At 67.6% G+C, this 44606-nt stretch carries 42 protein-coding genes (1 of these 42 running past the window's edge); 30 read left to right on the top strand and 12 right to left on the bottom strand.

What is annotated here, in order from left to right:
* Nucleotides 1-146 precede the first annotated feature (146 nt).
* Nucleotides 147-710: a serine O-acetyltransferase EpsC gene (epsC, locus tag ABIE24_RS13510; RefSeq protein WP_354500499.1), complete on the bottom strand. Its 564-nt coding sequence runs from the start codon at nt 708-710 to the stop codon at nt 147-149.
* Nucleotides 711-713: 3 nt separating this feature from the next.
* A complete protein-coding gene (gene cysK, locus ABIE24_RS13505; RefSeq protein WP_354500497.1) occupies nt 714-1652 on the bottom strand; it encodes a cysteine synthase A in 939 nt (312 codons plus the stop codon).
* A gap of 503 nt (nt 1653-2155) precedes the next feature.
* On the opposite strand from cysK, the gene prmC reads away from it, so the two are divergent.
* From prmC to ABIE24_RS13440, 13 genes are all read left to right on the top strand, one after another.
* Nucleotides 2156-3028 (top strand): peptide chain release factor N(5)-glutamine methyltransferase, encoded by an 873-nt coding sequence (prmC, locus tag ABIE24_RS13500; protein ID WP_354500495.1) that lies wholly within the window; start codon nt 2156-2158, stop codon nt 3026-3028.
* A gap of 83 nt (nt 3029-3111) precedes the next feature.
* The gene (locus ABIE24_RS13495) at nt 3112-3795 is read left to right on the top strand and encodes an L-threonylcarbamoyladenylate synthase (RefSeq protein ID WP_354500493.1); all 684 of its coding nucleotides are present in this window, start codon (nt 3112-3114) and stop codon (nt 3793-3795) included.
* Nucleotides 3792-5078, top strand: coding sequence for an MraY family glycosyltransferase (locus tag ABIE24_RS13490; protein WP_354500492.1), 1287 nt, complete (start codon nt 3792-3794; stop codon nt 5076-5078). The genes ABIE24_RS13495 and ABIE24_RS13490 overlap by 4 nt, the downstream gene beginning before the upstream one ends.
* Nucleotides 5075-5521, top strand: coding sequence for a Cg1360 family ATP-synthase-associated protein (locus ABIE24_RS13485; RefSeq protein ID WP_354500491.1), 447 nt, complete (start codon nt 5075-5077; stop codon nt 5519-5521). The genes ABIE24_RS13490 and ABIE24_RS13485 overlap by 4 nt, the downstream gene beginning before the upstream one ends.
* A 166-nt stretch (nt 5522-5687) precedes the next feature.
* Nucleotides 5688-6485: a F0F1 ATP synthase subunit A gene (atpB, locus tag ABIE24_RS13480; RefSeq protein WP_354500489.1), complete on the top strand. Its 798-nt coding sequence runs from the start codon at nt 5688-5690 to the stop codon at nt 6483-6485.
* A gap of 46 nt (nt 6486-6531) precedes the next feature.
* Nucleotides 6532-6768, top strand: coding sequence for an ATP synthase F0 subunit C (gene atpE / locus ABIE24_RS13475; protein ID WP_090711036.1), 237 nt, complete (start codon nt 6532-6534; stop codon nt 6766-6768).
* A gap of 30 nt (nt 6769-6798) precedes the next feature.
* On the top strand, nt 6799-7350 hold the full coding sequence (locus tag ABIE24_RS13470; RefSeq protein WP_354500487.1) for a F0F1 ATP synthase subunit B: 552 nt from the start codon (nt 6799-6801) through the stop codon (nt 7348-7350).
* Nucleotides 7350-8144: a F0F1 ATP synthase subunit delta gene (locus ABIE24_RS13465; RefSeq protein ID WP_354500486.1), complete on the top strand. Its 795-nt coding sequence runs from the start codon at nt 7350-7352 to the stop codon at nt 8142-8144. The genes ABIE24_RS13470 and ABIE24_RS13465 overlap by 1 nt, the downstream gene beginning before the upstream one ends.
* Nucleotides 8145-8195: 51 nt before the next feature.
* Nucleotides 8196-9833, top strand: coding sequence for a F0F1 ATP synthase subunit alpha (gene atpA / locus ABIE24_RS13460; RefSeq protein WP_354500484.1), 1638 nt, complete (start codon nt 8196-8198; stop codon nt 9831-9833).
* Between the two features lie 3 nt (nt 9834-9836).
* Nucleotides 9837-10736: a F0F1 ATP synthase subunit gamma gene (locus ABIE24_RS13455; protein ID WP_354500482.1), complete on the top strand. Its 900-nt coding sequence runs from the start codon at nt 9837-9839 to the stop codon at nt 10734-10736.
* Between the two features lie 28 nt (nt 10737-10764).
* Entirely contained in the window at nt 10765-12228 is a 1464-nt protein-coding gene (gene atpD / locus ABIE24_RS13450) for a F0F1 ATP synthase subunit beta (protein WP_354500480.1), read from the top strand.
* A 2-nt stretch (nt 12229-12230) separates the two neighbouring features.
* A complete protein-coding gene (locus tag ABIE24_RS13445) occupies nt 12231-12494 on the top strand; it encodes a F0F1 ATP synthase subunit epsilon (RefSeq protein WP_354500478.1) in 264 nt (87 codons plus the stop codon).
* A gap of 27 nt (nt 12495-12521) precedes the next feature.
* Nucleotides 12522-13262 (top strand): YaaA family protein, encoded by a 741-nt coding sequence (locus ABIE24_RS13440; RefSeq protein WP_354500476.1) that lies wholly within the window; start codon nt 12522-12524, stop codon nt 13260-13262.
* A gap of 7 nt (nt 13263-13269) precedes the next feature.
* Here the strand turns inward: ABIE24_RS13440 and ABIE24_RS13435 are convergent, their stop codons facing one another.
* A complete protein-coding gene (locus ABIE24_RS13435; RefSeq protein WP_354500474.1) occupies nt 13270-13851 on the bottom strand; it encodes a DNA-3-methyladenine glycosylase I in 582 nt (193 codons plus the stop codon).
* Nucleotides 13852-13925: 74 nt separating this feature from the next.
* Entirely contained in the window at nt 13926-14459 is a 534-nt protein-coding gene (locus tag ABIE24_RS13430; RefSeq protein WP_354500472.1) for a methylated-DNA--[protein]-cysteine S-methyltransferase, read from the bottom strand.
* Between the two features lie 104 nt (nt 14460-14563).
* Between ABIE24_RS13430 and ABIE24_RS13425 the strand changes: the two genes are divergently transcribed.
* From ABIE24_RS13425 to ABIE24_RS13395, 7 genes are all read left to right on the top strand, one after another.
* Nucleotides 14564-15538: an aldo/keto reductase gene (locus tag ABIE24_RS13425; RefSeq protein WP_354500470.1), complete on the top strand. Its 975-nt coding sequence runs from the start codon at nt 14564-14566 to the stop codon at nt 15536-15538.
* A 336-nt stretch (nt 15539-15874) separates the two neighbouring features.
* Nucleotides 15875-16492 (top strand): TetR/AcrR family transcriptional regulator, encoded by a 618-nt coding sequence (locus tag ABIE24_RS13420; RefSeq protein WP_354500468.1) that lies wholly within the window; start codon nt 15875-15877, stop codon nt 16490-16492.
* Nucleotides 16482-18215 (top strand): ABC transporter ATP-binding protein, encoded by a 1734-nt coding sequence (locus ABIE24_RS13415; RefSeq protein WP_354500466.1) that lies wholly within the window; start codon nt 16482-16484, stop codon nt 18213-18215. The genes ABIE24_RS13420 and ABIE24_RS13415 overlap by 11 nt, the downstream gene beginning before the upstream one ends.
* Nucleotides 18212-20182: an ABC transporter ATP-binding protein gene (locus ABIE24_RS13410; protein ID WP_354500464.1), complete on the top strand. Its 1971-nt coding sequence runs from the start codon at nt 18212-18214 to the stop codon at nt 20180-20182. The genes ABIE24_RS13415 and ABIE24_RS13410 overlap by 4 nt, the downstream gene beginning before the upstream one ends.
* Before the next feature lie 88 nt (nt 20183-20270).
* Nucleotides 20271-21425, top strand: a complete 1155-nt coding sequence (locus ABIE24_RS13405; RefSeq protein WP_354500462.1) for a DUF4192 family protein — start codon at nt 20271-20273, stop codon at nt 21423-21425.
* A 79-nt stretch (nt 21426-21504) separates the two neighbouring features.
* Complete coding sequence (locus tag ABIE24_RS13400) at nt 21505-22326, top strand: PP2C family protein-serine/threonine phosphatase (RefSeq protein WP_354500461.1); 822 nt, start codon at nt 21505-21507, stop codon at nt 22324-22326.
* Nucleotides 22327-22417: 91 nt separating this feature from the next.
* Nucleotides 22418-25438 carry an FtsK/SpoIIIE domain-containing protein gene (locus tag ABIE24_RS13395; protein WP_354500460.1) on the top strand — a complete coding sequence of 1007 codons (3021 nt, stop codon included), beginning with the start codon at nt 22418-22420 and terminating at the stop codon, nt 25436-25438.
* On the opposite strand, the gene ald is transcribed toward ABIE24_RS13395, so the two are convergent.
* Nucleotides 25435-26562, bottom strand: a complete 1128-nt coding sequence (gene ald / locus ABIE24_RS13390; RefSeq protein ID WP_354500459.1) for an alanine dehydrogenase — start codon at nt 26560-26562, stop codon at nt 25435-25437. The two genes, ABIE24_RS13395 and ald, sit on opposite strands and share 4 nt — an antisense overlap.
* Nucleotides 26563-26685: 123 nt before the next feature.
* Nucleotides 26686-27708, bottom strand: a complete 1023-nt coding sequence (locus ABIE24_RS13385) for an asparaginase (RefSeq protein WP_354500457.1) — start codon at nt 27706-27708, stop codon at nt 26686-26688.
* Between the two features lie 50 nt (nt 27709-27758).
* Between ABIE24_RS13385 and ABIE24_RS13380 the strand changes: the two genes are divergently transcribed.
* Nucleotides 27759-28229, top strand: coding sequence for an OsmC family protein (locus tag ABIE24_RS13380; RefSeq protein ID WP_354500455.1), 471 nt, complete (start codon nt 27759-27761; stop codon nt 28227-28229).
* 2 nt (nt 28230-28231) lie between these two features.
* Here ABIE24_RS13380 and ABIE24_RS13375 read toward each other — a convergent pair whose 3' ends face one another.
* A complete protein-coding gene (locus tag ABIE24_RS13375) occupies nt 28232-28909 on the bottom strand; it encodes a lysophospholipid acyltransferase family protein (RefSeq protein WP_354500503.1) in 678 nt (225 codons plus the stop codon).
* 225 nt (nt 28910-29134) lie between these two features.
* Between ABIE24_RS13375 and ABIE24_RS13370 the strand changes: the two genes are divergently transcribed.
* Both ABIE24_RS13370 and dxr read left to right on the top strand, forming a co-directional pair.
* Nucleotides 29135-30115 carry an FKBP-type peptidyl-prolyl cis-trans isomerase gene (locus ABIE24_RS13370; protein WP_354500454.1) on the top strand — a complete coding sequence of 327 codons (981 nt, stop codon included), beginning with the start codon at nt 29135-29137 and terminating at the stop codon, nt 30113-30115.
* Between the two features lie 103 nt (nt 30116-30218).
* Entirely contained in the window at nt 30219-31304 is a 1086-nt protein-coding gene (dxr, locus tag ABIE24_RS13365) for a 1-deoxy-D-xylulose-5-phosphate reductoisomerase (RefSeq protein ID WP_354500452.1), read from the top strand.
* A gap of 90 nt (nt 31305-31394) precedes the next feature.
* Here dxr and ABIE24_RS13360 read toward each other — a convergent pair whose 3' ends face one another.
* Nucleotides 31395-32933, bottom strand: coding sequence for a Mur ligase family protein (locus ABIE24_RS13360; protein WP_354500451.1), 1539 nt, complete (start codon nt 32931-32933; stop codon nt 31395-31397).
* 69 nt (nt 32934-33002) lie between these two features.
* Here ABIE24_RS13360 and ABIE24_RS13355 point away from each other — a divergent pair, with 69 nt between their 5' ends.
* The 4 genes from ABIE24_RS13355 to ABIE24_RS13340 all read left to right on the top strand — a co-directional run bounded on the left by ABIE24_RS13355 (nt 33003) and on the right by ABIE24_RS13340 (nt 36701).
* Nucleotides 33003-34331 carry a M50 family metallopeptidase gene (locus ABIE24_RS13355; RefSeq protein WP_354500450.1) on the top strand — a complete coding sequence of 443 codons (1329 nt, stop codon included), beginning with the start codon at nt 33003-33005 and terminating at the stop codon, nt 34329-34331.
* 77 nt (nt 34332-34408) lie between these two features.
* Entirely contained in the window at nt 34409-35605 is a 1197-nt protein-coding gene (locus ABIE24_RS13350; RefSeq protein ID WP_354500448.1) for a sensor histidine kinase, read from the top strand.
* A complete protein-coding gene (locus ABIE24_RS13345) occupies nt 35602-36267 on the top strand; it encodes a response regulator (protein WP_354500446.1) in 666 nt (221 codons plus the stop codon). The genes ABIE24_RS13350 and ABIE24_RS13345 overlap by 4 nt, the downstream gene beginning before the upstream one ends.
* The gene (locus tag ABIE24_RS13340; protein ID WP_354500444.1) at nt 36264-36701 is read left to right on the top strand and encodes an SHOCT domain-containing protein; all 438 of its coding nucleotides are present in this window, start codon (nt 36264-36266) and stop codon (nt 36699-36701) included. Before ABIE24_RS13345 ends, ABIE24_RS13340 begins: the two co-directional genes overlap by 4 nt.
* Before the next feature lie 27 nt (nt 36702-36728).
* Here ABIE24_RS13340 and ABIE24_RS13335 read toward each other — a convergent pair whose 3' ends face one another.
* The 3 genes from ABIE24_RS13335 to ABIE24_RS13325 all read right to left on the bottom strand — a co-directional run bounded on the left by ABIE24_RS13335 (nt 36729) and on the right by ABIE24_RS13325 (nt 38951).
* Nucleotides 36729-37001: a DUF2277 domain-containing protein gene (locus ABIE24_RS13335; protein ID WP_354500442.1), complete on the bottom strand. Its 273-nt coding sequence runs from the start codon at nt 36999-37001 to the stop codon at nt 36729-36731.
* 40 nt (nt 37002-37041) lie between these two features.
* Complete coding sequence (locus tag ABIE24_RS13330; RefSeq protein WP_354500440.1) at nt 37042-37464, bottom strand: VOC family protein; 423 nt, start codon at nt 37462-37464, stop codon at nt 37042-37044.
* A 110-nt stretch (nt 37465-37574) separates the two neighbouring features.
* Complete coding sequence (locus ABIE24_RS13325) at nt 37575-38951, bottom strand: pyridoxal phosphate-dependent decarboxylase family protein (RefSeq protein ID WP_354500438.1); 1377 nt, start codon at nt 38949-38951, stop codon at nt 37575-37577.
* A gap of 93 nt (nt 38952-39044) precedes the next feature.
* Here ABIE24_RS13325 and ABIE24_RS13320 point away from each other — a divergent pair, with 93 nt between their 5' ends.
* Nucleotides 39045-41084 carry a prolyl oligopeptidase family serine peptidase gene (locus ABIE24_RS13320; protein ID WP_354500436.1) on the top strand — a complete coding sequence of 680 codons (2040 nt, stop codon included), beginning with the start codon at nt 39045-39047 and terminating at the stop codon, nt 41082-41084.
* A gap of 892 nt (nt 41085-41976) precedes the next feature.
* Here the strand turns inward: ABIE24_RS13320 and ABIE24_RS13315 are convergent.
* Nucleotides 41977-43161: an acetyl-CoA C-acetyltransferase gene (locus tag ABIE24_RS13315; RefSeq protein WP_354500434.1), complete on the bottom strand. Its 1185-nt coding sequence runs from the start codon at nt 43159-43161 to the stop codon at nt 41977-41979.
* Nucleotides 43162-43320: 159 nt separating this feature from the next.
* Between ABIE24_RS13315 and ABIE24_RS13310 the strand changes: the two genes are divergently transcribed.
* The gene (locus ABIE24_RS13310) at nt 43321-44526 is read left to right on the top strand and encodes a substrate-binding domain-containing protein (RefSeq protein WP_354500432.1); all 1206 of its coding nucleotides are present in this window, start codon (nt 43321-43323) and stop codon (nt 44524-44526) included.
* 3 nt (nt 44527-44529) lie between these two features.
* Nucleotides 44530-44606 carry the 5' end (the start) of an ABC transporter ATP-binding protein gene (locus tag ABIE24_RS13305; RefSeq protein WP_354500430.1) on the top strand. 682 nt of this gene lie beyond the right edge of the window, so 77 of the gene's 759 nt are visible here — the first part of the coding sequence; it begins with the start codon at nt 44530-44532; the stop codon falls past the right edge of the window.

The raw sequence follows: 44606 nt of genomic DNA, 5'->3' as shown, positions 1-44606 counted from the left end.
AAATGAACGACCGGCCCCGCAAACGACTCGAGTTCGCGAAGCCGGCCGAAGTCATCGAACAGGTGCTGTTGCAATGACCGCTTGAAACCGCCCGCTCAAACGGTGCTTTCGCGTCACCGGAAGGCGCTTCGCGGCGGACCTGGAACCTAGATGTGGTACTCGGGGTCGATGAGGCCGTAGGTCTTGCCGGGTTCGCGGGGGCGGGCGTGCGCCGGAACACCGACGAGCAGGGACATCGCCGGAGCGTCCTTGGTCACGACGGCATTCGCGCCGATGATGCTGCCCGCGCCGACCGTGATCGGGCCGATGATCTTCGCGCCTGCGCCGACCTGCACGCCGTTCTCGAGCGTCGGATGCCGTTTCTCCTTGCCCCGTGACTTCCCGCCCAGCGTGACGCTGTGGTACAGCATCACGTCGTCGCCGATCTCGGCGGTCTCGCCGATGACGACGCCCATGCCGTGGTCGATGAAGAACCGCCGGCCGATCACGGCGCCCGGGTGGATCTCCACGCCGGTGAGGAACCGGGTGAACTGCGACAGCATGCGCGCGAGCATCCGGGCACCGTGCGTCCAGAGCCTGGAGGTCAGCCGGTACGCCCAGATGGCATGGAGGCCGGAGTAGGTGAGGAAGACCTCCACGGAGCCGCGCGCGGCAGGGTCGTGCACACGCGCGGCCGTGATGTCTTCCCGGATCCGGGAGAGAACCTGCATCGTCTAGTCGGTCAGGTCTGACCAGAGCGGCGTCGAGATGTAGCGCTCCCCGGTGTCGCAGACGATGGCGACGATGCGCTTGCCGGCGTTCTCCGGGCGCTTCGCGAGCTCGGTTGCCGCCCAGATGATCGCGCCGGACGAGATTCCGGCAAGGATGCCTTCCTCGGCGGCCAGGCGCTTGGCGACCTTCACGGAGTCGTCGAAGCTGACGTCGATGACCTCGTCATAGACGGTGGTGTCGAGGATCTCGGGAATGAAGTTCGCGCCGATGCCCTGGATCTTGTGCGGGCCGGGGGCACCGCCGTTGAGGATGGGGGAATCGATCGGTTCGACCGCGACGACCTGGACTTCAGGTTTGCGCTTCTTGAGCACCTGGCCCACTCCGGTGATCGTGCCGCCGGTTCCGACGCCGGCGACGAAGATGTCGATGTCGCCGTCGGTGTCGCGCCAGATCTCCTCGGCGGTGGTCTTGCGGTGGATCTCGGCGTTGGCTTCGTTGGCGAACTGCTGGGCGAGGATCGCGCCGGGCGTCGCTGCCACGATCTCTTCGGCACGCGCCACGGCGCCCTTCATGCCGAGGGCCGGGTCGGTGAGGACCAGTTCTGCGCCGAACGCACGCAGGAGAACCCGTCGCTCGGTGCTCATCGATGCGGGCATCGAGAGGATCACCTTGTATCCGCGGGCGGCGCCGACGAGCGCCAGGGCGATGCCGGTGTTGCCGCTGGTGCCCTCGACGATGGTGCCACCGGGCTTCAGAGCGCCGGCGGCTTCTGCGGCGTCGACGATGGCGACCCCGAGGCGGTCCTTCACGCTCGAGCCGGGGTTATAGTACTCCAGCTTCGCCAGAACGGTGGCCCCTGCGCCATCGGTCACACGGTTCAGCTGAACAAGCGGGGTGTTGCCGAACGCCTCGGTGATATTGGCGTAGATCTTCGCGGCCACGTATATGCTCCTTGGGTTATGGTCTGCGCGGAACGCAGTCGACGGGATTACAGCTTATTGCCCGGTGCAACCGACGCCGCTTCCGTGACATTCCGGATGCCGTACCGAGGGTCGCGCGCGGCGGCATCCGTCGTGTGCCGCGCGGGTCGCTCGCCGAACCGGGGCCGCGCGGGCCTGTTTGCGTGGCGCGGGTGCCGTTGCGCCCGCGCCGCGCCTTTTGACCCGCGCGGGGGATTGCGGCTTCGGTGTGCTTCCGGATGCCGTACCGAGGGTCGCGCGCGGCGGCATCCGTCGTGTGCCGCGCGGGTCGCTCGCCGAACCGGGGCCGCGGGCCTGTTTGCGTCGCGCGGGCGCCGTTGCGCCCGCGCCGCGCGTTTTGACCCGCGTGGGCGCTACACGGCGGCCCGTGCTTCCGGAGACGGCTGCCAGGACCAGCGGCGGGTAGGCTCGGAGATCGGCGGTTTCTCCTCTCCGCCTCTCCCGACAGGCAGGCCTGGCACCTCATGACATCGAGAACCGCTACCGTCGGCTCGCTCGTCTCCTCGCTCACCGAGCTTCTGGCGAAGGCGGGCGTCCCCAACCCGGACGTCGACGCCGAGCTCCTCGTCGGCCACGTGCACGACCTCGGTCGCGGCGAAGTCCAGGCCGCCGCGCTGACCGGCCGCCCGGTGGAGGCCGCCGACGCCGATGCCGCTCTGCTTCTCGCCGAGCGACGGGCCCAGCGAGAGCCGCTCCAGCACATCCTCGGCCGTGCGGCCTTCCGTTCCCTCTACCTCGCCGTCGGTCCGGGCGTGTTCGTGCCCCGGCCCGAAACCGAACAGGTGGTCCAGTTCGCCATCGATGCCCTGCGGTCCGTTCCGGATCCGGAGCCCATCGGCATCGACCTCGGCACGGGCTCCGGCGCGATCGCGCTCGCGATGGCCACCGAAGTGCCCAATGCGCGCATCTACGCCGCCGAGAACTCGGTCGACGCGTTCCTGTGGACGCGGCAGAACTTCACCGAGACGGCGGCGCCCAACGCCACCCTCGTCTTCGAGGACCTCGCCGCGGCGTTCCCCGAACTCAACGGACGGGCAGCCGTCGTCATCTCGAACCCGCCGTACGTTCCGGATGCCGCGATACCGCGCGATCCGGAGGTGCGGTTCTACGATCCGGCGGCGGCGCTGTACGGGGGAGAGGACGGCCTCGACGTCGTCCGCCAGCTCTCCGAGACCGCCGCGCGCCTGCTCCGCCCGGGTGGAACCCTCATCCTCGAGCACGGTGAGCTGCAGGGCGAGGCGATCCGCAGCATCCTCACCGCGGACGGCTGGCGCGCGGCCGCGACGTTCCGCGACCTGACCCAGCGAGACCGCACGACGACGGCCACCAGGGCCTGATCGGACGTCTTTCCGGTATCGATCGGGGCACAGCGGGAGGCCTCGCGGCATCCTCTCACCGGCCCCGGGATAGAATCGGCGGGATGTCTCGCCTCTTCGACTGCTCCCAGGATTCCGACCTCCTCACCGGTATGCGCCTCGCCCGCGCGTCGGTTCGGAGGGGCGAACTCGTCGTGATCCCCACCGACACGGTCTACGGCGTCGCAGCAGACGCGTTCTCGCCGGCTGCCGTGCAGAAGCTTCTCGACGCGAAGGGCCGCACCCGGCAGTCGCCTCCGCCGGTTCTCGTGCCGGGAATCGCGACTCTCGAGGCCCTCGCCGCCGAGGTCCCGGATGCCGTCCGCCAGCTGGTCGACGCGTTCTGGCCCGGGGGACTCACCATCGTGCTGCCTGCGCAGCCTTCGCTGGCGTGGGACCTCGGAGAGACCGACGGCACCGTCGCCGTCCGCATGCCGAACAACCGCATCGCGCTCGAACTGCTCGAGGAGACAGGGCCACTCGCCGTCTCGAGCGCGAACCTCACAGGAAAGCCCGCCGCGACGACGGCGCAGGATGCCATGAACATGCTGGGGGAGTCGGTCGACGTCTACCTCGACGGCGGGACGAGCGAGTCGACGGCGTCGACCATCGTCGACGCCACAGCCCTGGTCGCCCCGGGCGGCACGGTGAAGATCCTGCGCGACGGAGCGGTCACCCGCTCCCAGCTGCGCGAGGTGCTCGGCGACCTGCTCGAGGATCCCGTCGCCGACGACGTGTCTCCCGCATGATCCTCTATGCCCTGATCGCCCTCGCTACGGCGCTCATCACCTTCATCCTGTCCCTGGTGGTCTACAAGGTGGCGCTGCGTTACAAGCTGTACCCGAGCATCCGTGAGCGAGACGTCCACACCCGGCCTACCCCTCGACTCGGCGGCGTGGCCATGTTCATCGGTGTGGTCGCCGCATTCGGGCTCGCCTATTTCATCTCCCGCGTCACCCCGTTCTTCGAGCAGACGTTCAACCCTCCCGGGTCGATCCTCGCCATCCTCGGCGCGTCCCTGATCATCGTGCTCATCGGGATCGCCGATGACATCTGGGATCTGGACTGGATGATCAAACTCGCCGGCCAGTTCATGGCAGCGGGCCTCATCGCCTGGCTGGGTGTGCAGATCTACTCACTGCCGATCGGCGGGCTCACGGTCGGCTCCTCGTGGATGTCCGCGGCGCTCGCGGTCTTCGCGATCGTTCTGGTGATGAACGCCGTGAACTTCATCGACGGGCTCGACGGGCTCGTAGCGGGTGTCGGTCTGATCGCCAACGGCGTGTTCCTCGTCTACGGCTACCTCCTCGTGCGCGACCTCGGCCAGTCGACCTACTTCAACCTCTCCCTGCTCATCTCCGCTGTCCTCGTCGGCGCGTGCGCCGGATTCCTCCCGATGAACTGGCATCCGGCGAAGATGTTCATGGGCGATGCCGGGGCGTTGCTGGTCGGCCTGCTGATGGCGACGTCTGCCGTGGCCATCACCGGCCAGATCGACCCATCGGCCCTGAACGCCGACTCGACCAGCGGCGGGGGAGTCGGACGCAGCCAGCTTCTCGGTGCTTTCATCCCGATCATCCTGCCGTTTGCGATCCTGATCGTTCCGCTCGTCGACTTCGCGCTCGCCGTCATCCGGCGCCTGCGTGCCGGGAAGTCCCCGTTCAGCGCAGACCGGATGCACCTGCACCACCGCCTGCTCGACATGGGCCACTCACACCTGCACGCTGTGCTCATCTTCTACGCGTGGACGGCGGTCATCGCCCTGTCCTGCCTCATGTTCTTCGTGTTCCAGCCGTACTGGTTCGCCCTCGGCTTCCTCGTGGTGGGCGTGATCGTCTGCACGGTCATCACCCTCGCGCCGCTCGGCCGTCGCAAGGCGGCGGAGATCAAGGCGCAGGCGGCCCCCGAGGGCACCGGGGCCGCAGACACGCTTGCCCGATTCGACCCGCTCGACGAGGCGTCAGACGACCGGGTCCGCGACGACATCGTCGACCGCGAGACGTTCGCCACCCCAGACAAGGAATCCCGATGAAGTCAGCAGAGATCTTTCGAGCCAGCCTCAAGTGGGGTGGCATCCTCGCTCTCGCCATCGCCGTTGTGGGTGGCACGCTCGGCTACATCTTCGACGGCAACCGTGGCCTGGTGAGCGCCCTGATCGGCACCGCGATGTCGATCGTGTTCCTCGGAATCACGGCTGCGAGCATCCTCTTCGCCAACCGCTGGTTCGGCACGGATCTGTTCGTGCCGATCTTCTTCGGCATCGTGATGGGTGGCTGGCTGCTCAAGTTCGTGCTCTTCCTCGTTCTCGCCGTGCTCCTGAAGGACCAGCCCTGGATCAACCCGACGGTGCTGTTCCTGAGCATCATCGCCGGAGTGATTGCCGCGCTCACGGTCGACGTGATCATCGTGTCGAAGTCGCGGATGCCGTACGCCAGCGACGTCTCCCTCCCCGGCGACGACAAACAGACCAATTAAAGGGCTCTCTCAATTCGTCGCGTTACGCATCGTTTGATAGTGTTATCGAAGATTCCCCGCCCGAACATGTCGCAAGAAGTATGTGTGTCGGGCACTTCCCACCGTTCGTCGTCGCGAGAGCTTCGCTTCACGCCCGAAACAGGAGAGCGCGCTGTTAGCTAACGCTGTGAACTTACTGGTTCAGACCTCAACCGACGACGGGACCTTCCACGGGCCGTCGATCACGGAATTCTTCCCGGACATCGTTCTGTTCGAGGGCACCGGATTCGACATCAACCGGATCATGCTGATCCGTCTCCTCGCGGTTCTCGCGCTGGTGATCGTGTTCTGGCTCGGCACGCGGAACATGAAGATGGTCCCGAGCCGCTTCCAGAGCATCATCGAGATGGGTCTGGACTTCGTCCGGGTCAACATCGCCGAGGACCTCCTGGGCAAGGTCGACGGCAAGCGGTTCCTCCCGCTCCTCACCACGATGTTCTTCATGATCTTCACGATGAACTTCACCGGCATCATTCCCGGCCTCAACATCGCCGGAACGTCCGTCATCGGTGTACCGCTCGTGCTGGCGCTCATCTCGTACGTCACCTTCATCTACGCCGGCATCAAGAAGAGCCCGGGCAAGTTCTTCAAGAACTCCCTCTTCCCGACCGGTGTGCCGTGGCCGGTGTACATCATCGTCACCCCGATCGAGTTCATCTCGACCTTCATCATCCGGCCCGTGACGCTGACGCTCCGACTCCTCATGAACATGGTGGTCGGACACCTGCTGCTCGTCCTGTTCTTTGCGGCGACCCAGTTCTTCGTCTTCACGCTCGGTGGCTGGTTCATCGCCATGGGCGCTGTCACCTTCGCCTTCGGCTTCGCTTTCACCCTGTTCGAAATCCTGGTCGCACTGCTCCAGGCCTATGTCTTCACCCTGCTCACCGCGGTTTACATTCAGCTCGCGGTAGCTGAAGAGCACTAAAGAGCCGGCAACCGCCAGCTTTTTTCATCACGGAAGGAAACATCACGTGGACGCAACAACCGTTCTCGCCGAGATCAACGGAAACATCGCGACGGTCGGTTACGGTCTCGCAGCGATCGGGCCCGCCATCGGCGTCGGCATTGTCGTGGGCAAGACCATTGAAGGCGTTGCTCGTCAGCCAGAGCTGGCCGGCCGCCTGCAGGTCCTGATGTGGATCGGTATCGCCTTCACCGAGGCGCTCGCCTTCATCGGTATCGCCACCTACTTCATCTTCACGGCCTAGGCCTCTCTTTCACCCTCGTAAGGAGGCAAGATGCTACACGCACTCGTTGCGGCGGCTGAAGAGGAAGCTACCAAGAACCCTCTGATCCCCGAGCTCTACGACATCTTCTGGTCGGCGGTGTGTTTCGTCATCCTCTTGGCACTCTTCTGGAAGATCGTTCTTCCGAAGATGCAGGTCATGCTCGATGAGCGTTCCGCGGCCATTGAAGGCAACATCGCAAAGGCCGATGAGGCACAGCGCCAGGCCGAGGCCGCGCTCGAGCAGTACACCGCTCAGCTCGCCGAAGCACGCCAGGAAGCTGGCCGTATTCGCGAGTCAGCTCGTGACGACGGCAAGCAGATCGTCGCTGAGGCCCGTACTCAGGCGACGGTCGAGGCTGCACGAGTGACGGCAGGCGCGCAGGCGCAGATCGAAGCCGAACGGCAGGCAGCACTCGTCTCCCTCCGGACCGACGTCGGCACCCTCGCCATCGACCTCGCAGGCAACGTCATCGGCGAGACCCTCGCTGACGACGCCAAGGCGACCGCCATCGTCGATCGTTTCCTGGCTGAACTCGAAGCTTCGGAGAAGGCAACCAAATAATGGGAAGCGCAACTCGGGAAGCTCTCGCGTCCTCGAAGAAGGCCCTGTCTGACACCGGCCGCATCGACCTGGCCACCGCTACGGATCTTTTCGCAGCAGGACGGGTCATCGGCGAATCGGGTCAGCTGCGTTCGCTCCTCGCCGATCCGTCGGGCGAGGCGAGCGTCAAGGCTTCGATCGTCGACCGCGTCTTCCGTTCGCAGCTCAGCGCGCAGGCGCTCGACCTCCTCCGGGAGATCGTCTCAGCGCGCTGGTCGAACCCCGACGACCTCCTCGGCGGAATCGAAGAACTCGGCCTTCGGGCCGCTGCCGTAGCCGCCGGGCCTGACGCCCGGCTGGATGCGCAGCTCTTCGCTTTCAGCCAGTCGGTGTCGTCCGACGCGGGCCTCGAGCTCGCGCTCGGATCGAAACTCGGCGGTCAGGACTCGAAAAGCGCGCTGGTGCAAAAGCTTCTCAGCGGCAACGGCTCTGCCGAGACCGTCGAGATCGTCAAGCACCTCGTGTTGCAGCCCCGCGGCCGTCGGATCGGAGAATTGCTCCGCCACGCGGCATCCGTCATCGCTGACCAGCAGGGCTACATCGTCGCCACCGTCACCAGCGCTTTCCCTCTCGGCGCCGCTCAGGTCGAGCGTCTCGAGAAGGGGCTCGCGGCGCAGTACGGCCGCAAGCTCCGAATCAACCAGGTTGTCGACCCGAGTGTCATCGGAGGCCTGCGCGTGCAGGTCGGCGACGATGTCATCGACGGCAGCATCTCCTCTCGCCTCAGCGAGCTCAGACTTCAGCTTGCTGGCTAGCGCCAGTAGACAACGTAGGGGACATTCGTCCCCACACAGATAGGGAAGAAGATGGCAGAACTTACGATCAGCCCCGACGAGATTCGGGATGCTCTCAAGGACTTCGTCACGGCTTACGAGCCGGGTAAGGCCACCACCACCGAGGTCGGCTATGTCACCGACGCCGGTGACGGCATCGCCCACGTTGAGGGTCTGCCTGGCGTGATGGCCAACGAGCTCATCCGTTTCGCGGATGGAACCCTCGGCCTCGCGCAGAACCTCGATGAAGACGAGATCGGTGTTGTCGTCCTCGGTGAATTCAACGGAATCGTTGAGGGCATGGAAGTCACCCGCACAGGAGAGGTGCTCTCGACCCCGGTCGGCGACGCGTTCCTCGGCCGTGTGGTCGACCCGCTCGGCGCGCCGATCGACGGCCTCGGCGAGATCAAGGCGGAGACCCGTCGTGCCCTCGAACTCCAGGCCCCCGGCGTCATGCAGCGCAAGAGCGTGCACGAGCCGATGCAGACCGGCATCAAGGCGATCGACGCCATGATCCCGATCGGCCGCGGCCAGCGCCAGCTGATCATCGGTGACCGCCAGACCGGCAAGTCGGCGATCGCGATCGACACCATCATCAACCAGAAGGCCAACTGGGACTCCGGCGACGTCAACAAGCAGGTTCGCTGCATCTACGTCGCCATCGGCCAGAAGGGCTCGACGATCGCGTCCATCAAGGGCGCCCTCGAAGAGGCCGGCGCGATGGAGTACACGACCATCGTCGCCGCCCCGGCATCCGACCCCGCAGGCTTCAAGTACCTCGCCCCCTACACCGGTTCGGCCATCGGCCAGCACTGGATGTACGGCGGCAAGCACGTCCTCATCGTCTTCGACGACCTGTCGAAGCAGGCAGAGGCCTACCGCGCCGTTTCGCTGCTCCTCCGCCGCCCGCCGGGACGCGAGGCATACCCGGGTGACGTGTTCTACCTGCACTCCCGCCTGCTCGAGCGTTGCGCCAAGCTCTCCGACGAGCTCGGTGCCGGCTCGATGACCGGTCTTCCGCTCATCGAGACCAAGGCGAACGACGTCTCGGCCTACATTCCGACCAACGTGATCTCGATCACCGACGGCCAGATCTTCCTCCAGTCCGACCTGTTCAACGCCAACCAGCGCCCCGCAGTCGACGTGGGTATCTCGGTCTCGCGAGTCGGTGGCGACGCGCAGGTGAAGAGCATCAAGAAGGTTTCAGGAACGCTGAAGATCGAGCTCGCGCAGTACCGCTCGCTCGAAGCCTTCGCGATGTTCGCATCCGACCTCGACCCGGCCAGCCGCCGCCAGCTCGCTCGCGGTGCCCGCCTGACCGAGCTGCTGCGCCAGCCGCAGTACTCGCCCTTCCCCGTCGAGAACCAGGTCGTCTCGATCTGGGCCGGCACCAAGGGCAAGCTCGACGAGGTTCCCGTCGAGGACATCCTGCGGTTCGAAAGCGAACTGCACGACTACCTCGGCCGCAACACCCAGGTTCTCACCAAGCTCCGCGACAGCAACGTGCTGAGCGACGACATCGTCGATGAACTCGATGCCGCTGTCGACGCGTTCAAGCTCGAGTTCCAGACCGGTGCGGGCAAGCCCCTCAGCGGCCCGGGCTCCGAGCAGTTCACGGAGCTTCCGGCTGAAGACGTCAACCAGGAAAAGATCGTCAAGGGACGTCGATAAGTAATGGGTGCTCAACTTCGGGTCTACACGCAGAAGATTCGCTCTGCGCAGACGACCAAGAAGATCACGAAGGCGATGGAGCTCATCGCCGCCTCGCGCATTGCGAAAGCACAAGCGCGCGTTGCGGCATCCGGTCCATACTCCCGGGCGATCACCCGCGCGGTGTCAGCCGTGGCGACGTATTCAAACGTCGACCACGTGCTGACCACCGAGCCGGAGGTCGTCGAGCGGGCTGCCGTCGTCATCTTCGCGTCTGATCGCGGCCTCGCCGGCGCGTTCAACTCGCAGGTCCTGCGTGAAGCCAACGAACTCACCGAGCTGCTCAAGAGCCAGGGCAAGGACGTCGTCTACTACCTCATCGGCCGCAAGTCCGTCGGGTACTTCACGTTCCGCAAGCGTCCGAGCGAAGGGCAGTGGGTCGGCGAGAGCGAGAACCCGACCTTCGCGATGGCGCAGGAGATCAGTGCCGCGCTTCTCGAGAAGTTTGTTCTGGATGCTTCGGCCGGCGGAGTAGACGAGATCCACATCGTCTACAACCGCCTCGTCAGCATGATGAGCCAGGTTCCCGAGGTCGTCCGCCTGCTGCCCCTCGAAGTTGTCGAGGGCGTCGAAGAGCCGGATGACAAGACGGTCCTGCCGCTCTACGAGTTCGAGCCGGATGCATCGAGCGTGCTCGACGCACTCCTGCCTGTCTACATCGAGAGCAGAATCTTCAACGCCCTGCTCCAGTCGGCTGCGGCCAAGCACGCCGCTACGCAGAAGGCCATGAGCTCGGCGAGCGAGAACGCAGACAAGCTCATCACCGACTACACGCGGTTGCGCAACAACGCGCGCCAGGCCGAGATCACCCAGCAGATTTCCGAGATTGTCGGCGGCGCAGACGCACTGTCGTCCGCCAAGTAATTTTCGATTACGAAGAGAGAAGAAGAGCATGACAGACATTGCCACCGCTCAGGACACGAGTGAGGTGAAGGCCGGCGCAACCGGCCGTGTCGCCCGCGTCACCGGTCCGGTTGTTGACATCGAGTTCCCGCATGACGCGATTCCCGGCATCTACAACGCCCTGAAGACCACGGTCAACATGGCCGGCCAGTCCCAGGTCATCACGCTCGAGGTTGCCCAGCACCTCGGCGACGACCTAATCCGCGCCATCGCGCTGAACCCGACCGACGGACTCGTCCGCGGCCAGGAGGTCACCGACACCGGCGAGTCGATCACCGTTCCCGTCGGAGACGTCACCAAGGGCAAGGTCTTCAACGTCATCGGTGAAGTGCTCAACGCCGCACCGGGCGAGAAGATCGAGATCAGCGAGCGCTGGCCGATCCACCGCAAGCCACCGGCATTCGACCAGCTCGAGTCGAAGACCGAGCTCTTCGAGACCGGCATCAAGTCGATCGACCTTCTGACCCCGTATGTCCTCGGTGGAAAGATCGGCCTCTTCGGTGGTGCAGGTGTCGGCAAGACCGTCCTCATCCAGGAAATGATCCAGCGCGTCGCATCCGACCACGGTGGAGTTTCGGTGTTCGCCGGTGTCGGCGAGCGCACCCGTGAGGGCAACGACCTCATCTTCGAAATGGAAGAAGCCGGCGTCTTCGACAAGACGGCGCTTGTATTCGGCCAGATGGACGAGCCGCCAGGAACGCGACTGCGCGTCGCCCTCTCGGCCCTCACCATGGCTGAGTATTTCCGTGACGTGCAGAAGCAGGACGTTCTGCTCTTCATCGACAACATCTTCCGCTTCACGCAGGCCGGTTCCGAGGTCTCCACGCTCCTCGGCCGCATGCCGTCCGCGGTGGGTTACCAGCCGAACCTCGCCGACGAGATGGGCATCCTCCAGGAGCGCATCACCTCCACCCGCGGTCACTCGATCACGTCGCTCCAGGCCATCTACGTTCCTGCTGACGACTACACCGACCCCGCTCCGGCGACGACGTTCGCGCACCTCGACGCGACGACCGAGCTGTCGCGTGAGATCGCGTCGAAGGGCCTCTACCCGGCCATCGACCCGCTGACCTCGACCAGCCGTATCCTCGACCCCCGCTACATCGGTGACGACCACTACAACACGGCCGTCCGGGTGAAGGCGATCCTGCAGAAGAACAAGGAACTCCAGGAGATCATCGCGATCCTCGGTGTCGACGAGCTGAGCGAAGAAGACAAGATCACGGTCGCCCGTGCACGTCGCATCCAGCAGTTCCTCTCGCAGAACACATACATGGCGAAGAAGTTCACCGGTGTCGAGGGTTCGACGGTTCCGCTCAAGGAGACCATCGAGTCGTTCGCGGCGATCGCCGACGGCGAGTTCGACCACGTGGCTGAGCAGGCATTCTTCAACGTCGGTGGCATCAGCGACGTCGAAGAGCGCTGGGCGCAGATCCAGAAGGAGAACGGCTAACCATGGCGACGCTCAACGTCAGTGTCGTCGGGGCCGACCAGGAGATCTGGTCCGGCACCGCCTCCATGGTCATCGCTCGGACGGTTGAGGGAGAGATCGGTATTCTCCCCGGACACGAGCCCATGCTTGCCATCCTCGCTGAGGGTGAAGTTCGCGTGACCGCTGAGAGTGGCGAGAAGATCACCGCGCGAGCGGCTGATGGTTTCCTCTCGGTCGACAACAACACCGTCACCGTCGTGGCCGGCAACGCCAGCCTCGTCAAGTAGTTCGCCGCAAGGCCCCCGTAACGCCCCGTGCTGATCCTGCTCCCTCCGTCTGAGACGAAGAGAGCAGGTGGCACGGGGCGTTCGCTGTCTCTCGACCAGCTCCGGTTCCCGGACCTCACCGACGCCCGGCGCGCGTTGACGGACGACGTGGTCGCCCTGTCGCAGGATCCGGATGCCGCGATCGCGGCCCTGAAACTCGGACCAAAACAGCACGCCGAGGTCGAGACGAATCGTCTCCTGTGGACGTCACCCACCCTGCCCGCCCTCGACCGGTACACGGGCGTGCTCTTCGACGCGCTCGACGCGGCATCCCTCAGCGCGGACGCCCGGTCTTTCGCCGGGCGGCACCTTGTCATCCACGCGGCGCTCCTCGGGCCGGTCGGCGCTCTCGACCCGATTCCGGCGTACCGCCTGTCGCATGATTCGCGAGTGCCGGGGCGGCCGCTCAAACGGCACTGGCGGGATGCCGTCGGCGTCTCGCTCGCCGCGGAGCCCGGGCTCGTGCTCGACCTGCGCTCAGAGGCCTACGTCGGCCTCGGCGCGGCCCCGGCAGGATCGCATTTCCTCCGGGTGCTCACCGGCACCAGGGACGGCGCGCGGCGCGCGCTCAACCACTTCAACAAGAAGGCGAAGGGCGAATTCACGCGCGCCCTGCTGTCAGCGGGTGTCGAGTTCGCGAACGCGAACGAGCTCGTCGACTGGGCCGGGACCGCCGGGTTCCAGCTGGAACGACAGTCCGGCACGACCGACCTCGCGCTGATCGTGTGAATTCCGGTCAGCTCCCGGCGCGCCAGCACCCGGCAACGTGATCGTCGACGAGGCCGGCCGACTGCATCAGCGCGTACATCGTCGTCGGACCGACGAACCGGTACCCGCGTCGCCGGAGTTCGGCGCTGAGGGCTGAGGACTCGGGCGTGACGGCCGGGATGTCGCTGAGACGCGCCGGTCGCGGGCGGCCCGGTGCCGGCCGGAAGCTCCAGACCAGCTCGGACAGGCTCTCACCCAGTTCGCGGGTGACGCGTGCGTTGCCGATCACGGCGTTGATCTTGCCGCGGTGGCGAATGATGGAGGCATCCAGGACAAGGCGCTCCACGTCGTCCGGAGTCATGGCCGCAACGGCGTCGATGTCGAAGTCCGCGAACGCGGTGCGGAAAGCCTGTCGCCGGCGAAGAATCGTGATCCACGACAGCCCCGCCTGGAAACCCTCGAGGCTGATCTTCTCGAAGACGGCCCGGTCGCCGAGGAGCGGTGTTCCCCACTCCTCGTCGTGGTACCGCTGGTACTCAGGATCGGAGCCGACCCAGGCGCAGCGGGGGCAGGCATCCGTACCGACGAGGAGGGAGGGGGAGTCGGTCACAGGCTAGTCCTTCGTCGAGAGGTTGATGCTCTGGCGTCGTCAGGATATCCGACGCCGCCGATGCTGCCGCCCCCTCAACGGTGCGGAATGCCCTCGTGATCGAGGAGCCACAGTTTCGTCTGCACCCCCTCACCCTGGCTGTAGCCGACGACCCGGCCCGTGCTCGACAGCACCCGGTGGCAGGGGACCAGGAGGGGGAGCGGGTTCGCACGGACCGCGCCGCCCACCGCCCGCCCGGCGACCCCGAGGCCGGCATCGTGGCCGAGGAGACCATACGTGCTCGCCCTGCCGAACGGGACCTCGGCCAGCGCCGACCACACGCGCAATCGGAACGGTGTGCCTTCGGCGGCGACCGGAACGTCGAAGCGACGGCGCGCACCGTCGAAATACTCCGCCAGCTGCTCGGCGGCGGTTACCAGGACGTCGATCGACGTCTCACGGTAGCCGTCGCGGGGCAAGCGGCCGTCCCGTTCGATCTGCACGCCGGTGACGGCGAACCCGTCGCTGGTGAGTTCGATCCGGCCGAGCGGGCTCGACGTTCGAAGGAGGCCGACGGGGCGGTCGAAGAGGCTGGGCTGAGGTTCTCTGGAAAGGGTTCGGGGAGTCATGCACCGACGGTACGAGCACGCAACGTCCGACCGGGCCGCGGGGACGGTTCGGTGGAGAGATTCCGTCGACGGCTCGCCTGTGCAGGGGCCGCTAGCCTTGGAGTATGGCTGACATCGAATACCGCACCCTCGGCACCAGCGGGCTCCGCGTCTCAACGATCGGGCTCGGCTGCAACAACTTCGGCAGGCTCGGAACTGCCACCGAAACGCAGGAGGGAACGAATGCCGTTCTCACCGCTGCCCTCGACGCCGGGGTCACCCTGCTCGACACCGCAGACATGTACGGCAAGGAGCCGGGCCTCAGCGAGACGCTGATGGGCAACGCGCTCCGCGGCCGACGCGATGAGGTCGTGCTGGCAACCAAGTTCGGGCACTCCGGTGCCGACGTCGGCCTCGAGGGCTGGGGCGCGAAGGCATCGCGACGGTATGTCCGCCTCGCTGTGGAAGCATCGCTGAAGCGGCTGCAGACCGACTGGATCGACCTGTACCAGCTGCACACGCCCGACCCGGTCACGCCGATCGAAGAGACCCTCTCGGTGCTCGACGACCTCATCCGTGAAGGCAAGGTGCGGTACATCGGGCATTCCAACCTCGCCGGCTGGCAGATCGCCGAGGCGGAGCTGACCGCCGAGCTCTCCGGGCATCCGAAGTTCATCTCAGCGCAGAACGAATTCAGCCTGATCGTGCGTGACGCCGAACGGGAGGTCCTCCCGGCCGTCCGGCACTTCGGCCTCGGCTTCCTGCCCTTCTTTCCGCTCTACAACGGTCTGTTCACGGGCAAGTTCCGCCGCGACGGCGGGCCCGCCGACTCGAGGATCATGCGCCAGCGCAGCTACCTGCTCGAGAGCGCCCCGTGGGACGCGATCGAGTCGTATCAGGCGTTCTGCGATGTCCGCGGCATCACGATGCTGCAGGCGACATTCGCCTGGCTGCTCGCGCAGCCCGCCCTCACGAGCGTCATCGCCGGGGCCACGCGCCCCGAGCAGATCGAACAGAATGCGGATGCCGCGACCGCGTGGCGTCCGTCGGTCGACGAGCTCGATGCGATTTCGGCGCTCTTCGCGCCCGCCGGGGCCTGAACACGCCGCCCGCCGCGAGGTCATCCGTTTCGGACAGGGTCATCCGGTGCGCCGGGTGACTTCGACCGGAGTGGGTGACCTGGCGAGGGCGGATGCCGCGACCGCGTGGCGTCCGTCGGCCGACGAGCTCGATGCGATTTCGGCGCTCTTCGCGCCCGCCGGGGCCTGAACACGCCGCCCGCCGCGAGGTCATCCGTTTCGGACAGGGTCTCCCGGTACGCCGGGTGACTTCGACCGAAGTGGGTGACCTGGTGAGCGTGGAGCCCGTTCGCTCCAGGCGGAGCGGAAACGAACGATCCCGTGGTGAGTGAGCGCTCACTCAGCTAGGCTCGCGGAGTGACAACAACCACTCCCACCACCCTCGAGCCATCGGTTCGGGCGACTCCGCTCGCCCCCGACGACCGCCGGTCGATGATCGTCGACGCTGTGCTCCCGCTGCTCCTCGAACACGGCCGGGCAGTCACGTCGCGCCAGCTCGCTGAAGCAGCCGGAGTCGCCGAGGGAACCATTTTCCGGGCGTTCGGCGACAAGGACAGCCTCCTCAAGGCGGCTGTCGCCCGCTACCTCGACCCTGAGCCGCTTCTCACCGAACTCGCGGCCATCGACCCCGCAGAGCCGCTGGATGCGAAGATGCGGTCGATCCTCGGGGCTCTGCGCCGCCGTTTCGACGGTGTGTTCCGGGTGATGTCCACCCTGAACGAGGAGGACCGTCCGACGCCCGCGTCGGTGCGGGAAGACATCGAACGGCTCGTCGCCGCGGCGCTCGCCCCCGAGGCGAAGGCCCTCCGCTGGAGTCCGGCACAGGTTGCGCAGTTCACCCGCCTCCTCGCCTTCTCGAGCTCCTTTCCGCTTCTCACATCGGGGAGCGAATTCACCGACGCCGAACTGGCAGAGTTCATCCTCCACGGCATCGTCGGTCCGTCCGTTTCACCCAAGGACACTCATGCTCGCTAAGCTCACCGGCCGCTTCCTGAAGCCGCACTGGCCGCTCCTCGTCGGGGTCATCGTCTTCCAGCTCGCGCAGTCCATCGCCTCGCTCTACCTCCCGACCCTCAACGCCGACATCATCGACCACGGCGTGGCCACCGGCGACACGGCGTACATTCTCAGGGTCGGGATGCTCATGCTCGCCATCACGCTGCTCCAGGTCCTCTGCGCCATCACGGCCGTCTACTTCGGCGCGAAGGCGGCCATGGCGCTCGGACGTGACCTTCGCCAGGCCGTGTTCGAGCGCGTGTCCGAGTTCTCCGAACGCGAAGTGTCGTCGTTCGGCGCGCCGTCGCTGATCACCCGCAGCACCAACGACGTGCAGCAGGTGCAGATGCTCGTGCTGATGACGGCCACCCTCATGGTCTCCGCCCCGATCCTCGCCATCGGCGGGGTGATCATGGCGCTGGGCCTTGACCTCCAGCTCTCCTGGCTGCTCGCGGTGGCCATCCCGGTCCTGCTCATCGCCGTCGGCATGATCATCGTACGAATGGTGCCGCTGTTCCAGTCCATGCAGCGTCGGATCGACCGGATCAACAAGGTCCTGCGCGAGCAGCTCACCGGCATCCGCGTCGTCCGGGCCTTCGTGCGTGAGGATGTCGAGACCGCCCGGTTCGAGGAGGCCAACGCCGAACTGACGGATGTCGGGCTTCGCGCCGGTCGGCTGATGGCGATCATGTTCCCGATCGTCATGCTCGTCCTCAACGTCTCGAGCATCGCCGTGCTGTGGTTCGGGGCGTTCCGCGTCGAAGAGGGCTCAATGCAGGTCGGGACGGTGATGGCGTTCCTCCAGTACCTCATGCAGATCCTCATGGCCGTGATGATGGCGACGTTCATGGCCGTGATGATCCCCCGTGCCGCGGTCAGCGCCGATCGGATCGGCGAGGTGCTCGGAACGGAGTCGTCCGTTCGTCAGCCGGGCACTCCCGTCGTCACCCTCGACACGACGGGAAGCATCATTTTCGACGGGGTCTCCTTCACCTACCCGGGAGCTGAGCAGCCCGTGCTGCGCGACCTGTCGTTCGTGATCGAACCGGGCACGACGACAGCGATCATCGGGTCAACCGGTGCGGGCAAGACGACCCTGGTCAACCTGCTGCCGCGACTGTTCGACGCTACCGGCGGGCGCGTCCTCGTCGACGGCGTTTCCGTCGCCGAGACCGACCAGAACCTGCTCTGGTCGAAGATCGGCATCGTCCCGCAGAAGCCGTACCTCTTCTCCGGCACAGTGCGCTCCAACCTGAGCTACGGCAAACCGGACGCGAGCGACGATGAACTGTGGCGGGCGCTCGACGTAGCCCAGGCCCGGGACTTCGTCGAGGCGCTCGACGACGGCCTCGACGCCTCCGTCTCGCAGGGCGGCACGAACCTCTCAGGCGGCCAGCGCCAGCGGCTCGCCATCGCCCGCGCCCTCGTCAAGCGACCCGAGATCTACGTGTTCGACGACTCGTTCTCAGCGCTCGACCTGGCCACGGATGCCCGGCTTCGCGCAGCGCTCGCCCGCGACGTCGCCGACGCCACGCTCGTCATCGTCGCCCAGCGGGTATCGAGCATCCGCTCCGCCGACCAGATCCTCGTCCTCGACGACGGCGTGATCGTCGGCCGCGGAACCCACGACGACCTGCTCGAGCGATCGTCGACCTACCGCGAGATCGTCGAATCGCAGCTCACCGCAGAGGAAGCATCATGAGTGACGCCGAGTCCAAGACCGAAACCCGGGTTCCCGCGCGTCCTCCAATGGGTCGAGGCCCGTGGGCCAACGCCGGGATACCCGTGGAGAAGTCGATGAACTTCGGTCCGAGCGCCAAACGCCTGGCGAAGCGGCTCCAGCCGGAGTGGCTGCCGCTCGTGCTGGTCACCGTTCTCGCGGTGATCAGTGTGACCTTCAGCGTGATCGGCCCCCGAATCCTCGGGGATGCCACGAACATCATCTTCGAAGGAGCCGTCTCGGCGAACCTCCCGGCGGGCGCGACGCAGGAGCAGATCGTGGCCGGTCTTCGGGCAGACGGCCAGGACCAGCAGGCCGACATGCTCGCCAACATGACCCTGACGCCCGGCTCGGGCATCGACTTCGGTGCGCTGTCCCGCGTGCTGCTCCTCGTGCTCGCCATCTATGCGCTGGCATTCCTCTTCGGCTGGGTCCAGGCACTCGTGCTCAACGGGGTCGTCCAGCGGACGATGTACCGGCTGCGGGAAGACGTCGAGACGAAGGTGAACCGGCTGCCGCTGTCGTACTTCGACCGGATGCCGCGGGGCGAGCTGCTCAGCCGGGTCACGAACGACATCGACAACGTCTCCCAGACGTTGCAGCAGACCCTGAGCCAGATCCTCGTGTCGCTGCTGACCGTGATCGGTGTGCTCGCGATGATGTTCTCCATCTCGCCGCTGCTCGCCGGAATCGCACTCATCACGATCCCGCTCACAGTGCTCATCACGAGCGTGATCGCGAAGCGGTCGCAGAAGAAGTTCGTCGACCAGTGGAAACACACCGGCGAGCTCAACGCGCAGATCGAGGAGATGTACTCGGGACACGCCATCGTCAAGGTGTTCGGCCGGGCGCGTGAGGTCGGCACGCGGTTCTCCGAGAAGAACCACGAGTTGTACCAGGCCAGCTTCGGCGCCCAGTTCATCTCCGGCATCATCATGCCTTCGATGATGTTCGTCGGAAACCTCGTCTACGTCGCCATCGCCGTTGTCGGCGGCCTCCAGGTGGCAACGGGGGCCCTGAGCCTCGGCAGCGTTCAGGCCTTCATCCAGTATTCCCGGCAGTTCACCCAACCGCTCACCCAGCTCGGCTCGATGGCCAACCTGCTGCAATCGGGCGTTGCATCCGCCGAACGCGTCTTCGAACTGTTCGATGCCGACGAGCAGTCCCCGGATCCAGCCGCCCCCGCCAGCCCCGTCGCATCCAGCGGCCGGCTCAGGTTCGAGGACGTCTCGTTCAGCTACTCGCCCGAGAAGCCACTGATCCAGGACCTCGACCTCGTCGCCGAGCCCGGGCACACCATCGCCATCGTCGGGCCGACCGGTGCAGGAAAGACCACGCTCGTGAACCTGATTCTGCGGTTCTACGAACTCGACAGCGGGCGCATCACACTCGACGGTGTCGACATCGCACACATGACACGGCTCGACCTGCGCAGCCGGGTCGGAATGGTGCTGCAGGACACCTGGCTGTTCGGAGGGACGATCCGCGACAACATCGCCTACGGGCGTCCGGATGCCACGGAGGCGGAGATCCTCGAGGCGGCACGCGCCACCTACGTCGACCGGTTCGTGCACTCCCTGCCCGACGGATACGACACCGTGCTCGACGATGAAGCGTCGAATGTGTCCGCCGGCGAGAAACAGTTGTTGACGATTGCGCGGGCGTTCCTCGCCCAGCCGAGCGTCCTGATCCTCGACGAGGCGACGAGCTCCGTCGACACCCGCACCGAGGTGCTCGTGCAGAAAGCCATGTCGACCCTGCGCCGGGACCGCACGAGCTTCGTCATCGCGCACCGGCTGTCCACCATTCGCGACGCTGACCTGATCCTCGTGATGGAGTCCGGACGGATCGTCGAACAGGGCACCCACGACGAGCTGCTGGCCCAGGGCGGCGCCTACTACAACCTGTACAACTCGCAGTTCGCGGCTCCGGTGAGCGACGGGGCGTAACCCTCCACAGGCGTGAGCGACCCCCGGTTTCTCCACAGATTGGCGGCGCGGCGGGGGAGGAGAGCCGTCCGGTTTCAGACTTCCGGACATGACAACCATCATCAAGGCCTCCGAAGCCCAGGACTTCCTCGCCCTCGTGCCGCACCTGACCGGGTTCCAGCCGCAGCAGAGCATCGTCCTCGTCGCCTTCCGCGGCAACCGGAGCTGCGGGGCGCTCCGCCTCGACCTGCCCGATGCTCACGCGCCCGCCGCCGTTCGGCGTCGCGCGGCGACCACGATGCTCGGCATGATCTGCAGGATCCCCGACGTCGACGCGCTCGTTCCCGTCGTCTACACTCGCGACAGGTTCGCCGCGGGCGACGCGATGCCGCACCGCGCCGTGATCCGCAACATCCTGTCACGGGCGCGCTACTCGGGGTTCCTCGTCCGTGATGCGCTGTGCGTGGCATCCGACGCATGGGGCAGCTACCTCGACGATGCCTGCCCTCCTGAGGGACGGTCGCTCGACCTGATCTCTGCGTCTCCGGCGAGGCAAACGCTGGCGAACACGCCGGAGTGCGCTGAGCTCGTCGACCTGGACGCGGAGTCGCGGCTGCCGAAAGCGGATCTCGAATCCCGCGAACGGACCGCCAGGCGGTACACGGCCATCGACTCCCTGCGCGGGTCGGTCGAGATCGGCCCCGCCCTCGTCTTCGATCACGACTTCACCGGCGACGTGGTCGGTTTCGCCGACACCCTGCTGGTGCCAGGGAACGAGACGGTCATCCCCCGCGACGCAGCACTGCTCGCCTTCCTCGTGCAGGCGCCGGCGCTCCGTGACGAAGTGCTCCTGACCTGGGCCTGGGGCGAGGAATTCGGGGTGACCGTCGGTGCGATGAACGCCAGGCACAACGCCGGCGAAGACATCAGCCGCATGCCGGGAGCGGCGGCGCTCGGCGGCATCGGCATGCCCCGACCCGACCAGGAACGGTTGAGGGCGGCCATCCACGTCCTGCGGTACACCGCCGCCCGGGTCCCGCGGCGCGCGCAGGCTCCGCTGCTCACGATGCTCGCCTGGGCACAGTGGGCGCTCGGCTCGGGAACTCTCGCCGCACGCTGGATCGCCGAGGCCCGCGCGCTCGATCCGTCCTACGGACTTGCTGAACTCGTCGACCGGATGCTGCAGGCCGGGCGACTTCCTGACTGGGCCTGGGAGGTCCCGCCTGACGCCACGGAGGGGAGGGCAATCACCCCCGAACCCTGACCCGCGTCTCCGGGTGTCGGCCGCGACCGCTATTATCGGTGCAGGCTCCACCTTTGTGGCGCTCCGAAAGGATGATTGCGTGACCGCCATCGACGTGCGCACCGGTTCGCGAGTTGTCGACGTGCCCAGCGGTGCCCCATTGGCGCTGTCGTGGGCATCCGTCACCGACACCGGGCGCAAGCGGCAGGTCAACCAGGACGCCCTCATCGTCGACTATCCGATCTTCGCCGTCGCCGACGGCATGGGCGGCCACGACGCCGGCGAGGTCGCCAGCGCCGCGGTCATCGCCCGGCTCGCCGAGCGTGTCGCCTCGGGCGACACCGTCGATCGTGACGCGGTCGAGAACGCCCTCCGTGCGGCTGTCGATGACATGCTCGAACAGGTCGGCACATCCGAACTGGGCACCGGGACGACGGTGACCGGCATCGTCTTCGGCTTCTCCGGACCCGACGCCGACGTACCCGCCTGGACGGTCTTCAATATCGGTGACTCCCGGGTGTACCGGCTCCTCGGTGAGGAACTCATCCAGGTCACACTCGACCATTCGGTCGTGCAGGAGCTCATCTCGATCGGGGCGATCACTCCCGACGAAGCGGAATCACACCCACACGGCAACGTGATCACCCGCGCCGTCGGCTTCACAGACGACCCCCTGCCCGACTACACCGACGTTCCGTCGACGGACCGGGCGCGTTGGCTGGTCTGCTCCGACGGTCTGACCAAGGAACTCACCGATTTCGGGCTCCGCCACTTTCTCATGCAGAGTAAGACCCCGGAGGAGGCCGTGCGCAGCCTGGTCGGGGCCGCCCTCGACAACGGCGGCCGCGACAACGTCAGCGCCATCGTCCTCGACGAGCTCCTCATCGACCACACCGGCCCGTCCGTGACCGGGCCCGCCTGACCCGTCCTCCACAGCTCCCGCCGGCACCGCCCTTCTCCACGGGATGCCGTCGAAGCCACGCGGATCCCGCCGCTCCTGCTTCGCTTAAGGCATGAGCGTTTCTCCCGACGAGCCGATCACGGTCCCCGCAGAGCCGTCGCCGATCGCTCCATCGCCGTTCCCGGTCGTTGCGAGTCTCGCTCCGGTCGTCGCATCCGTCGCAATCTGGGCCCTCACCCGATCGCCGTTCGTCCTGGTGTTCGCCATGCTCGGCCCGATCATCGCCGTCGCGAGCGTTGTCGACAACCGCTGGTCTACCCGTCGGCGACTGCGCTCTGACACCGTGGTCTACCGGGCAGAGCTCGACAGGCTCGGGGCCGAGGTCGACGAGAGGCACGCCGACGAGCGCCGCCGCCGGTGCGCCTCCTCGGCGGGTGCCCGACGAATACTCGACGCGCCGAGCGCCTCCTCGATCGGTTTCGGCCGCTGGCGCGCGTCGGCAAGCAGACGTTTCGTCGTGGTTGCCGGGCGGGGGGACCAGCCCAGCGCGGTCCGCGTCGACGGGCCGCCAGGGGAAGGAACAGCCCGGCTGAGGCATCGCGCCCGTGTCGTCTCGGAGGTGCCGGTCGAGATCGACGCCACCGGCGGGATCGGCGTCGTCGGGCCGCCGCTTCTCACCACCGCGGTCGCTCGCGGACTGCTCGTGCAGTTGTGTGCGGCGGCAAGCCCTGAAGCCCTGTCCCTGGTCGGTGCACCACCCGGCTGGGAGTGGACCTCCCGGCTGCCGCATCGTGCAGGCGCCGGTGCTGTCCGCCGGGGAGCGTCCTCGATGCTCGTGGCTGAGGCGACCGCGGACTCGGGAGCGTCGGCAGACATCCTCCTGGTGATCTCCGACCGGCTGGACCGGATTCCCACCCGGTGCTCCTGCGTGCTCGAACTGACAGGCATCGCCACGGCGATGCTCCACCGAACGACAGCGTCGGGTCCCGCTGATCACCTTTCCCTGACGGTCGATCTCATCTCAGCCGCAGAGGCCCGCGCGTTCGCTGACGATCTGGCCGTCCATGCACTCCAGGCAGGCGTCGGCGACGAGGATGCCGGGCTTCCCGCCTCGGTCGGTTTCTCCGACGTGTCGGTCGAGGCGCCACCACCGACCAGCGGGCCGTTCCTTTCTGCGGTGATCGGGTCGACGGCGGCCGGGCCGGTGTGCGTCGACATCGTCGCCGACGGCCCCCACGCGATCGTCGGCGGCACAACGGGGAGCGGCAAAAGCGAACTCCTGGTCACCTGGGTGGCGAGCATCGCCGAGCGATACCCGCCTGATGCGGTGACGCTCCTGCTGGTGGATTTCAAGGGAGGCGCCGCGTTCGCGCCGCTGCTCGGCCTTCCGCACGTGGTCGGCGTCCTCACCGACCTGGACTCCGGTTCTGCCGCCCGCGCGCTCGACAGCCTCCGCGCCGAAATCCGATACCGCGAGCGGTTCCTCCGCGACCGTGAAGCCCGCGACATCGCCACCGTGCCCTCCCTGCCCCGGCTCGTCATCGTCGTCGACGAGTTCGCCGCCATGCTCGACGGATTCCCCGACCTGCACGCGCTCTTCGTCGACGTCGCCGCGCGTGGCCGCTCCCTGGGCCTGCACCTGATCCTGTGTACCCAGCGTCCGGCCGGTGTGGTGAGAGACTCGCTCCTGGCGAACTGCGGGCTGAGGATGTCGTTGCGTGTCAACAACAGGGCAGACAGCGCCGCGATCCTCGGCACGGACGCCGCCGCGTTCCTCCCGGTGGCTCTGCCCGGTCGGCTGGTCCTCGCCGGCTCCTCTCCCGTCACCGTCCAGGTGGCCACGGCGACCGCCAACGAGATCGCCCGTGTGGGGAGCCGATGGCCGTCCACAGTCCCTGTGCGCCGCCCGTGGCTCGACCCTCTGCCGGCGTGGGTAGATCGGGGGAGCCTGGACGAGAGAGCCGACGGCATCCGGCTGGGCCTTGCCGACCTGCCCGCCGAACAACGCCAGGACACCGTGGTCTGGAATCCCGACGCCGACGGCAGTCTGCTGGTTGTCGGTATGGCCCGCACAGGGAAGACCACGCTGCTGAACTCCATTGCCGCTGAAGCGGCAAGGCTCGCGCCGCTCGTTGTGGAGCGGATCGGCGCCGACCCGGAACTGGCCTGGGACGTCGTCCACGCGCTCTCCGACGCTCTCAACAGGCCCCGCACCGGCGAACCGGGCGTGCTCGTCCTCATCGATGACCTCGACTCACTCCTCGCCGGGATCGACGGAGACGATGCCATCGAACTGCGTGACGGCATCCTCACCCTCCTTCGCGATGGACCGCGGCGCGGCCTCCACGTCGTGGTGGCGATGCAGCGGCTGTCGGGACCCACCGCGGCCCTCGGTGGGTTCGTCGGCTCCACCGTGCTCCTCGGCACCGCGAACCGGCAGGAGCACCTGCTGGCGGGCGGCGACGGCGGCAACTGGGTCGAGGCGCGCCGGGCGGGCAGCGCACTGTGGCGGGGCGTGGAGGTGCAGTTGTGCGCCCCGGAACCGCCGGCGGGCACGACGCCCCGGCACGCAGCGAGCCGAACGGTGAGCACGGTCGACTGGGGCAGCAAGCCGCTCTGGCTGGTTGTGTCTGCGACGCCGGCGCGAAGGGCAGACGCCCTCCGCGCTGCCGCTGGCGCGGCATCGCTTCCAGGGAACGGCCTCCGCGCTGCCGCTGGCGCGGCATCGCTTCCAGGGAACGGCCTCCGCGCTGCCGCTGGCGCGGCATCGCTTCCAGGCAGCAGCGGCAGCGGCTCCCCGTCACAGCCCCTCGTCGCCGTCGCTGTCCTGGGTGACCCGTCCTCGGGCCGGATCACCGTGGAGCAGATCCGCCGACACACCGGCGGCTCGGTCGTGATCGTCGGCGACAGCGAGCAGTGGCAGGCTCACTGGTCGCTGCTGACGGCTTTGCGGCAGGAGGCGGTCGTGATCGTCGACGGATGCTCGGTCGCCGAGTTCCGCGCTCTCACCCGCATCCGGGATCGGCCGCCGCTGCTGGCGCGACTGCCCGGCCGGGCATGGACCGTGGACCCCGGCGGCAGCGTGAAGCGGGTCAGCCTTGCCCCGCCGGCGCGCGACGATCCGCCCGGTTAGGCGGTGGCGCCTTCCATCAGCGTCGAGAGTTCCTCGTGGCGGAGGCCGTGTGCCCGCGCAACCGGTTCGCTGTACACGGCGCCTCGGTGGACGTTCAGGCCGAGCGCCAGTGCCGGATCGGCAGCGAAAGCATCCCGCCAGCCGGCATTCGCGATCGCGCGTGCGTAGGGGAGGGTCGCGTTGGTGAGGGCGTACGTCGACGTGTGCGGCACCGCCCCGGGCATGTTGCCGACGCAATAGAACACGGAGCCATGCACCCTGAACGTCGGGTCGGCGTGCGTGGTCACGTGCGAGTCTTCGAAGCACCCGCCCTGGTCGACGGAGATGTCGACGAGCACACTGCCGGGCTTCATCTTCGCAACCAGCGCATTGCTGACGAGCTTCGGCGTCTGTGCTCCGGCGACGAGCACCGAGCCGATCACCAGGTCGGCGCCCAGAAGGGAATGCTCGATCTCGAACGCGTTGCTCGCGATCGTCTTGATGCGCCCGGCGTACAGGGCGTCGAGCTCCCGGAGCCTCGCGATGTTCGTGTCGAGCACGGTGACGTCGGCGCCGAGGCCGACGGCGACGGACGTCGCATTGGTGCCGGCGACCCCGCCGCCGAGAACGGTCACCCGGGCGGGGGAGGTGCCAGGCACGCCGGGAACGAGCAGGCCGGGCCCGCCGTTCGGTTTGAGCATGGTGTTCGCGCCGACGATGGTCGCCAGCCGGCCGGCGACCTCGCTCATCGGCGCGAGCAACGGCAGCGAGCGGTTCGGCAGTTGCACCGTCTCGTAGGCGATCGCCGTGATGCCGCTAGCCGTCAGCGCCTCGGTCAGTTCCTTCGCCGCGGCCAGGTGGAGGAACGTGAACAGCACCAGATCGGACCGGAAGAACCCGTACTCCGATGGGATCGGCTCCTTGACCTTGAGCACCAGCTCCGCGCGCTCCCAGGTCGATGCGGCATCCGGAAGGATCGTCGCCCCAGCCGCCGCATAGGCGTCGTCGGAGATCGACGAACCCTCGCCTGCACCCGTCTCGAGATAGACGTCGTGGCCGTGGACGGTCAGTTCGTGTACTCCTGCGGGGGTGATCGCGACACGGAACTCGTTGTTCTTGACCTCACGGGGAATGGCGACTCGCATGGTGCTCCTTAGTCCTGGCCGCTCCGGGTGGGAGCGGCGCACGAGGAAAGCGTCTCGCACCCCGGTTGGAGGTCCGACGACACTGTCAGGCGGGCATGGCTGCCCGAGGCCAGCCTAGCGAGGTCAGGCGTTTTCGAGCAGAGGCGAGACGCGGATCTCGCCGACCGCACGTTCGCCCCCCAGAACCGAGAGCTTGAGTTCCGGAAGCAGGTCCTCGACCGCCGCGTTGTCGAGTGCCCCGGCATCCACGAGCAGCCGCAGGGCTACGAGCGTTGCCGCCCGCAGGTTGCCGTCGAGCATCTTGAGGGCGACGGTCGTGCCGTCGGGGGCGGCCATGACCATGACCCCCTCGGCGCCGAGCTTCGCGAACACGCCGAGCCGGTCGATCACGAGGGTGTTCGCTCGCCCCGGGCCGTCGAGCGCCCAGCCGTTCTCGAGCACGGCCGCACAGAGAATCCCGGCGTTCCGGTAGATGGCGAACGGCGACGTTGGCGACGAGGTGCGGATGCGACCGATTCCGCGGGCGAGGCCGGCGAGCGACAGCGCGTGGACCGGGGTGCCGCAGCCGTCGACGCCGGTGAGAACCGGGCGTTCCCCGGTGAACCGCTCGAGAACATCCCGGACCTGGACCTGCAGGGGGTGGTCGCTCTCGAGGTAGGTTTCGATCGGCCAGCCGTTGGTGACGCACGCGAGCAGCATGGCCGCGTGCTTGCCGGAGCAGTTCATGTAGATCGGGGACGCCGTGCTGTTGTCGCGCACGAGTTCGATGCGCGCGGCTTCGTCGATCGGCCAGTCCGCCGGGCACTGCAGGGCGATGTCGGTCAGGCCCGCCTGTGCGAGGATGCTCCGCACGACGGAGATGTGGCGTTGCGTTCCCGTGTGGCTGGCGGAGGCGAGCACGGCTGCGGCGCCGCGGAGCCCGACGCCGGCGTTCATGACGGCGATCGCCTGAAACGGTTTCAGCGCGGATCTGCCGAAGACCGGGGCGGCCGGATCGCCGAGGGAGCGGATCACATCGGCGTGCTGGTCGATCACGATGGCCGAACCGGAATGACGCGACTCGACGAATCCACTCCGGGTGACGATGGCGAGTTCGACGGCGCTCGCCGATGAGAAGGTTTCAACGAGGTCCGGTGCAATGCTCACCGGTCAAGGGTAGCCCCGATCCACGGGGCGGGGCGTGACAGACTGGGGCCATGTTGGGTGAACACGAATACACCGTCGGCGTCGAGTGGCACGGAAACCGCGGGACGGGCACGAGCGGCTACCGTGATTACAGTCGCGAGCTGGTCGTGTCGGCCGTCGGGAAGCATCCGCTCGAGGGGTCGGCGGACAAACCGTTCCACGGCGATTCCGCCCGGTGGAACCCCGAGGAGCTGCTGCTCGCCGCACTCGCCCAGTGCCACCTGCTGTCGTACCTGCACGTCGCCGTCACCGTCGGAGTCGTGGTCACCGCCTACGAAGACGACGCCCACGGCACGATGGTCGAGGACGGCTTGGGCGGGGGAGCGTTCACCGAGGTGATCCTCCGGCCCCGGGTGACGGTCGCTGACGCGTCCATGACGGATGCCGCGCTCGCGGCACACGCGCGCGCCAACGAACTCTGTTTCATCGCCAACTCGGTCAATTTTCCGGTGCGTCACGAACCGGAGATCGTCGTTGCCTGAGATCAGACCCGCTCGCGGAACACGGCGCGCTTGATTTTCTCCATGGTGTGGACGGGCGGGGACTCATTGTAGGCATCCGCGCGTTCCTGGCCGGTGAGAGCGTGGATCGCGGCCATGATCTCATCGGTGGCCTGGCGGCGCGCCCGGCCGCTCGTGGCCGGACCGTGCGCGCTGAGGTCGAGTGGCTCGCCGAACATCACCGTCACCCGCTTGAGTTTCGGAACGGAACTCCCCACCGGCATCAGCTCATCCGTGCCGACGAGTCCGACGGGCACGACGGGCGCGCCGGTCGTCAGGGCGAGCCAGGCGACCCCGGTGCGTCCCCTGTACAGCCGGCCGTCGAGGGAGCGAGTTCCTTCCGGGTAGATCGCGAATGCGCTCCCGTTCTCGAGGATTCTCCTGCCGGCATCCAACGCTTCGGTGGCTGCCGCGCCGGCGCCCCGCTCGACGGCCACGGCGCCGATGGAGGTGAAGAAGGTGCGGGAGACCCAGCCCCGCAGGCCGGTGCCGTCGAAGTAGCTGGACTTCGCGAGAAACTGCACGCGACGTGGTGCCACGACAGGAATGGCGATGCTGTCGATGAAGGAGAGGTGGTTGCTGGCCAGGATGACCTGGCCTGACTTCGGAACGTTCGACCGGCCGAGAATCCGCGGCCGGTAGACGAGGCGCACGATCGGCATCAACACGGCACGGCCGAGGTGGTAGACCAGCCCGGGGGCCGCGGCGTCGCTGGCCGCGGGGGCGCTGAGTTCCGTCTCTGACACAAAGGATGAGCGTAGTTCCTGACGTATTCCACCTTGCGCATGAGGCGCAGCGCTGTTCACATGGAGGGCGCTCGCAGCTAATGAACGGGCGGATGCGGCAGACTGGCGGTTACACCCCTTCCACTGTGAAAGCGATTCCCTGTGCGCAACTCGATCCCCGTCCTCGTCGCAGCTGCGGCGGCATCCGCCCTCGTCCTCGCCGGGTGCGCGTCGCCGGAACCGGCCACCCCCACGGCGACAGCGGATCCCGCTGCCCTCAGCTGTGAGGACACCCCGGGCGGATCGGCCGTCGATTCGGTAACGGTCACCGGCGACTTCGGGGCCGCACCGGCCGTCGAGTTCGCCGCACCGCTCACCGTTGACGCCACCCAGCGCTCCGTCGTGATCGAGGGCGCCGGCGACGAAGTGAAGCCAGGGGACATCGTCAACTTCGAGGTCACCATCCTCAACGGCACCAGCGGCGAAACGATCTCCAAGTCCGCCTACTCCGGCGGCGGCTGGGGTGCGATCGAAGTCAACGACACCAAGTTCATCCCCGGACTCGTCCGCACGCTCGAATGCGTGAACGAAGGGTCCCGCATCGTCAGCGTCGTTGCGGCCTCCGACGCCTTCGCCGACACCGGCTCACCTGATGGTGCGGTCGCCCCTGGCGATCCGCTCGTGATCGTGGCGGATGCCATCGGCGTCGTCCCCGCCACGGCGACGGGTGAACCACAGCCCCCGGTTGACGGGATGCCCGTCGTGAAGCTCGACAAGGACGGCGCGCCGACGGTCACCATCCCGAAGTCCGATCCTCCGGCAGAGCTTCAGCTCGCAACCCTCAAGCAGGGAACGGGTGAGGTCGTCCAGGAGGGCGACAGCGTCACGGTGCAGTACCAGGGAGTGAACTGGCGCACCGGCGAGGTCTTCGACCAGAGCTGGGGCAAGGGAGCGGCGACGTTCCCGACCACCGGAGTCGTCCCCGGCTTCTCCGCGGCACTCGTCGGAGCCGCTGTGGGCTCACAGGTGCTCGCTGTTCTCCCGCCGTCGGAGGGTTACGGCGAGGCCGGCCAGCCGAGCGCAGGTATCGAAGGCACCGACACCCTCGTCTTCGTCGTCGACGTTCTCGCGACCAGCCGGTAGCGCTCGTCCGCCGATCCTGTGGATTCCCCCGGTGAAGGTCCAGCCGTTTTTGTCGTCGCAGCGCGCCCCCGCTTCGACCGGATGCCGCCGCTAAGCTGATCGCGTGCGACGCGTCATACTTCTCGGATCAACCGGCTCGATCGGGACCCAGGCCCTCGACGTCATCCGGGCCAACCCCCGGCGGTTCGAAGTGGTCGGCCTCTCAGCGAACGGCAACCGCGACCTGCTGCGGGCCCAGGCCGACGAGTTCCACGTCGACGACACCGCGCTCGGTGCCGACGAAGCCGAACGGCTGGTCCGCAGTGTCGACGCCGATGTGATCCTCAACGGCATCACGGGGTCCGTCGGCCTCGGCCCGACGCTCGCCGCCCTCGAGACGGGCAGGACCCTCGCCCTCGCCAACAAGGAATCCCTCATCGTCGGGGGAGACTTGGTCAGCCGGGTGGCGAAGCCGGGCCAGATCGTGCCGGTCGACTCCGAGCACTCGGCGATCGCCCAGGCGCTGCGGTCGGGAACGAAACAGGAGGTCCGCCGGCTCGTGCTGACGGCATCCGGAGGCCCGTTCCGGGGGAAAAGCCGGCAGGACCTCGCCGACGTGACGCCGGCCGAGGCCCTCGCGCACCCGACCTGGGACATGGGACTCGTCGTCACCACCAACTCGTCGACCCTCGTCAATAAAGGCCTCGAGGTCATCGAGGCGCACCTGCTGTTCGACGTGCCGTACGAACGGATCGACATCGTCGTGCACCCGCAGTCGATCGTGCACTCGATGGTCGAATACGTCGACGGGTCGACGATCGCCCAGGCGTCACCGCCCGACATGCGGCTGCCGATCTCGCTCGGCCTGGACTGGCCCGCCCGCGTCGCCGGTGTCGGCGAGCCGCTGGACTGGACCCGCGCCCAGAACTGGACCTTCGAGCCGCTCGACGACGTCGCGTTCCCCGCGGTCGAGCTCGCGAAAACCGTCGGCCGTGCCGGAGGCACCTACCCCGCGGTGTTCAACGCCTCCAACGAGCAGCTCGTTGCCGCGTTCCACGCCGGCGCGATCGGGTTCCTCGACATCGTCGACACGATCGCGCGGGTCGTCGACGCCCACCGCCCCGAGGGCGAACTCACCCTCGAGAGCCTGGCCTCAGCCGAGTCGTGGGCGCGCGCCGAGGCGGATCGGGCGATCGCGGCGCTGCGCTAACCCCCGATTCACGCGTTCCGGTCGACCTCACGCGGTACGCCGAGTGAATCGGTCCGGATCGAGTGAATTGGCGCATACCAGGCGCCGCGGTCAGACCCAGCCCGCCTCCGCGAGCGCGGCCCGGGTCTCGTCGAGCACCGAGAACGGCACCTTGACCCCGGCAACGTCGCGGTAGTCCTTCTCGGCGAGCCCCGCCCAGAGGATCGTGTCCGCCGCCGTGGCTTCGCGAACCGCGACACGGATCGCTTCCTCCGGTGCCGCGATCTCCCGGATGTCACCGGCCGGCTTGGCAGCGCGCGCTCCAGCGAGAACCGCCTCGCGGATGGTCGCAGGATCCTCAGATCGCGGCTGGTGATCCGTGATGATGAGCAGGTCGCTGCCGAGGGCGGCCTCCCGGCCCATGTCGGGGCGCTTGGACTGGTCACGATCGCCGTTCGCGCCGGCGACCATGATGACCCGGCCGGCCGTGAGGTGCCGGACCGCCTCGAGCGTCTTCGCGAAAGCCTGTGCGGTGTGCCCGGAGTCGACGTACACGGCGGGGCCGCCGGGCACCGGAACCTGCACGGCGCGTCCGGGAAGGGATGCAGTGATGCCTCCGTCTCGGCGGAGCGCGTCGTCGATTGCGGAAAGGGCGATTCCCGATTCGACGAGCATGGCGATGGCGAGCCCGCCGTTCGCGGCCATGTGGCTGCCGATCACCGGGACTCGGGTGGAGAGTTCCCCAAGGTCCCGGTGCCGAAGGGTGAAGGCGGTGAACGACGGCTGCTCGTCCGTCACCGAGACGGTCCAGTCGGCCGAGGCCCCGTCGATCGACGTGATCGTCGACACCGGAACACCGGCCCGCGCCACGACGGTGGCACCGGCCGGAGTGTCGAGCGACACGACCGCACGTCTCGAATGCGCGGGTGAGAACAGCTCGAGCTTGGCCGCGAAGTACTCGTCCATGTCGGCGTAGTCGTCGAGGTGGTCCTGGCTGAGGTTGGTGAACCCGACGACGTCGAAGACGAGGCCGTCGACCCGGTGCCGGGTCAGGGCATGAGCGCTGACCTCGACGATCGCGGCGTCCACGCCGGCCTCACGCATCCGGGCGATCAGGGCGTGCAGTTCGGGCGACTCCGGTGTCGTCATCGAACTGACGACGACCTCCGAGCCGATCCGACGTTCGGCACTGGAACTCAGCCCGGTCGACCTGCCCAACTGCCGCAGCACCGAGTCCAGGAAGTGGGCGGTCGACGTCTTCCCGTTGGTCCCGGTCATCCCGAACAGCTGAGGCGCGTGCCGGTCGGTCCGGTACAGCCACGCAGCCATCTCCCCGACGAGGACCCGGGGCGATTCGACGGTGACGAGCACGGGCACACCGGATGCCGTGGCGTCGACCAGGCCGGCGGCATCCGTCAGGATCGCGACGGCACCGCGCTCGACCGCATCGGCGGCGAATGTCGCCCCGTGGAAGCGGGCCCCTGGCACGCCGACGTAGAGGTCACCAGGGCGGACAGCCCTGCTGTCCATGGTGATCCCGGACAGGGTGACAGGCGGGACCTCGTCGTGCAGCGCCAGGCGGAACCGGGCGGCGAAGGCCTCAAGGGTCGTGGGTGGGGTCTGGTCGGGTCGCACAGCCCATGTTCTCACAGGCGCATCGGAGCATCCCTCACAGCGCGCCACCAGCATCCGCTCAGCGCACAGCGCTACTCTCTGGGAGTGGAATCCGCCCTGCTCTATATCCTCGGTGTGCTGATCATTCTGGTCGGCGTCGCCGTGTCGATCGGCCTGCACGAAATCGGGCACCTGGTTCCCGCGAAACTCTTCGGCGTCAAAGTCACCCAGTACATGATCGGCTTCGGCAAGACCGTCTGGTCGACGAAGCGGGGTGAGACCGAGTACGGCATCAAGGCGATCCCGCTCGGCGGCTACATCTCGATGATCGGGATGTACCCGCCCGGCAAAGACGGCGCCACCCGCAGCTCGAGCACCGGGTTCTTCCAGACCCTGGTGCAGGACGCGCGTTCAGCCAGTGCCGAGACGGTCGGCGACGGCGACGAGGACCGCACCTTCTACAACCTGCCGGTGTGGAAGCGCATCATCATCATGCTCGGCGGGCCGACGATGAACCTTCTCCTGGCCGTCGTGCTCGTCGCGATCGTGCTGATGGGCTTCGGCACCCCCCAGTCCACTCCAACGCTCGCCTCGGTGAGCCAGTGCGTGCTGCCTGCCGGAACTGAGAAGACTGCCTGCGACGACGACGACCCGCTCGCCCCCGGCGCCGCAGCAGGACTTCAGCCCGGCGACACCATCCTCTCCATGAACGGCACGAGCATCGAGTCGTGGACCGACGCCACCGAGATCATTCGCACCTCACCCGGCACCGAACTCGACGTCGTCGTTCTGCGCGACGGGGCCGAGATCGCCGTCGCCCTCACCCCGCTGCTCACTGAGCGGTACGCGATCGACGCCGACGGGCAGCAGCAAACGGATGCCTCGGGCGAGCCGATCACGGAGGAGGTCGGTTTCGTGGGCATCGTGTCCCAGACCGAGCTCGTGCCCGAGCCGCCGACCGCCGTACTGCCCGCTGTCGGCGACAACATCGGCCAGGTCGCCAACATGATCCTCAACCTGCCCGACCGGCTCGTCGACATCGCCAACGCGGCGTTCGGCCCGGGGGAGCGCGACCCGAACGGCCCGATCAGCGTGGTCGGCGTCGGACGGATCGCTGGCGAAGTGGTCAGCCTCGAAGAGGTCCCCGTGGCAAGCAAGGTCCAGACGATGGTCGGCATCCTCGCGTCGCTCAACGTCGCCCTGTTCGTGTTCAACCTCGTGCCCCTGCTTCCGCTCGACGGCGGCCACGTCGCCGCGGCTCTCTGGGAGTCGATCCGCCGTGGCTGGGCGAAACTCTTCTCCCGCCGTGACCCCGGCCCGGTGGACGCTGCGAAGCTCATGCCGCTGACCTTCGTCGTCGTGATCCTTCTCGGCGGGATGAGCGCGCTGCTCATCTTTGCCGACATCGTCAAGCCTGTGAACCTCTTCGGCTGATCGGTACTCCACCGGGAGTAGGTGACTGCGTCTGGCGACGGATGCCGGAACGCCCGGCCGCTCACTACGCTGGGGGGATGCTCCCCGGGCCGGTCGATTCCGAACATGGTGACCCGTTCGCGCGCTGGGGCGGTCGTCCGCCGTTCCGCGGACTCCCTGCCCCGGTGAGGCTGTGGCTCCCGGTCCTGCTCTCCTTCTTCGTGCAGGTGCCGGCGACCATCGTGATCCTCGTGCAACACGCGCCGGTCGAGTCGGCGCCGCTCGCTGTCACGGCTGTGGCGGTTGCCGCGGTGGGGCCGCTCGCTCTGCTCGCCGCCCGCCGTCATCCGGGGCAGGTGGCCGCGGTCGTCACCGCGGCGGCCGTTGCGGACCTGCTCCTGCCGCCGCTGTTCGGGCCACCGTACGTGGCCTTCGCCTTCGCGATCGTGCTCGGTATCGTCCGGGGCGCGCGCATCTGGGTGTACGCCTCCGTGGCGATCGGCTGGGTCGCCGCCGTGACCCTGGGCTCGGTTCTGGGCCTGGACTGGCATCCGATTCGGATCGCCCTGACGACGGCCGCCATCGCCCTCCTGCTCGCCGTCGCCGAACGCATCCGCGACCGCCGGGCCCGGATCGGTGAAGCCCGGCGCAAAGCCATCGAGCACCGGCAATCCGTCGAGCAGGCGGAGCGGATGCGAATCGCCCGCGAACTCCACGACGTCCTGGCTCACTCCCTCTCGCAGATCAACGTGCAGGCGGGCGTGGGCCTGCACCTCATGGACAGCCAGCCGGAGCGTGCCCGGGAGGCTCTCGCGAACATCAAGGCGTCGAGCAAGACAGCGCTGGACGAGGTCCGTGGCGTGCTCGCCTTCCTCCGCGCCGACAGTGTCGACGCAGCCGCCCTCGCGCCGCAGCCCGACCTGTCGCAGATCCCCGGCCTTCTCGATTCCATGCGGGCGCAGGGACTCGACGTGAATTACACCGTCAGCCTCGCCCGGCCCCCTTCCGCTGCCGTGCAGCTCGCCCTGTACCGCATCGTCCAGGAGAGCCTCACCAACGTTCTCCGCCACGCTCAGGCTCAGAAAGCAGAGGTCCGGCTGACCGACACGGATGGAACGATCCGCCTGACGATCTCCGACGACGGCAGGGGCCCCGTCGACCCGCACCGCGGCGACGCGGGCAGCGGCATCCTCGGCATGACCGAACGTGCCGAGCTTCTCGGAGGCACCCTGGTCACCGGGTCCGGCAGTAACGGCGGTTTCCTCGTCACAGCGACTCTGCCCGGTGCGCCGTGATCCGTGTCGTGATCGCGGACGACCAGCAGCTCATCCGTGCCGGATTCCGGGCGCTGCTCGAAGCGGAAGCAGACATCGACGTCGTGGGGGAGGCAGCCACGGGGCCGGATGCCGTCGCGCGCGTTCGCGAGAACCGGCCGGATGTCGCGCTGATGGACATCCGGATGCCCGGCGGTGACGGCCTGTGGGCGACCGAGCAGATCACCGCGGACCCAGACCTGGCCGGAACCCGGATCGTCGTCGTCACCACGTTCGAACTCGACGAGTATGTCGCGCGGGCCATCGCCGCCGGGGCCAGCGGCTTCCTCGTGAAGGACACCGAACCTGTCGAACTGATCCGGTCGGTCCGGATCGCCGCGGCCGGGGACGCCCTCCTGTCGCCCAGCGTGACCCGCCGGCTGCTCGAGCGGATCTCGGGCCGGTTGCATTCGGCGGTCAGCCCCCAACTCCTGGATGCGCTCACCGACCGCGAGCGGGAGGTGATGGTCCTCGTCGCCGCGGGGCTCTCGAACGAGGAGATCGGCGCCCGGCTTTTTCTCAGCCCGCTGACGGTGAAGACGCACGTCTCGCGCATCCTCGGCAAGCTGGATGCCCGTGACCGGGTTCAGCTCGTCGTCCTCGCCTACGAGTCCGGCCTCGTCGCCCCCGGTTTCACCGGGTGAGCATCGCCCCTCTGGCTGTCCTCCCAGCGGAGTACGCCGGATTCGTTCGCACGGCAGATTCGCCTGCGACGCCCACCGTCAAAGCTGGTGCTGACGGTTCCGGTGGAGCCGCACGACGAAGGGACATCCTCATGATCAACATCCTCGCGGTGCCTGCATCGACGGTGGCAGGCGTTGCCATGCACCCCGGCTGGGGACCCGGCTTCGGCTGGTGGTTCCTGCTCATCCCCCTGTTCTGGATCGTGGTGTTCGCGCTCCTGTTCGCGTTCCTCGGGCGCCGCTGGCGCCGCTCGGCGCCGTGGGTGGCCGCGAACGCCCCCGGGCGGAGCGCCGAAGACAGGCTTGCCGAACGATTCGCCCAGGGCGAGATCGATGAAACCGAGTACCGGGCACGCCTCGAAGTGATCCGGGCAAACAATCCGACCAAGCGCTGACGCCGCGGCCCGCGCGTAGACCTGGGATTACACGCGGGCGAAGCGGGCCATCGAGCGGGCGCGGGCCTTCTCGGCCTCGATCTCGCGGTCCTTCGGGGGCGCGGTCGTGACCAGGTCCTCCAGCAGGTGCCGTGTGATGTGGGCGATCTCGGAGACGGCAAGGTCGAACGCCTTTTCGTTGGCCTTCGACGGTTTCGTCGACCCGCTCACCTTGCGGACGAACTGGAGGGCGGCTGCATGAACTTCGTCGTCCGTAGCGGCGGGCTCGAAGTTGTGGAGCGTGTGAATGTTTCGGCACATGGCACCAGATTAACCAGCGCCGGCCCGATTCGGAAGGGTGTCAGCTCTCCGAGCCGTTTCCGGCGATGTTCACCAGCCAGGACACGCCGTAGCGGTCGTTGAGCATCCCGAACGTGTCGCCCCACGGAGCGAGGACGAGGGGCTCCACGATCGTGGCGCCGTCGGCGAGCCCGTCCCAGTATCCGCGAAGCTCTGACTCGTCGTCACCGCTGAGCGAGACCGAGAAGTTCGTGCCCTGCCGGTAGTCCTGGCCCTCCATGACGTCGGCGCCCATGAGGGTCAGGCCGTCGGGTGTGATCAGTTGGGCGTGCATGATGTTGTCGATCTGGGCAGGGTCATCGGTTGCCTGGTACTCGCCGAAGGTGCTGAGGGTGAGTTCGCCGCCGAAGATATCGCGATAGAACGTCATCGCCTCACGGGCGGATCCTTGAAAGTTCAGGTACGGGTTGAGCCGAGTAGGCATTGTGGTCTCTTTTCGTCTGTCTGGCGGGGTGTTCGGGTGTGGCCCTCGATTATGAACAGACGAACGACCACTGCAGAAGTCCCCATTTCCGCGAGATTACGGCGCCGACGTCACTCGGCCGCAGCCATCGCCCGCCGGACCGCATCGATCGACGCGGCGACGTCCGCGGCATCCGTCGACCAGTTGCTCACCGAGATGCGGAGGATCTCGCGCCCCTGCCAGTGCGACCCTGACATCCAGACGCTGCCGTCGGCGATGAGTGCCTGGGTCACGGCGCGGGTCCGCTCATCGGTGCCGAAGCTCAGAGAGACCTGGGTGAACACGACATCGTTGAGAACCTCCACGCCGGGCAGCGCAGCAAGACGCTGCGCGAGCGCGCGGGCGTTCTCAGCCAGCCGCTCGACGAGCGCGATCGTGCCCTCCCGGCCGAGCGACCGCAATGCCGCCCAGACCGGGATGCCGCGGGCGCGCCGCGAGAATTCGGGCACGTTCTCCCACGGGTCGCCGATGGCGTGGACGAGGTACTCGGTGTGTGCGCCGAAAGAGGACCGCAGCAGGTGCGGCTTCGCAACGACGACGACACCGCAGTCGTACGGAACGTTGAGTGTCTTGTGGGCGTCGGTCGCCCACGAGTCAGCGCGTCCCAGTCCGTCGAGATGGTCGGCGTACTGGGTGCTCGCGGCAGCCCACAACCCGAACGCGCCGTCGACGTGCACCCACGCGCCGCGCGCGTGCGCCAGGTCGATTGCCTCCCGCATCGGGTCAAACGCACCAGAGTGAAGGTTTCCGGCCTGAAGGCACACGATCACGGGGCCGTTCAACCCGGCAAGCGCGTCGGCAAGTGCATCGGGACGCAGGCGCCCCTGGTCGTCGGCAGCGACGACGGAGGGGGAACCGAGTCCCAGGTACCGCAACGCCAGGTCGACGGAGGTGTGTCGCTCCTCTCCGACTATGACCGTCACCCGAGGAGCGCCGGTCAACCCGTCGGCGTTGACGTCCCATCCGGCGTCGGCGAGGACGCTGAGCCGACCGGCGGCCAGGCCCGCGAAGTTCGCCAGCGTCGCGCCGGTCGTGAAACCGACAGCTGAAGCGGGCGGGAGCCCCAGGAGGTCGAGGAGCCACTGCCCGGCAGCCTCCTCGATGGCCGACGCGGCCGGGGTTGCGTACCGCATGGCCGTGTTCTGGTCCCATGCGCTGACGAGCCAGTCAGAGGCGAGAGCCGCGGGGAGCGTCCCGCCGATGACCCAGCCGAAGAACTTGCCCGACGGCATCCCCATCAGACCCGGTTCCGCGAACGTCGCGAGTTCATCGACGACCTCGGCCGGGTCGATGCCCCGATTCTGCAGTGGCACCCGGAAATGCGCGGCGACCTCGTCGGCCGTCTGGCGCGGCGCGACCGGGCGGGTCGCCATCGACTCCAGCCACTCGACCGCGTGGTTGTGGGCCCGATCGAGTGCTTTGCGATAGTCCTCAGGCTGAGCTGTCACACCCGGAAGCGTAGCCGTCGGCCCTGGACGGCGGTAGCCCTCGGGAGCGGATGCCGCCGCGCGACTCCCGCAACGGCTCCTAGGCTGGGAGTCATGACGCTCGACGAGAACGACGACCCGTACCTGTGGCTGGAGAACGTCGACGGCGAGGACGCCCTGAACTGGGTTCGGGCGCGGAACGCGGTCACGCTCGGCACCCTCGCCGCCACCGAGGATTTCGTCCGAACGGAAGGCGCCATCCGCGAGGTCCTCGACTCCGACGCGAAGCTTCCGCTGGTGCAGAAGATCGGCGACTACTACTACAACTTCTGGACGGACGCCGCACACCAGCGCGGGCTCTGGCGGCGGACGACCCTGGAGGAGTACCGCAAACCGCACCCGGCCTGGCAGACGGTGCTCGACATCGATGCCCTCAACGAGGCCGAGGGGGAGGACTGGGTCTGGCACGGAGCCAGCGTGCTTCGCCCCGAATACCGGAAGGCGCTGATCGACCTGTCACACGGCGGCTCCGACGCGGATGTGACGCGCGAGTTCGACCTCGAGACGTTCCGCTTCGTGGAGCAGGACGACGGCGGCTTCTTCCGCCCGGAAGCGAAAGGCGGCCTCGGCTGGATCGACGACGACACCGTCTACCTGTGCTCCGAACTCGGCGAGAACTCGATGACGACATCCGGGTACCCCCGGATCGCCCGGCGCTGGAGCCGCGGCACGCCGATCGAGGCCGCGGAACTCGTCTTCGAAGGCGCCGTGACAGATGTGTCGGTGCGGGCCTTCCGCAGCCACACACCCGGCTACATCCGCGACTTCCTCTGGCGGGCGCCCACCTTCTACACCTCCGAGGTACACGTGTTCGTGGACGGCGAACCGAGGCGGATCGACGTCCCGGACTCCGCCGAGATCGGGTACTCGCGACAGTGGCTGCTGATCGAGCTCCGCGATGACTGGACCCCTGCCGGCACGACTTACCGGGCCGGCTCGCTGCTCGCCGCCGACTTCGACGGCTTCCTGGCCGGCGACCGGTCCTTCGAAGTGGTCTTTGCGCCGACACCGACAACGTCGCTCGCCGGTGCGACGTGGACCCGGGATCACCTCGTCCTCACAGTCCTCGACGACGTGAAGAGCCGCGTCCACGTCCTCACCCCCACGGATGCCGGCTGGCGACGCAGCGACTTCCCGGGCGCTCCCGAATTCGCCACCGTCCAGGTTTCGGCCGTCGACCCCGACGAGAACGACCTGGTCTGGGTCATCTCCACCGACTACCTCACCCCGACGACCCTCTCGATCGCGACGGTCGGACAGGCCGGCGCGCTGCCGGTCGTGCTGAAGTCTCAGCCGTCGTTCTTCGACACCGCCGGACTCAGGATCGAACAGCACTTCGCGGTCTCCGACGACGGAACCCGCGTGCCCTACTTCCTCGTCCGAGGAGCGGATGCCGGCGAAGCGACGCCGACGCTCCTCTACGGCTACGGCGGCTTTGAGATCTCGCTGACGCCCGGCTATTCCGGCACCCTCGGGCGGGCCTGGCTCGAGCAGGGCGGCGCGTACGTTGTCGCGAACATCCGCGGCGGCGGGGAATACGGTCCGACCTGGCACCAGGCAGCGCTGAAGGAGAAGCGGCACCGCTCGTTCGAGGACTTCGCGGCCGTCGCCAGGGACCTGGTGGACCGCGGCATCACCACACCCGAACACCTGGGGATCCAGGGCGGCTCGAACGGCGGACTACTCACCGGCAACATGCTGACCCGTTACCCGGAACTGTTCGGCGCCGTCGTCTGCCAGGTGCCGCTGCTCGACATGCGGCGCTACTCCCGGCTGCTCGCCGGCGCGTCCTGGATGGCCGAGTACGGCGACCCTGACGACCCCGACCAGTGGGTGTCCCTCGAGACGTTCTCGCCGTACCACCGGTTCGACCCGGCGCGCCGCTACCCGCCCGTTCTGTTCACGACCTCGACGCGCGACGATCGGGTCCACCCGGCGCATGCCCGCAAGATGGCCGCACGCATGCTTGACGCCGGATGCGACGTCACCTACTACGAGAACATCGAGGGCGGGCACGGGGGAGCGGCGACCAACGCGCAGGCAGCGCGGATGTCAGCCCTCGCCTACCGGTTCCTCGCGGAGCGGCTGGCCTGACGCGCGGCGGGGGAAGCACCCCCGGCGCGGGTGCTTTTGCCCCGCGCGGGAGCCTCTTCGCCCGCGCGAAGCCGTTCGACCCGCGCGAAGGCCCGAGCGACGACGGACGTCGGCACGTGCCGCGCGTGTACCTGAGCTTCCAGTGACGCGAAGTCCCCGAATAGAGCGGTATTCGGGGCTTAAGCGTCACCGGAACGACCGTCCAGACTCTGATCAGCGCGGCAGACGCGTTGTGGCGGTGGACGCACCGTCGGCGCGGGTGCTTTTGCCCCGCGCGGGAGCCTCTTCGCCCGCGCGAAGCCGTTCGACCCGCGCGGAGCCGAGCCTCAGGTGCGACCCCAGCTTCCAGTGACGCGAAGGCCCCGAATGGAGCGGTATTCGGGGCTTAAGCGTCACCGGAACGACCGCCCGGACTCTGATGAGCGCGGCAGACGCATTGCGGCCGGGGACGCGCCCCCGGCGCGGGTGCTTTTGCCCCGCGCGGGAGCCTCTTCGCCCGCGCGAAGCCGTTCGACCCGCGCGAAGGCCCGAGCGACGACGGACGTCGGCACGTGCCGCGCGTGTACCTGAGCTTCCAGTGACGCGAAGTCCCCGAATGGAGCGGTATTCGGGGCTTAAGCGTCACCGGAACGGCCGCTAACGCGTCATTCGGGCTTAGCGTCACCGGAAGGGGTGAAGACGCGGAGCGGCTCGGCTGACGCGTCGCGGCGGGCGGACACACAGACGGCGCGGGTGCTTTTGCCCCGCGTGGGAGGCTTTTCACCCGCGCTGAACCGTTCGACCCGCGCGAAGCAGTTTCAACCGCGCGAGGTCGTTTGACCCGCGCAGAGCCGTTCGACCCGCGCGAAGCCGTCTGAACCGCGCAGAGCCAATCGACCCGCGCGGAGCAGGCCTAGCGCGACAGCAGCAGTGCGTCGCCCTGGCCGCCTCCACCGCAGAGGGCGGCAGCAGCCTTGCCCGATCCGCGGCGGGACAGTTCGAGCGCCGCGTGCAGCACGAGCCGCGCCCCTGACGCGCCGATCGGGTGGCCGAGTGCGATCGCCCCGCCGTGGATGTTGACCTTGTCGCGGTCGAGGTCGAGGTCGCGCATCGACTGAACGCTCACCGCGGCGAAGGCCTCGTTGATCTCGATCAGGTCGAGGTCGCCAGCCGTCCAGCCCGCCTTGCCGAGGGCATCCGCGATCGCCCGCGAAGGCTGGGAGTGCAGCGAGTTGTCAGGGCCGGCCACCGAACCGGATGCTCCGACGACAGCCAGCCAGGTCAGCCCGCGCTCCTCGGCCCAGGCGCGGTCGGCAATGATCAGCGCACAGGCGCCGTCGCTCAGCGGCGACGAGTTCCCTGCCGTGATGGTGCCGTCCTTATCAAACGCCGGTCGGAGCGCGCCGAGGGAGTCGATCGTGGAGTCGCCCCGTACGCCCTCGTCGCTCGTCAGCACCGTCGGTTCGCCCCGGCGCGACGGCACGGTGACCGGGGTGATCTCGTCGTCGAACAGGCCGGCAGCCTGGGCGGCGGCGGCGCGCTGGTGTGAGCCAAGCGCTACCGTGTCCTGCTCGACCCGATCGATGCCGAGCGGCCCGTTGTGACGCTCAGTCGAGAGGCCCATCGAATCGCCGTCGAAAGCATCCGTCAGTCCGTCGAACGCGGCGGTGTCGACCATCGTGACTTCGCCGTACTTGTAACCCTTGCGGGCCGACGGCAGCACGTGCGGTGCGTTGGTCATCGACTCCTGCCCTCCGGCCACGACCACGGATGCCTCGCCGGCGCGAATCAGGCGGGCGGCGTCCGTGACCGCGGCGATGCCGGACAGGCACACCTTGTTGATAGTGACGGCGGGCACCTCCCAGCCGATCCCGGCCGCGCGCGAGGTCTGCCGGGCCGGGTTCTGGCCTGCGCCTGCCTGCAACACCTGGCCGAAGATCACGGCGTCGACGTCGGACGCATCGACGCCAGCACGTTCGAGCGCCGCGCGTACGGCGACCGCTCCGAGTTCGACGGCACTGAAACTCGCCAGCTGGCCGAGCAGGCGACCCTGCGGTGTGCGGGCTCCGGCCAGGATGACCACATCGTTCGGACTCATCGAGAGACTCCTTCGTCGTTGTATCGGCGCGCGAAAGGGGCGCTAAAACCTCTACTTAGCTTGACACGGATTCTCCCGGCGTTCTACTGTAACTGAAACCTGAACCACTTGTCAGGTTGCAATGAAGCAAACCTAGAGCCAAGCAGGAAAGGCATTCCCATGCGAGAACCAAAGAAGTATCTTGCACCGGCACTGATCGCGACGGCGGCACTCATGCTCGCCGGTTGCGCTCCCACAGCAGGCGGAACCAGTGACGGCGGCACGACGGAAGACAGCAAAGAACCCGTCAACGTCTCGATCATCTATTCGGAGACCGGGCCGCTTGCGGCATACGGGGCCGCGTACAAGGGTGGACTCGAGGCCGGACTCGACTACGCCACCGAAGGTTCAGGCGAAATCGACGGCCGCGAGATCACGATCGAATACGCCGACGACGCCGGTGACGCCGACAAGGCCGTGAGCCTCGCGAAGGATGCCATCGGCTCCGGCACGAAGATCATCGCCGGCACCGTCTCCTCAGGCATCGCCCTGGCGCTCGCCGAACAGGCGCAGCAGAACAAGATTCTCTACATCTCCGGAGCGGCCGCCGCCGACGGCGTCACCGGGATCAACGACTACACCTTCCGCTCCGGCCGGCAGACCTACCAGGACGTCGCCACCGCGGGCACCTTCATCGGCGACCCCAAGGGCAAGAAAATTCTCGTCTTCGCTCAGGACACCGCATTCGGTCAGGGCAACCTGGCGGGAGTCGAAGCGGTTCTCGGAGCGAAGGGCGCGACGGTCTCCAGCGTGCTCGTCCCCGAGGACGCCACAGAGTTCACCCCCTTCGCGCAGCGCATCCTCGACGAAGCTCCCGACCTCGTCTTCGTGGCCTGGGCCGGCGCGACCAGCGGTGCGATGTGGCAGGCGCTCGAACAGCAGGGCATCTTCGACGCCGCACCCGTCGTCACCGGGCTCGGTGACACCGCCACCTACGAGGCATACGGTTCCGCCAGCGACAAGATCAGCTTCCTCAACCACTACTTCTCCGGCATCCCCGAGAACGATGTGAACACGGCGATGGTCGAATACCTCGAGGAGAACGACTCGAAGGCAGACCTGTTCTCGCCCGACGGCTTCAACGCGGCCCTGATGATCGCCGAGGCGATCAAGACCGGCGGCGGAGACGACGTCGACAGCATGGTCGACGCCCTCGAAGGTTTCACCTTCGACGGCCCGAAGGGCGAGATCACCGTCCGCGCCGAGGACCACGCCATGATCCAGCCGATGTACCAGGTGAAGCTCGTGCAGACCGACGGCGCCTGGGTACCCGAACTGATCGAGGAGATCGACGCCGAGACCGTCGCCCCGCCGGTGGTCGAGTAACCCGTGGCCGACCGGATCGTGCTCGAAGCAAAGCACCTCGACCTTCGGATCGGAGGAGCGCACATCATCTCCGATGTGTC

The sequence above is a fragment of the Mycetocola sp. 2940 genome (assembly GCF_040548835.1).
In the GTDB taxonomy this organism is placed as follows: domain Bacteria; phylum Actinomycetota; class Actinomycetes; order Actinomycetales; family Microbacteriaceae; genus Mycetocola_A.
This window is presented reverse-complemented; position numbering and strand designations above follow the sequence as displayed.

Excerpts from the sequence above, each read along its gene's own strand:
- epsC (WP_354500499.1), bottom strand. The coding sequence starts at position 710 with ATGCAGGTTCTCTCCCGGATCCGGGAAGACATCACGGCCGCGCGTGTG.
- prmC (WP_354500495.1), top strand. The coding sequence starts at position 2,156 with ATGACATCGAGAACCGCTACCGTCGGCTCGCTCGTCTCCTCGCTCACC.
- ABIE24_RS13495 (WP_354500493.1), top strand. The coding sequence starts at position 3,112 with ATGTCTCGCCTCTTCGACTGCTCCCAGGATTCCGACCTCCTCACCGGT.
- ABIE24_RS13490 (WP_354500492.1), top strand. The coding sequence starts at position 3,792 with ATGATCCTCTATGCCCTGATCGCCCTCGCTACGGCGCTCATCACCTTC.
- ABIE24_RS13485 (WP_354500491.1), top strand. The coding sequence starts at position 5,075 with ATGAAGTCAGCAGAGATCTTTCGAGCCAGCCTCAAGTGGGGTGGCATC.
- ABIE24_RS13470 (WP_354500487.1), top strand. The coding sequence starts at position 6,799 with ATGCTACACGCACTCGTTGCGGCGGCTGAAGAGGAAGCTACCAAGAAC.
- ABIE24_RS13465 (WP_354500486.1), top strand. The coding sequence starts at position 7,350 with ATGGGAAGCGCAACTCGGGAAGCTCTCGCGTCCTCGAAGAAGGCCCTG.
- atpA (WP_354500484.1), top strand. The coding sequence starts at position 8,196 with ATGGCAGAACTTACGATCAGCCCCGACGAGATTCGGGATGCTCTCAAG.
- ABIE24_RS13455 (WP_354500482.1), top strand. The coding sequence starts at position 9,837 with ATGGGTGCTCAACTTCGGGTCTACACGCAGAAGATTCGCTCTGCGCAG.
- atpD (WP_354500480.1), top strand. The coding sequence starts at position 10,765 with ATGACAGACATTGCCACCGCTCAGGACACGAGTGAGGTGAAGGCCGGC.
- ABIE24_RS13445 (WP_354500478.1), top strand. The coding sequence starts at position 12,231 with ATGGCGACGCTCAACGTCAGTGTCGTCGGGGCCGACCAGGAGATCTGG.
- ABIE24_RS13430 (WP_354500472.1), bottom strand. The coding sequence starts at position 14,459 with ATGACTCCCCGAACCCTTTCCAGAGAACCTCAGCCCAGCCTCTTCGAC.
- ABIE24_RS13425 (WP_354500470.1), top strand. The coding sequence starts at position 14,564 with ATGGCTGACATCGAATACCGCACCCTCGGCACCAGCGGGCTCCGCGTC.
- ABIE24_RS13415 (WP_354500466.1), top strand. The coding sequence starts at position 16,482 with ATGCTCGCTAAGCTCACCGGCCGCTTCCTGAAGCCGCACTGGCCGCTC.
- ABIE24_RS13410 (WP_354500464.1), top strand. The coding sequence starts at position 18,212 with ATGAGTGACGCCGAGTCCAAGACCGAAACCCGGGTTCCCGCGCGTCCT.
- ABIE24_RS13405 (WP_354500462.1), top strand. The coding sequence starts at position 20,271 with ATGACAACCATCATCAAGGCCTCCGAAGCCCAGGACTTCCTCGCCCTC.
- ABIE24_RS13395 (WP_354500460.1), top strand. The coding sequence starts at position 22,418 with ATGAGCGTTTCTCCCGACGAGCCGATCACGGTCCCCGCAGAGCCGTCG.
- ald (WP_354500459.1), bottom strand. The coding sequence starts at position 26,562 with ATGCGAGTCGCCATTCCCCGTGAGGTCAAGAACAACGAGTTCCGTGTC.
- ABIE24_RS13380 (WP_354500455.1), top strand. The coding sequence starts at position 27,759 with ATGTTGGGTGAACACGAATACACCGTCGGCGTCGAGTGGCACGGAAAC.
- ABIE24_RS13375 (WP_354500503.1), bottom strand. The coding sequence starts at position 28,909 with ATGCCGATCGTGCGCCTCGTCTACCGGCCGCGGATTCTCGGCCGGTCG.
- ABIE24_RS13350 (WP_354500448.1), top strand. The coding sequence starts at position 34,409 with ATGCTCCCCGGGCCGGTCGATTCCGAACATGGTGACCCGTTCGCGCGC.
- ABIE24_RS13335 (WP_354500442.1), bottom strand. The coding sequence starts at position 37,001 with ATGTGCCGAAACATTCACACGCTCCACAACTTCGAGCCCGCCGCTACG.
- ABIE24_RS13330 (WP_354500440.1), bottom strand. The coding sequence starts at position 37,464 with ATGCCTACTCGGCTCAACCCGTACCTGAACTTTCAAGGATCCGCCCGT.
- ABIE24_RS13320 (WP_354500436.1), top strand. The coding sequence starts at position 39,045 with ATGACGCTCGACGAGAACGACGACCCGTACCTGTGGCTGGAGAACGTC.
- ABIE24_RS13315 (WP_354500434.1), bottom strand. The coding sequence starts at position 43,161 with ATGAGTCCGAACGATGTGGTCATCCTGGCCGGAGCCCGCACACCGCAG.
- ABIE24_RS13310 (WP_354500432.1), top strand. The coding sequence starts at position 43,321 with ATGCGAGAACCAAAGAAGTATCTTGCACCGGCACTGATCGCGACGGCG.